Genomic DNA, 54829 nt, shown 5'->3' on the forward strand with positions numbered 1-54829 from the left:
CCGGGCGTGATGAATTTGTGTGGGAAACAACCATTGCCGCGCAGAAAACGGGTAATGTCCATGTGCATGAAGGTGTGACCGAGGCGGAATTTACGGCCATGCGCCAGGCCCGCGATGCCACGCTTGCCGTGCCGCGCCTGATCCTGCCGTCCATCCAGGTGAACATCAGGGGAGGGCATTTCCCGCCAGCAGAGGCCAATGGCACGCATTATCTGAAACTGCCGCTCAACATTCTGTAGCGGCGGACGTGCGCGATCATTATATTCCGATCGGGCAGGCACAGCTGGCGTCAGGGTTCTGGCAAGGCTGTTACCGGCAAATTTGACAAGCGAGGAACTGATGATGGAACTGAACCAAATTACTCCTGATTTTGCTGCGACAGGGCAGCTTGGCGTGGACGATCTGGCGCAGGCCGCAGCGCTTGGCTTCAGGACAATCGTGGACAATCGGCCAGATGGCGAAGCGCCGGACATGCCATCTTCTGCCGAAATGGAAGCAGCCGCCCACAAGCTCGGCTTGGGTTTTGCCTATATCCCGATTGTGCCTGGCCAGTTGAGCGATCACGAAGCGCTGGAATTGCGGCAAGTGCTGGCCACCATGCAAGGGCCAGTGCTGGGCTATTGCCGCAGCGGCGCGCGGACGGCATCGCTGTGGCAGAAATATTGCGAATTGCCCGCCGAACCGCCGTTGATTGGCGACTGATCGCCCGATCATTTTGCGCTTTGCCATTCAGCCAGGGAAGGGCCGCTGTTGAGCAGGTTGCACGATCATCCCGAATTGCATGTGTCCGGCAGGATCGGCTGGCTGCGCGCTGCGGTGCTGGGCGCCAATGACGGGATAGTTTCCACCGCCAGCCTGATTGTGGGCGTGGCAGCAACCCAGCCGACCGGCAATGCCGTCATTGTGGCCGGCGTTGCGGCGTTGTTTGCTGGCGCCATGTCCATGGCGGCGGGTGAATATGTCTCGGTCAGCACGCAGGCCGACACCGAACGTGCAGAATTGGCGCGGGAGGCGGCAGAACAGGTAGACCAGCCCGAATTCGAGCGGGAGGAGCTGGTGCAGATTTACCAGCGCCGCGGCGTTGACCGCGCCACGGCCGAGGCAGTGGCCGACCAGATGATGGCACAAGACGCGCTTGGCACCCATGCGCGGGACGAATTGGGGCTGACCCATGCCGCCGCCGCCCGCCCGCTGGAGGCGGCCCTGGCATCCGCGCTGACTTTCACCGCAGGTGCATCCGCGCCGCTGCTGGTGGCGTGGCTTGCCCCGCCGGCCTTGGTGGTGGCTGCCGTGGCGATGTCTTCGATTGGATGCCTGGCGCTGCTGGGCGCACTTGGCGCGTGGGCAGGCGGGGCACCAGTGGCCCCTTCCGTCATGAGAGTGACGTTCTGGGGCGTGCTGGCGATGATTGTCACCTATGGCATCGGCCATCTTTTCGGGGCGACTGTGGCCTGATGCCATCATCCGGGCGGGCAGCGCCGCGCCATCATCCGGATATGTCCCTATATTGCCGCCTGCCGATAGGCTCCATTGTTTGCCAGACGCAGCCAGTTTTCTGGCCCTGCGCGAGACAGACGGAGCAAAATCCCATGATACTCAAACACGGCACTACCCTGCTGGTGGCAGACGGGTCGCACATGATGGTCCTGCAAAACCGGGGCGATACGGTTGCGCCCGACCTTGCCGTGGTTGAACACCGCGCCATCGACAGCGAAGCGAACCGCGAAATCCTGTCAGATGCGCCCGGCGTGTCCTTTTCCAGCATGGGTTACGGCCATGACACGCACGGCCAGACAGACGCGCATCAGCAACGCGAAGACCGCTTTATTGCAGAAGCGGTCTCTGCCTTGGCAAAGACCGCCAATGGCAACGATGGTGAAGTCATCATCGTGGCCCCGCCCACGGCGCTTGGCGTGCTGCGCGCGCATATCAAACCGGCGCTGAAAAAACGGGTCATTGCAGAAATTGCCAAGGATCTGACCAACCATCCGGTCGATGAAATTGCCCGTCTGGTGCAGGAATACTGACCGGTATGGCCTGCGGTGCGCCGCAAAATTTGCGCCGCACCGCAACTTTCTGGAAATTTATCTGCCAAAGTATTTTTCGGCCTATTTAGCAGTCCACCCGCCATCCACCGCCAATGCATGGCCGGTGGTGAAACTTGCGCCGGCACTGCACAGCCACAGGACTGCTTCGGCAATTTCTTCGGGCCGGCCAATCCGGCCCATGGGTTCAGTCGCGATCATCTGTTGCCGCCCGTCCGGTGATGTTGCCATGAACCGTTCGAGCATGGGCGTTTCGATTGCGCCGGGACAAATGGCATTGATGCGGATGTTGCGCGCGGCATATTCCAGCGCGGCAGCCTTGGTCAGGCCAACTACCCCGTGTTTGGCCGCGACATAAGCGGGGATGCCCGCCAGCCCGACCAGCCCGGCCACCGATGCGCAATTGACAATCGCGCCACCTGTATCTTCTGTCACCATGTGCTTTAATTCTTCGCGCATGCACAGCCAGAGGCCGCGCAGGTTGATATTCATCACGCGGTCCCAATTGGCGGTGGTACACGCGCCCGTTTCTGCGGTTTCCCCCTCGATCCCGGCATTGTTGAAAGCAGCGTCGATCCGGCCAAAACGGGCAATGATGCGCTGTATCGTGTCTGTGACCGCGCGTTCATCTGCGACATCGCAGCTATAGAAGGCGCACTCCGTGCCTGCCGCCGTCAATTCACCTGCCAGCTTAGTGCCGCCTGCTTCGTCCTGGTCCACCAGGGCCAGAGCATGGCCATGCTGCGCAAACAGCCGTGCTGTGGCCTCGCCGATGCCCGAACTCGCGCCGGTCACCAGCGCCACTTTTTTTCCGACTTCCTGCGTCATTGCGCGCACCTTTGCTGTGTGTGTTGCCTCGCGGCCAATCCTACAGGCGGCCTGCCACCTACTTCATTACGCAATTGTCCCAATGGATCAGCGCGGCGCCAGGCGGCTTTGAAGATAGTCGGTCCCGCTGCCCAATGTGGTCAGCCGCGCTGCATCAGCATCGGGAATGTCAAACCCCAGGCGCTGGCTCAGGGCGACCACGAGGTTGAAAATATCCATGGAATCAAGATCCAGCGCCTCACGCAGATCTTCTGTGTCACTGATGGCCACGCCTTCGGTTTCCGGCGCGATCTGGCTGATTTCGTGCAGGATTATCTGGCGCAGATCCTCCCTTGTCATAACCCCTCCGGCCTGTTCAGCAATTCTGCAATCCGGCGCAGCAGTAATGCGCCGCGGTGCCCGTCATTGGCGCGGTGGTCGGCGCCAATCGTCGCTGTCATCACGGGCCGCACTGCCAGTGCATCCCCCACAGGCCAGGCGTGCTGGCTGACGCTGCCAAAGCCGATAATTGCCACTTGCGGCGGATAGATAATCGGCAGCAGCATATCCACGCCCCGGTCACCCAAGCTCGAAACAGTCACGGTCGGGTCGCTCACCTCGGACGAGCGAAAGCCGCCTTTGCGAACGCGGCTGACCAGATCGCGCATTTGCACCATCAGTTCTGGCAGCGCGATCGAGTCGGTATGGTGGATGGCAGGCGCGGCCAATCCGCCGCCGCGCATGGCGATGGCCATTCCCATGTGGATGGCGCTGCTGGGGGTAAAGCCGCCGGTGCCGTAAAACCCGTTGAATTCGGGAAATTCCCGCAATGCGAGCGCTGCCGCTTTCACTGTCAGCGCACCCATCAGCAGGCGCTCTGCCGGCGGATGGTTCGCATTATAGCGGCCCAGCCATGCAGCAGCGGCGGTTACATCAAAACTATGCGCCAGATAATAATGCGGAATATCCCGCTTTGACCGGGACATGGCGGCAGCAATGGCGCGGCGCATGGGATCAAGATCAGCTACGGTTTCACGGACAAGGGGGCTGCCCACTTCTGCCTGCTCGACATCATCGCGCACTATTGCCCCGTCAGGTCCGCTGCCCGCAACCGATGCAAGGTCGATATTTTTCTCCCGGGCCAGATCCCGCGCAGCAGGGGATGCCCGCAAAACCTCGCCTGGAGGCAGAAGGGGCGCAGGTGAAGCAGGCGGCACAACAGGGGGCGCGACAGGCGGCATGACAGGCTGGGCGACAGGTTCGCGCGCAGCCGCTTCGTCAGGTGCCGCAGGAACGGCAGGTTCTTCTGTCGGCGGCAGGTCTTCGTTACTGGCAATCCGCGCAAGCGGGGTGCCGACCGGCACTTTCTCACCCGGCTGCACCAGCAACTGCGCGATCTTGCCATCTTCGAAAACCTCTACTTCGATTGCGCCCTTGTCCGTTTCCACCACCGCGATAATATCGCCGCGCTGCACCGTTTCACCCGGCTTTTTCAGCCATTCGACCAGGGTTCCTGCCTCCATATCGGCGCCCAGTGATGGCATGGAAAACGTGCCCATGGTCAGCGCCCCAGCACTGTGCGGGCGGCAGCGATGATGCCATCAACACTGGGCAAGGCGGCCATTTCCAGATGCTGGGCATAGGGAATTGGCACTTCGGCACTGCACAGGCGGGCCAGCGGCGCGTCCAGGTGCCAGAACCCCTGTTCGATCACCCGCGCCATGATTTCCGCTGAAATACTGCCTGACCGCCAGCCTTCATCCACGATGATGCAGCGCCGCGTTTTGGCGATGGTTGCCATGATCGCATCATCATCGAGCGGGCGCAGCACCCGCAGATCGAGCACTTCGGCGCTGATCCCCTCTGCTGCCATCTGTTCGGCTGCGGCCAGCGACTTGCCCAGCGATCCGCCATAGGTAATGAGGCTGATGTCGGTGCCGTGCCGGCGGATCGCTGCGTGGTCGATATCTGCTGCAACCGGCCACTCAATCTCGGCAGTGTCGTTATACAGCAGCGCGTTTTCAAAAATCAGGACCGGATCGGGATCGGCCAGCGACGGGGCAATCATGCCGGCGGCATCTTCGACTGTTGCCGGGGCCAGCACGCGAATGCCGGGAATATGGGCATACCACCCTTCCAGACTGTGCGAATGCTGCGCGCCAAGCTGGCGTCCGCCACCCGTGGCCAGCCTGATCACCAGCGGGACATGGAACTGGCCGCCCGACATATGCCGGATGGTGGCAGCATTGTTCATGATCTGGTCGAGCGCCAGCAGCGAGAAATTACAAGTCATGATTTCGACGATGGGCCGCATCCCGCCCATTGCCGCGCCGATGCCCGCGCCGGTAAAACCGCTTTCCGACAAGGGCGTATCGCGGATGCGCTGCGGGCCGAATTCTTCCAGCAGCCCTTTTGAAACCGCATAGCATCCGCCATAATGGCCGACATCTTCGCCCATCAGGAAAACGCGGCTGTCTGCCTGCATCGCATCACGGATTGCGCCGCGCGCGGCTTCGCGGTAACTCATCAGGGTCATGGCTGCCGCTCCGCGCCCACGTGGCGCATCAGGTCTGCCACAGGTTCCCATGTCCCCGCTTCTGCAAAGGCAACGGCCTCTGCCACTTCCTGTGCCACGATGGCTTCTATATCCTGCAAGTCCGCTTCGTGCAGTTCGCCGGCCTCAAGCGCCCATTGGGTAAAACGCCTGATGGGGCCTTTTTCGGTCCATTCTTCAACCTCGGCCTTGTCCCGATAAAGCTGCGGATCGAACATGGAGTGGGCGCGAAAACGGTAGGTCCGGCATTCCAGAAAATATGGCTTACCCGTTTCGCGGATGGCGGACGCTGCCTTGCGGGCTGCTGCTTCCACATTGACCACATTCATGCCATCCACCGCTTCGGACGCAATATTGTAGCTGGCTGCCTTGGCGCTGATATCTGTCTGGGATTCCGACAGATCCAGCGCAGTGCCCATGGCGTAAAGATTGTTTTCGCACACAAACAGCACTGGCAATTGCCACAATGCGGCAAGGTTCATGCTTTCATGAAATTCGCCTTCGGCCACTGCCCCTTCGCCGAAAAAGCAGGCCGTAACCCGTGCGCGTGACAGCATCGCATCTGCCAGCGCAAGGCCGGTCGCCACGGGCAGGCCGCCGCCCACAATGGCATTGCCGCCGTAAAAACGCGTTGCTGCATCGAACAGGTGCATCGAACCGCCCCGGCCCCTGCTGCACCCTTCCTGCTTGCCATACATTTCCGCCAGAATACGGCCGGCAGAAACACCGCGCACCAGCGCATGGCCATGTTCGCGGTAAGTGGCGACGATGGCATCGTCAGGCAGCAAGGCCTGCATGACTCCCACCGCAACCGCTTCTTCGCCGATGTAGAGATGCAGAAATCCGCGGATTTTTTCCTGCGTATAAAGCTCTGCACATTTTTCCTCGAACCGGCGAATGCGGATCATCTGGTGCAGCAATTCGCGGCAATGCTGCCGGTCCAGCCGGACTTTTGGCGCGGGGCTGGTCATGCCGGTTTTTCCAGCGTGGAAAGATCGCCCTCTGGCAGGCCCAGTTCGCGCGCCTTCAGCAGCCGGCGCATGATCTTGCCTGACCGTGTTCGGGGCAGGTCATCGGCAATGTCGATCTGGCGCGGGGCAATGGCCGGGCCCAGCCGCTGCCGGGCATAACCCAACAATTCCTTTTGCAATTGGGCTGAGGCAGTATGGCCCGCGCGCAAGGTGACAAAGGCCTTGACCACTTCGCCTGCGCGTTCGTCCGGAATGCCGATTACGGCCGCTTCAGCCACGGCGGGATGTTCCATCAGCGCGCTTTCCACCTCGAACGGGCCAATCAGATGTCCGGCGGATTTGATCACATCATCCGCGCGGCCCACGAACCAGTAATAGCCATCATCATCACGCATCGCGAGATCGCCCGTCAGATACCATCCATCGCGGAAACACGCGGCATAGCGGGCTTCCTCGTTCAGATAGCTGCGAAAAATGGACGGCCAGCCGGGGCGCAGCGCCAGATGGCCTGCCTGCAACGGGGCATCAATGGGTCTGGTGTCCGTTTCGCTCACATCCAATATGCCTGCCACAACGCCGGGCAGCGGCTTGCCCATGGACCCTGGCCTGACATCCATCGCCGCATAATTGGCAATCATGATGCCGCCGGTTTCGGTCTGCCACCAATTGTCGTGAAAGGGTTTTGCAAAGACCGTGTTGCTCCAGATAACCGCTTCGGGGTTGAGCGGCTCGCCCACGCTGGCCATGAACCGCAGGCGCGAAAGATCGCGGGCGCGGGGCAGGGCGGCACCGGCCTTCATCAACAGCCGAATGGCAGTGGGCGCAGTGTACCAGACCGTTACCCGTTCGCGTTCCAGCGTATCATACCAGCGGTTGACGTCGAATTCCGCTTCGTCGACCAGCATGGTGACACCGGCTGTCAGCGGGGCAATGATGCCATAGGATGTACCGGTGACCCACCCGGGGTCCGCCGTGCACCAGTAAATGTCATCCGCATGCAGATCGAGGGCAATCACCCCTGTGGCATTATGCGCCGCCACTGCTTCGTGAACATGGACAGCCCCCTTGGGGCGGCCAGTCGTGCCGCTGGTGAAATGCAGCAGCGCCATGTCGTCAGGCCGGGTCAGCACCGTTTCGAATTCCGCTGGCGTATCGGCCAGTGCGGCTGCCAGATCAATCGTATCGGCAGGTATATCAGTCGTTCCGCCGGTCAGCAGAACATGGTTCAGGCCGGGTATGTCACCGCGCACACCGGCCACCTTGCGGGCATAATCGCGCGGGCTGGTGATCAGCACTTCGGCTTCGCCAATAGCCATGCGGGCGCGCACAGGTTCAGGGCCGAAGGCGGAATAGAGCGGGCAGAACACCGCCCCTGCCTTCAGCGTGCCAAGCGCGGCGATGTAAAGTTCTGGCACGCGGCCCAGCATGGCAAATATCCGGGCGCCCTTGCCGACCCCCAGATTGGCCAGCAGCCGCGCAAAACGGTCCGTCTCGGTTTTCAGTTCCGCATATGTATAGCTGCGGCGTTCACCGGCCTTGCCCAGCCAGCGGAGCGCTTCGTGATGGCCGCGGCCATGGGCCACGTGGCGGTCCACGGCCTCATGGGCGATATTCAGCGCGCCGCCGGGCAGATAATCAAGCCAGCTGCGGAAAACCTCCCAGTCGAGCTGGGCATAGGCGGCTGTATAATGAGGCATGTTGGCAGCCGCGCGAACCGCACCGGATTTGTGGATTACAGCGTGGGTCAATCGGCATTTCCCATCATGCAGCCTGGCTTTGGCCAGCAGTGATGGACGCGCGGTGTGGCGGAGTAATTAGGGGATGTTCCGAGGGCCGGCGCGGGCACCTGCGGTTATTTCCGTAATGCAGCGCATCGCTGCCGGGCCTAACTTCATTTCCATAAGGGCCAGTTCGCAGGCCAACAAAACGGGCGAAGTAGAGAGAGAGGCAAGGCGATGAGCACCACCGGACTGGAAGTCTTCGACAGAACGCTTCATGCAACGCACATCTGGCTGGACGAGATCATGGAGAAGATCGGCCCTGACCGCGCCCTGGCGTGGAAGGTTCTTTCAACCGTGCTGCACAAATTGCGCGACCGTTTGCCACTGGAACTTGCCGCCCATCTGGGCGCACAATTGCCGCTGCTGGTGCGGGGCGCATATTACGATCAGTTCGACCCGACCAAAATGCCGGAAGACTGGCACAGTGCGGATGATTTCATCAAGCAGGTGGCAGCGCAGCTGACCGATACGCGCACAGTGGGTGCGCGCGATGCGATTGATGCGGTTTTCGGCGTGCTCGACCGGCATATTTCGGTGGGCCAGGTGGACAAGGTGTATCAGGCGCTGCCCAAGGGCATCCGTTCACTGTGGCTGGAACCTGAATCGCCCGGCCAATAGGAATGACGCAGCTTGCCCGCACGCCGGCCAGCATTCGCCGCCTGTTCCGAATGGTTGACCTTGCGCCCACGCCCCATGCCGACATTCTGGTGATGGGGCTTGGCCTGTGGCAGGTGCAGCGCGGGCGGCAGCTTGCCCCGCATGAAAACGACATCGTGGCACATTGGCCGGCCCAATTGCGCGACAGCAGTTTTATCGCGCGTCCTCAGCCAGCGCATCCTCAGCAAACTGGGCCTGATCATAAGCGGCATCAGGATTATGGTTTCGACACGATTGGCCCCCGGGCCGCTGCATTGATCGGGGGGCAGGGCACGCTGTGCGCCATGGCGGACCGGCGGCTGGCCGTGCGGCTTCGGCATCTTTTGGCCATGGTGCTGGAGCGGGGCGAAGCGGCAGTGGTGGAATTTTCCGACCGTGGCAGGAATTTTGAAATTCTTGGCGCGCCGGTAACTGCTGGCAACGGCGATCCGGCGATTTTCTGCACGATTTCATGTGATTTTGTGCAGGCAAGGGGATGATGCTGCTGCATTCTGCAGCGCAGGAGCAGGCAAGCCAGCTGCAAAATATAGCCAGCCGCGCCGCGATAGAGATGGGGGACGCCGCTGCCGAGCATCTGGAAGTGATCAGGTTTCTGGCCCGGCCCGCCAGTTACGCCCATCACCCGGCTACCGTCGAGATTGTGGAATCGCATATGTCACTGGTGTTTCTGGCCGGTGATCTGGTGTTCAAGATCAAGCGGCCCGTCCATCTCAAATTTGTTGATTTCCGCACCCTGTCATCGCGCAGGCACTATTGTGAGACCGAACTGGCCGTGAACCAGCGCCTTGCGCCGGGCATCTACCTTGCCGTTGCGCCGCTGGTGCGCAAGGCGGACGGCGCCCTGGCGCTGGATGCCGCAGGCGAGCCGGTTGACTATGTGGTGGTGATGCGGCGGCTGGATCAGGAACAATCTTTTGAAGCCAGAGTCCGCCGCCGCGAAGTTTCGTCCGCCGACGTGGATGATCTGTGCCGGGTTCTGGCTGCTTTTTACCGCGAGCAGCCGCCGGTTGCGATCACTGGGGCAGAGATGATCGGGAAATGGCAAACGGGTGTGGAGCGTATGCGCCAATCGCTGACCGATGCGCAATTTGGCCTGGAAACACGGCTGACCGGCCCGCCGCTGGCTGCCATCCAGCAATTTCTGGACGAAAACAGCGACCTGATTGCCCAGCGTGTGGCCCATGGCTGGGTGCGTGACGGCCACGGCGATCTGAAGCCCGAGCATGTTTATCCGGGGCCGCCGGTGCTGTTTATCGACCGGCTGGAAATAGACGCGCAGCGCCGCTGGTGCGACCCGTTCGATGAAATTGCCTTCCTGGGGATGGAATGCACCAAGATGGGCGCAGGCTGGATTGCGGACCGGCTGACAGATGCTCTGGCCGGGGAGCTGGGGGACCGGCCACCGCCGGTGCTGCTCCGGTTTTACAGCTGTTACCGGGCGTGCCTGCGAGCCCGTTTCGCCATCGAACACCTGCTGGATGAAGCCCCGCGAACCCCGCAGCGATGGCCGCGGCGCGCACGGGAATATCTGGCACTGGCCGCTGCTGAATGGGAGAAGCCGACAGGATAGGTGACAGGCTAGGTTGCAGGCAGGCCCTGATTGTCAGTCATAGGGAAGCAATTCGCTGACCGGTTCGCCGCTATGTAGCCGTTCGATCACATCTGCGACAAGCGGTGCAGTCTCGACAATCTCGATGCGCGCAAGATTGCCCGCTGATATTCCTGCGGCCAGCCCGATGGTGTCGCTGACCACAATCCGGTCTGGCCCGTTGTTCGCGAACAGCGGGGAGGTGTCACCGAACATGCCATGGGCGGCGGCGGCCACCACGCGCACGGCACCGTTTTTACGGCAGGCCTGCACGCTGCGCATGATGGTGGTTCCGCTGCTGATCAGATCGTCCACGATAATTGCCGTGCAGCCAGCCACGTCGCCTGCAAACAGATGGCCCGATACAATGCCGCTGCTGCGGTGCTTGTCCATGATCGCCTTGCCGACTGGGCGGCCCAATTCGCGTTCCAGCTCGCTGCGGAACAGTTCGGCGCGCTTGTTGCCGCCCGCATCGGGCGACACGACAGCCACTTTTCCATCCCCCAGTCCCGGGGCCAGATATTTCGCCAGCAGTCCGGCAAAGGCCAGGTTTTCCGGCTTGCAGAGGCGGAACGCATTTTCAAACGCGCTGATATTATGCACATCGACGGTAATGATCCGGTCTGTTCCCATGCTCTCAAACAGTGCCGCCACATAGCGCGAATTGACCGGATCACGCGGCTTGGTGCGGCGGTCCTTGCGGCCATAGGACAAATAAGGGGCAATGGCCGTTACGCGGGCTGCGCCTGCATCCTTCAGCGCGCCGATGAAAAAGAGCAATCTTACCAGCTTGTCATTGGCGGAAATGCCGGGTTCTGCGTGCAGGCTGTGGACCACGTAAACATCCCGCCCGCCCACTTCCACCAGCGGCCTTGTCTTGTGTTCGCCGCCGTCAAAGTCCCGTTCTTCATGGGCCGCCAGGGGCCTGCCCAGCCCGAATGCCACATGTTCCCCAAAGACGCGGCTGGCATCCAGCGCAAACAGGATCAGATCGTGGCCCATTCCATTCCTTCTACGTGTCAGCAGGATCACCAATGGGTAGGGGATGGCGCACAGACCCCGCCATCGGTGAATATCCGTAGCCAGCTTGCGAACCCGCGCATCAATCCTCATGCCCCAGATATAAATCGATCACTGCCGGGTCATGCAGCATGGCGTCAGGCGCGCCGCTGAAGATGAGGCTGCCCTTGTCGATCACATAGGCGCGGTCGATCACCTCCAGCATTTCCGGCACATTCTGATCGGTCAGCAATATGCCGATATTGCGGTGTTTCATTTCCCGGATCAGTTGCTTGATACTGGCAACGGTCAACGGATCGATCCCGGCAAAGGGTTCATCCAGCACGATGATGACAGGTTCCAGCGCCAGCGCGCGCGCCACTTCGCAGCGCCGCCGCTCACCGCCGGAAAGCGACGTGGCCCGCATATTGCGCAAATGAGCGATGTTGAGGCCGGCCAGCAGATCATCTAGCCGGTGCTGACGCATGGCGGGGTCAGGTTCGGTAATTTCCAGCATTGCGCTGATGTTTTGCGCCACGGTGAGGCCGCGAAAAACCGATGGCTGTTCGGGCAGATATCCAAGGCCCAGGGTTGCCCGGCGGTAAAATGGCAGGCGGGTGATATCCTGCCCATCCAGCAGGATGCGTCCGCCATCCGGCTTCACCAGCCCCAGAATGCAGGAAAATGCGACTGTCTTGCCTGCTCCGTCGCGGCCGAACAGGCCAACCACCTCGCCCTGCAAAACGCGAAGGGACAGCCCGTTTATGACCGGAACCCTGCCGAAAGATTTGCGGATATCGACCACTTCCAGCGTGACAGTGCCCGCGCTGCGCGGCGCAATTCTGGCTTGGGTGCCATGGTGCAGAGGCGCGCTTATACCGGTCATCCTGCAGCACAGGTAAATGTCTGTGCGGCGGGCACAAACCGGAACATTACCTATAGAACCCAAGGCGCAAGACGGGCGAAACTGGCTGCAATCCGGCTGCTGACATGCAGCATTTCGCAGGAGAACCATCGATGACTGCCCCTGTCCGCCCCTCAGCATGTGTCGCCGCTGCCGCTGCCATGGCGCTGTCGCTGGCCGTCAGCGGCTGCGCCCATCATAGCACGCCGTATCAGCCAATATCGTCTGCCAACCGCGTGGCAGGCGGATATTCGGACATACAGATCAGCGAAGACCGTTACCGCGTCTCCTTTGCCGGCAACCGCTTGACATCGCGCGAACAGGTGGAAACCTACCTGTTGTTCCGCGCAGCCGAACTGACGCTGGAAAAGGGCATGGACTGGTTTGCAATCGAAGACCGCGTGGTCGAACGCGAAGTGGAACGGCAGGTGAGGCCGGACCCGCTTTATGATCCATGGTTCGGCACATATTACGGCAGCTGGCGCCCCTATTGGAGCTACTATGGTCCGCGGACTGGCTGGCGCCGGTGGTATCCCTATTATGGGCACAGCTTCTGGACCACCCATGTCGATATACGCGAGGTGGAACGGTATGAGGCGACAGCCGAAATCCGCGTTGGCAGCGGGGCGATGCCGGATGGTTCGGTCCGGGCATTCAACGCGCGTGAAGTGGTCACGCGGCTTGGGCCAAGGGTGGAACATCCCGGCGACAGATAGTATCCGGACAAAGCGCGCTCGTGACGCCTGAAGCTTAATCGCGCTTCCTGATACGCGAGGCGTCCGCAATATCCCCGGACGGGTTCAGGATCACCTCCGTCCCGGGGGTAAGTCCGGCCAGAACTTCGCCATAATCATCGTTCAGATGGCCAATCCTGACCGTGCGCAGGCGCGCGCGGCCATTGTCGGCGGCAAAGACATTCCACGCACCATCAGGCCCGCGAAACAGCGCGCCCACCGGCACGCGGATGGCCTTGGGGTCGCGCCACAGGATCACGGTAACGTCGATCTGGTATCCATGGCCCAGCCGCGCAATGCGCCGGGCTGCGTCGGGCGCGAAATCGATAATCACATTAACCCGCTGTTCCTCGATACCAAGGGCCGAGACCTTGAGACTGCCAAAAGGCTCCACAGTGCGGACACGGCCTGCCAGCACGCCTTCGCCGCCCCACCGGGTGATTTCTACCGGATCACCGGGTTTGATGCGGATGGCTTCGCGCGACAGAAGGTCGGCAGCCACTTCCATGCGAGCAGGATCGCCGATTTCGACCAGCGGCGTGCCTTGCGCTGTCACGCCTTCGCTTTCGGAAAAACGCCGCAGCACCATGCCGCTTTCCGGTGACCGGATCGCCACTGCCCCGCCGCGCGGCATTCCGGCGGCAGCAGGTTCTGCCAGCAGGCCTTGCAGGCGGCGCGTTTCTGCCCTGTTGCGGGCCAAATCCGCGCGCTGCATGGCGGCGCTGGCGCGTTTCGCATCCAGTTGCGCTTTTGATAGAAACCCGCGTGCGGCCAGTTCTTCAGCGCGGCCAAGGTCTGCTTCTGAAAGGCGCAGGCTGGCTGCGGCACCGGTTTCTGCGGCCCGCGATGCGGCAATTGCATTGCTGATTTCGCTGCGGCTGCGCTGGTCGAGTGGCGATGATGGCATGGCCGCCATGCGGGCAATGACAGTCTGGCCCGCCACCACCGCATCACCCGGTTCCAGCTCGATCCGCGTGACATAGCCTGTGACAGGGGCTGTCACTGTATAAAGCTCATGCACGCGCGTTACGCCATCATCGGTAACGCCGACCGCCATTGGCCCCTGGCTGACGGCGGCCAGATCCACCGCTTGGGGCTGGGGCCAGAAACTCCATGCCAGCCCGCCCAGCAGCAAGGCGGTAATCAGAATGGCCCACCGCCAGTTTTTGAGCATTTTCCACATCAGTCATGCGCCTTCAGAACACGGACCATGTCCAGCCGGTTGACCCGGCGGGCCACAATCACTGCGGTGGCAGTGGTGGCCGCCAGAACCACCAGCGTGGCCACGCCATAGCTTGACCGTTCCGGCGCAAAGGGCAGGCGGAACAGGTCGGAACTGAACATGGCCACCATCAGCCGGGCCAGCCAATAGCCGACGACGCAGCCGACCGGTACGGCCATCACCACCAGCAGCGCGACTTCGCCCAGCAGCACAATGCCCACTTCGTTGCGATGGTAGCCCAGCACGCGCAAGGTGGCGAGTTCATGTGCCCGTTCCGAATAGAGGATGCGGGCGCTATTATAGACCACGCCAATTGCAATGGCGCTGGCAAAGGCGATGTAGAAGCCCATCATCGACATGATGTTTTCATCAATGATCCGTTGAAACAGCCCCATCGCGGCATCGCGTTCGGTCACGCCCAGAACCATCGGCATATCGGCCAGCCTGCCGATCAGTTCGTCCCTCCTGGCATGGTCGATCAGCAGGTTGGCGCTGCCCACTGGTGCGCCGTCCCGGCTGAGGCGGGACAGCACATCGCTTTGCGCATAGGCGCGGGTGCCGATCAGCTCATCAATCGTGCTGGCAATAGGCATGGTGGTGCTGGTCTGCCTGCCGCCCAGCAATTCCACTTCCACCCTGTCACCCACGCTGACCCCCAGATGATCCGCCAATGCGCGGCTGAGCATCAGGCCGGACGCTGGCAGGGCCACTTCGAACCCCTGGGCATCCACGCGCGATGTCAGCCGGTCATCGCTGCTGGCTGCTTCTATCGCCACACGCTTGCTGCGGGGGCCGCTGCGCAGCATCACCGGCACGGCGCGGGCCTGTTCCACCCGGATTACGCCGGGCATGGATGCAAGTTCGCTCAACACCTTTTCATTGCGGGGTTCGATAAAGCTGACAGAAATGTCCTGCCGCTGGGCGCGGAAAAAGTAATTATCCAGCATGGCCCGCGAACTGTCGATGAACTGGAGCACGGAAAACAGCAGGCCCAATGACAGGGCCACGCCGAACACCGTCACGCCTGACCGACCCGGCCAGCGCGCAATATGGCGCACGATCATGTTGCCGACCGCTGAAAGCCCTGCCTTTTCGCCCAGCCGTTCGATCCATCCGGCATGATAGACAGGCGGCGGCGGGGGCGACATGGCCACTGCCGGGCTGAGTGTGACTGCCTTGCGCACACCGCCCATGGCGCCAATGGCGGCGGAACCAAATGCCAGCGCGGCCCCCGCCAGAAAAACGGGCGCGGACACTTGGTAATATAGGAATGGGAAGCGGTAATATTCGGCATATTGCCCGGTCATGGACCGGCCCATCCACCACCCTGCCGCCGACCCCAGCACAATCCCCAGCAGGGCAATGGCCAGCGCGAATTTGAGATAATGCCAGCCCACAGATGCGCTGGTGTGGCCAAATGCCTTGAGCAGGCCAATTTCTTCCCGCTCGGTCCGGATTGTCCGGCCCAGCACCACATAAACCAGGAAGGTTGATACCAGCAGGAAGATGGGCGGGATAATCCGCGTCATCGCTTCCAGCTGGTCCAGCTCGCTTTGCAGAAAGGCGTTGGAAAGGTGGTCCTTGCGGCCAATTGCGCCGGTGCCGCCATATTGGCTGGTCAGCGTGTCCACATGGCGGATAATCTCCGCTTCTTTCGCGCCGCGGTCCATTTTCAATGCCACTGCGTTGATCGCGCCTTGCCGGTTTGACGCGGCTTCCAGCGCCTTTTCCCCCATCCAGAAGATGCCGTATCGGCTGGCATCAGGCACCAGTTCGCCCGGCGCGATGGACCAGATGTAATCCGGTGCCAGCCCGATGCCGACCACTTCCAGCCGGGTGCGGCTGCCATAGATTATCGCATCGATCCGGTCGCCCAGATGCACGGCATTGGCATCGGCAAAGGCCTTGTCGATCACCACTTCGCCTGCCTTGTCGCTGACCGGGCCGCGCCCGCGCAGCAGCACCAGCCGGTTCAGCGTGCTGGCACCGCCATCGCCAACAGAATTGATGACAGCGCGTACCGGCGCAATGCGTCCGGGCATTTCCAGCGTGGCGAACTGCTCGATCCGCCCTTCGGCCTGCGCCACGCCGTCAATCGCGGCCAGCTGTTCGACCACGCTGCGCGGCGCGCGGACCATGGTGACGAAAATATCGGCATAGCCATTGCGGTCATAATAGGCATCACGCGTCTGGGTAAGCGAATGATGCACGCCCATCGCCATCACAAAGGTTGCCGTGGCCGCACCGATCACCAGGGCAATCGCCAGTGCCTGCCCCCGCATATGCCACAAATCGCGCAGCAGCTTGGTATCGAGCGCTCTCACCACGCCATCTCCGATGCAGAAATGCGCTTTTCATTCACCGCGATGGAGGCAATCTGCCCGTCGAGGAAATTGAACACCCGGTCCGCCATGGCGGCAATGCCGGCATTATGGGTGATGAGGATGAGCGTAGTGCCCAGTTCCCGGTTGGCCTGCGCCAGCGTTTCGAGCACCCTGATCCCCGTCTGACTGTCGAGTGCGCCGGTCGGTTCATCACACAAAAGGACGCCGGGCCGCTTGGCAATGGCGCGGGCCACTGCCACGCGCTGCTGTTCGCCGCCGGAAAGCTGGGCCGGGAAATGCGTTCGCCGCTCGGCCAGGCCAACCAGGTCCAGCGCATCAGCAGGGTGCATCGGATCATCGGAAATATCCGTCACCAGCCGGACGTTTTCTTCGGCTGTCAGGCTGGGGATCAGATTATAGAACTGGAAGACAAAGCCGATATTGGCGCGGCGAAACCGGGTCAGCGCGGCATCATCCAGCGCGGTCAGTTCCGTCTCGCCATACCACAGCTCGCCCGCAGTGGGCCGGTCCAGCCCGCCGATGATGTTGAGCAAGGTGGACTTGCCGCTGCCTGAAGGGCCCAGCAGCACCAGCACTTCACCGGCGTAAATTTCCAGATCCACTCCGCGCAATGCATGGACCTGCGTTTCCCCAGTGACATAGGTCTTGCGCAATGCCCGGCCGACAAAAGCCGCTGCGCGCCCGTTTGTCCCTTGCTGATCGGCGCATTTCTCCATTGTGCAGGCATAGAAAAGCCGCAGTTGCACGGCGTTACGCAAATATCCTGATCTGCGCTCGGCGCAAAATCACGCGCTAGGCCGCCAGCCCTACGGATGCTTCCCTATAGGCGCGGCAGGTGGGTTTGGGCATCGTCATGGGGCTGGTGAGGAGAATCGTTTTAACCATAACCCACCCCTGCGAAGGACGCTGCAATGGACATCCACCAGTTTGAGTATCGTGCTGAACGAGGCTCTGGGCCACGCCCGGTTCCGCAGCCGCTGGATGATCTGCACAAGGCAAGCCCGCAAGGGGCGGTGCCGCGTCTGGTGGCCTGCGTGGATGATACCGACCATGCCGAGGCTGTATCAGCGCAGGCAGCGGCGATTGCGTGCAGTCTGGGCCTGCAGGTGACATTTGCCAGAGTGATTGATTCCCCGCGACATTTTGCGTCGCCGGCAGACCCTGTCGAATGGCAGATGCGGCGCCGGCTGCAGCGCGATAATCTGCACCGGTTTGCCACCAGGGATCAGCCTGAAACGCTGGCCGAAAGCGTGTTGCTGGCAGGTGCGCCGGTCGAAGAATTGTCCGAATGGTCGCGCGAAAACGGGGCGACCCTGCTGGCCCTTGGCCGCCGCGGTTCCAACAATGGCAAAGGGCTGGGCGCAACGGCGCAGGGCCTGCTGGACCGGGCCGAACATTCGCTGCTGCTGGTGCCCCCCGGCCCGCCGCGCACTGGCGGATACCGGCGGATCATGGTGCCGATAGACGGTTCAGCACAGGGCGACAGCGTGCTGCCCATTGCCCGCCGGATTGCGCGGACCCATGCGGCTGATCTGGTGCTGGTGCATGTTGTTCCCCGGCTCGAAGTGGTCGGCGCAGGGCGCGCGCCGCAGGTGGAGAACCTGGCCATGCAGATTGACGGGCACAACCGGCGCAATGCCCGCCAGCATCTGGATAATCTGCGCAGCCGCTGTGTGGATGATGGCGTCAATGTCAGCATTGTCACCCGCGGCCCGGGTGATCCGCGGGCCACCTTGCGTGATCTGGCGGCAGAAGAAAATGCGGATCTCATCGTCATGTCATCGCACGGCAATACCGGGCTGGCAGATGTGGCGTGCGGCAGCGTGACGGAATATCTGGCTGGCCACGCCCCTGTGCCGGTGCTGATCGTGCGGCCCAATATCCAGTGCAGCTTCGGCCCTGAACCGGCAAGTTGCCGGAACGTATCCGCGTTTCGTTTTGCGGGGTGAAAGCGCCGGCTGAACCTGCGCCGCCGCTGGTGGTTGCGGCCCAGGAACTGGCCGCCCACCACCGAATTACACAAGGTCCGCCCGGCCAGATTCCGGTGCTGGCCAGCGGCGCTGCGGCACGGCGCTGGCTGGAAAGGGTGCGGCGCCACTGCGTTGATCCGCCGCCCCATGCATCCAAGGCTGCGGAATGGCTGCTGGATAATGATTATCAGGTCCACCGCGCCCTGCAGCAGATTGACAAGGACCTGCCGCCGTCCTTCTACGATCAATTGCCGGTGGTGGTGGGTCATGCGGCCAACCAGCCGCGGGTCTTTGCGCTGGCGCATGAATTTCTGCGCGCGGGCTACCTCCAGATATCGCTGGCCAGTGCGGTCCAGTTTGTGTGCGCCTATCAGCAGGAACAGCCGCTCAAGATTGCTGAATTATGGGCTTTCCCCACCATGCTGCGGATTGCCTGCGTCGAAATCCTGATCGCATCGCTTACTCCGCTGCTGGAAGGGCAGGTGGAAATGCCCTTTCCCCTGTCCGCCGAGGCCGGGGAATCGCTGTCGCTCGATCCGACAGAACGGGTCGCACGCGCCATATCCAACCTGGCGATCGTGGCTGCGGTGCCGTGGGAAAGTTTTTTCGACCAGACCAGCGAAGTGGAAAAGGCGTTGGCTGATGATCCGTCGGGCCATTATCCGCAGATGGATTTTGAAACCCGCGACCGTTACCGGAATGCGGTGGAACAACTCGCCCGTGCCGGCACGGCGGATGAAAGCGCGATCACGTCTGCGGCACTCAGCCTGGCGTTTGAAGGCAGTGCAGATGATGTGCGCCGCCATGTCGGCTATTGGCTGGTGGGCGCTGGGCGGCAGCAGCTTGAGACAGAAGTCGGGGCCTTTGTGCCGCTCGCGCAGCGCCCGCGCAGGCTGATACTGGCGCATCCAGGCGGCTTCTATGCAGCCGCGCTGGTCCTGTCCTTTATCATCTCGCTGGTTCTGCCCGCGCTCTATCTGGCTTTTGCCGGCGCCGATATGGCAGGGTGGGTGGCGGCCATGGCGGTCAGCATTGTTCCGGCATCGGTGCTGGCCATTACCGGTGTGCATTGGGCAATCACCCGGATCTTGCCGCCCCGTGTCCTGCCCAAGCTGGATTTCAGGAAAGGGCTGCCGCCAGAAGCGCGGACATTCGTGGTTCTGCCCGTGCTGATCCGTTCGGCCGAAGAAATCGCCGAACTTGCAGCGCAGCTTGAAACGCATTGGCTGGCCAATGTTGACCCGCATCTGCAAGTGGCCCTGCTGGCTGATCTGGCGGATGCCCCGCAGAAAGTGATGGCGGATGACAAGGCGCTGGAAGTCGCGCTTATCGACACGGTCCGGGCACTCAACAAGCGGCATAAAAAGGCGGGCGCAGGCCCATTTCACCTGCTGATGCGGCCCCGCCAGTTCAATCATGGCGAAGGCTGCTGGATGGGGTGGGAGCGCAAGCGCGGCAAATTGCAGCAATTCAACACGCTGCTGGTGCATGGTGACTGGTCGGCCTTTTCCATCCACGAAGGCACGGTCGGCGCCTTGCACAAGGTCCGCTATGTCGTGACGGTCGATGCCGATACGCTGTTGCCGCCAGGGTCGGTTGCGCGGCTGGTCGGAACGCTGGCGCACCCGCTGAACCGCGCGGTGATTGACCGCGCAACCGGGCGCGTGACCAGCGGATATACGCTGGTGCAGCCGCGGGTCGAAATTTCCCCCCATGCCGGGATGCGCAGCCTGTTTGCGCGGCTGTTCACCGGGGAAACCGCGATAGATATTTACAGCAGGGCCGTTTCGGATGTGTATCAGGACCTGTTTGGCGACGGTATTTTCGTGGGCAAGGGGATTTACGACGTCCATGCCTTTCACGCCAGCGTGGAAGGGCGCGCGCCCGACAACCGCATCCTCAGCCATGATCTGTTCGAAGGCGCGCATGGCCGCGCGGCACTGGCGACCGACATTGTGCTGTATGAAGGGTTTCCCGCCAGTTATCCCGAATATGCGCGCCGCCTGCACCGCTGGATAAGGGGGGACTGGCAATTGCTGGCGTGGCTGTGGCCGCGCGTACCGGCGGCAGATGGCGCCCGCTTGCGCAATGCCATTTCCGCGATCGACCGCTGGAAGATTTTCGATAATCTGCGCCGCAGTCTGGTGGCGCCGGGGCTGCTGCTGCTGGCGCTGGCCGGCTGGTTCGTGCTGCCCGGCAGCCCATGGTTCTGGACCGCTCTGGTCGTGCTGGCTCCTGGCTGGCAATTGTTTACCGATGTCATCAGCGGACTGGCGCGCGGGCGCCGTTCTGGCGCGACTTATGGCTTGATGGGCCGGTTTCTGGATCAGGCTGGCCGGTGGTTTCTGGCCATGGTGTATCTGATGCACGAAGCACTGCTGTCGATGGCGGCCATTTCGGTGACGCTGTGGCGCAATTTCGTCAGCCACCGGCATCTGCTGCAATGGACATCTGCCGCCCATGTGGCCGCCCATTTCGGCCAGCGCAGTGCGCGCGCCGCTGTGTGGCGCGATATGTGGCTGGGTTCGCTCATTGCGGCGCTGGTCTGCGCCATGCTGGCATGGCTGCGGCCAATGGCGCTGATCAGTGCAGGGCCGCTGCTGGGGGTGTGGATACTGGCACCGGAAATTGCCTTGTGGAGCGGCAGACCGCGCCGATCGCCTGTGGTGCCGCTGGGTGACGGGGACGAGATTTACCTCCGCCTGCTGGCGCGAAAGACATGGTATTTCTTCGAATCCTTTGCCGGGCCGGAAGACAACTGGCTGCCGCCCGATAATTACCAGGGGCCGCCGCACGAGGAAATCGGCCACCGCACATCGCCCACCAATATCGGCATGCTGCTGCTGTCCACCGCGGCGGCGTGGGACATGGGCCATGTCGGCCGCATGGAACTGGCCGCACGCGGTGCCAATGTGCTGGGCGCGATGGACCGGCTGGAACGGTATCGCGGCCATTTCTACAATTGGTACGAAACGCATCATCTGCGCCCGCTGGAACCGCGCTATGTCTCCACTGTCGATAGCGGCAACCTTGCGGTCAGCCTGATTGCCTATGCCGAAACCCTGCGCGAAGCTGCCTCGCATGACCGGCTGGAACAGCAACGCTGGGCGGGGCTGGGTGATCTCTTGGCGCTGGTGAAAGAAGCGGCAGGCCAGATGGGCACCGGCGGTCCGCTGCAAAGTTCCATCGAACAGGTGCAGGCACGCATTCCCGCAATTGTTACCGGGGCAGAAGAACAGCCATTGATGCACTGGGTCCATTCCAGCGCCCTCCCGTCACTTGAAGATGCCGCCGCGCGGATTGTGGAGGAAACAGGCGATGCCGCCCCTGAAGCGGTGCGCGACCTGTTTGTCTGGATCGACCGGCTGCGCCATCATTGCAATGAAATGGCCCGCGATCTGGCCGCCGATGCCGATCCTGCCGAAGAAATGCTGGCGCTGGCCCGGCAAGCGGTAACGCTGGCGTGGTCGATGGATTTTTCGTGGCTTTACGATCAGGAACGCTCCCTGTTCTTCATCGGCCACAATGTCACCACCAGCCGGATCGACACGCATCATTATGATCTTCTGGCATCAGAAGCCCGGCTGGCCAGTTTCTTTGCCATCGCCAAGGGCGATGTGCCGATGGAACACTGGTTCCATCTCGAACGGCCAGTGACGCGGGTGCGCGGCGGATTGTCGCTCATTTCGTGGAATGGCTCGATGTTCGAATATCTGATGCCGCGGCTGTTGCTGAAGGGGGAGCCGGAAACCCTGCTGGGCGAAAGCGAGCGTGTGGCGGTGGAGATACAACGCCGCTACGGCCTCAGGCACGCAATCCCGTGGGGCGTGTCCGAATCCGCCTATGCCGAACGGGATCCTGAACATCGCTACCGGTATCAGGCGTTCGGAACTCCTGGGCTGGGGCTGAAACGGGGGCTGGCGCGTGATCAGGTGGTTGCGCCCTACGCATCCGCGCTGGCGCTGATGGTGGCCCCGGGCCATGCCACGGCCAATTTGCGGCAATTGTCCCTGATGGGTGCAGAACGACGCTTCGGCTTGTGGGAAGCGCTGGATTTCACCCCTGACCGCGCCCCCGCCAGCGGAGGGTTTACGCCGGTAATCGCCTATATGGCGCACCATCAGGGCATGGTGCTGTGTTCGATTGCCAATTTGCTGACCAATGATCTGATGGTCGAACGGTTCGGGCGTGATCCGCAGATGCGTCTGGTGTCGCTGCTGCTGAGTGAACGTGTGCCGCATGAAATCGGCTCGGAAATCACGCGGATGGAGGCGTTGCCGCCAGCAGCAGCCGGCCATGGCCCTGGTGACATCAGGGCTTGGGCCCCTGCGCCAACACCTTTTCCCCAGGTGCTGGTGCTGGGCAACGGGCGGATGTCGAGCGTGATTTCAGAAGCGGGCGGGGGCGGCCTTCGCTGGCATGGCCAGGCACTGACGCGCTTTGCGCCCGACGCCACGCTGGATCAGGAGGGTATGTGGCTGTATGTGCAGGACATGGACAATGGCGCCACATGGTCCGCCACGCGCCAGCCGACCGGCCACAGGGCGCAGGAATATAATGCCACGTTCCAGCCCCATCTGGCCGAATTCCATCGCCGCGACAATGGCATCGATCTGCGCATGGAAGTATGCGTTGGCAGCGGCGATGATCTCGAAATACGGCGGATCACGCTGGTCAATGAAAGCAGCCAGCGGCGCAATTTGCGGCTGACCAGCTATGCCGAAGTGGTGCTGGCCTTGCCGCAGGAGGATGAACGCCATCCGGCATTTTCCAAGCTGTTCGTGGGCGGTGAATTTGTGCCCCGCATCGGGGGTCTGCTGTTCACCCGGCGGCCGCGCCACTCGCGCGAGACGCCTGCGGTCATGGTCCAGTTTGTGGTCGGTAGCGAAGGAGTGGTGGCTGGCATCGCGCATGATGTGGACCGGCGGCAATTCATTGGCCGTGGCCGCACCCTGCGCGGCCCGGCGGGCGCATCACAGCGCCTGACGGGCAGTGCGGGCTGGACGCTTGATCCGGTGTCTGCCCTGCAATGCGAAATCACCCTGCAGCCGGGCGAACAGCATGTGCTGTGCATTGTTACCGCCGCAGCGGCCAGCCGCTCGGCAGCGCTGGAAATTGCGACGCGGCACGCCACCCTGCCATCCCTGCAATGGGTGATTGATGATGCGGCACTGGAAACCGCGCGCGCCATCAGCCGCTTCCGGCTGGCGCCTGACATACTGCCAGCAATCCAGTCGCTTGGCTCTGTTCTGGTCCATCCGCACGCAGCGCTTCGTGCCGCGCCGACGCAGATCAGGGACAATGCGCTGGGGCAAAGCGGGCTTTGGGGTCTGGCCCTGTCGGGCGATCTGCCGATCCTGCTGCTGAAGGTGGGAGAAGGGGAGGATACCCTTGTTCCCTTGCTGTCCGGGGTCCACCAATTATGGCGGCGAACGGGGCTGGCGGTGGATCTGGTGCTGCTGCAGACCCGCGGTTCCACCTATGCAGAGCCGATGCGCGGCGAGCTGGATGAATTGCTGCGGCACATTGGCGCGCGCGATATGCTGGGCCGCAATGGCGGTATTCACCTGATCTTTGCCGACCAGATCGGGGGCGATCAGGTCCGCCTTCTGGAAGCCATGGCCTGGGCCATATTGGATGATGATAAAGGCCCCCTGTCGCAGCAGATGGAAGGGATGCTGGCGCCCGCAGCCTTGCCCCCGCCCATGCTGCCTACCGTTGCGCCAGCGCCGGATGAGGCAGGCCCAGTGGAGCGCACGCAAGGGCTGCTGTTTGAAAATTCCTATGGCGGGTTCACCCCTGATGGGCGGAACTATGTCATCTATCTGGAACCGGGCCAGTCCACCCCGGCGCCATGGGCCAATGTGCTGGCGAATGACCGGTTTGGCACGCTGGTCACAGAAGCTGGCGGCGGGTTCAGCTGGGCCATCAACAGCGGCGAAAACCGCCTGACCCCGTGGACCAATGATCAGGTGTCCGATCCGCCGGTGGAAACACTCTATCTGCGGGACGAGGAAACAGTCGAGGTCTGGTCCGTCACGCCGCAGCCTGCCGGGCAGGATGCGCCATGCCGGATACGCCATGCAGCAGGCCAGACGACGTGGGACAAGATATCGCGCGGCATCCGCCAGGAACAGACAGTCTTTGTCGATGTGGTTGATCCGGTGAAGATCATCCGCCTGCGTCTTACCAATCTGACCGGCCGCAACCGCCGCCTGACTGCGACGTATTATGCGCAATGGCTGCTCGGCTCGCTCCCTTCCATCGCCCGGCGGCATGTGCGCAGCAATTTTGACGGGGCGGCGCAGACCATTTTTGCCAGCAGTGCATGGAACGCGGATTTTGCCGCGCGCACGGCATTTCTTACTGCCGATATCGATGCCCACGGTGTGACCTGTAACCGCGAGGAATTTCTGGGCCGCGAAGGTCAGGCCGCGCACCCTGCGGCCCTGGCCCGGTGGGGGCTTTCCGGCGCGCAATCGGCGGGCGCGGATGCCTGCGCTGCGTATCAGGTCCACCTCGATCTGGCGCCGGGCGAAACACAGGAAGTGACTTTTATCCTGGGGCAAGGAGATGATGGCAGCCATGCCAGGGCGCTGGCGGCCAAGTGGCGCGCTGCCGGTATGGCCGCACCTGCCCTTATTGCCATCGGCAGCCAATGGGACGATATTCTGGGAACGGTAAGTGTCCAGTCACCCGATGCGGCGTTCGATCTGATGATCAACAGGTGGCTGATCTACCAGAGCCTGTCCTCGCGGGTGATGGCGCGCAGCGGGTTCTATCAGGCCAGCGGCGCAATCGGTTTTCGCGACCAGTTGCAGGATGTGCTGGCCCTGCTGCCATTCGACCCGGCGCGGGCGCGCGCACATCTGCTGGTCTGTGCTGGCCATCAGTTCGAGGAAGGGGATGTTCTTCACTGGTGGCACCCGCCGACAGACAGGGGCGTCAGGACCCGTTTTTCAGACGATTTGCTGTGGCTGCCCTATGCAGTCGGCACATATGTCGCCGCCACGGGCGATGCCGCCATTCTGGAAGAAACCATCCCCTTCCTGTCCGCGCCGCCCCTGTCGCCAGACGAGCATGACCGTTACGCGCGCTTTGACGCTGCACCTTCGGGGGCGACCCTGCTTGATCACTGTGAACGGGCGCTGGAACGGGTGGCTTGCGGCCAGAACGGCCTGCCCCTGATGGGGACCGGCGACTGGAACGACGGGATGGACAGGGTGGGCGACGCCGGGCGCGGGGAAAGCGTGTGGCTGGCCTGGTTCGCTTCGGTCTGTGCCGATTTGCTGGCCGGGCTGGAGCGGCAGTCAGGCCGCCTGCGCGAAGCGGATTTCTGGTCGGAGAAGGCAGCTTTCCTTTTGCGCAATGCAGAAACAGCGGGCTGGGATGGCGGCTGGTATCGCCGCGCCTATGATGATGGCGGCCATCCGCTCGGCTCTGCAAGCGAGGCTGAATGCCGGATCGATTCCATTTCGCAAAGCTGGGCTGCCTTTGCCGGCGCTGACACGGCGCGGGTGGATATGGCGCTGGCTGCTGCGCGCAGCGAATTGATTGACGCAGAAGCCAGCCTTGCCCGCCTGTTGTGGCCGCCCTTTGACAAAGGGCCGATCGATCCCGGCTATATCAAGGCCTATCCGCCGGGCCTGCGGGAAAATGGCGGCCAATATTCCCACGCTGCGGCATGGCTGGGGCTGGCGCTTGCGGGCAGAGGGCATGGGGAAGCGGCGCTGGATATTTTCCACATGATCTGTCCGGCAAGGCGCACCGCCAGCCGCCAGGGCGCGGACCTGTACCGCATCGAACCCTATGTGACCGCAGGCGATATTGCCTCTGCCCCGCCGCACCGCGGCAAAGGCGGGTGGAGCTGGTATACAGGCGCTGCGGCATGGACCTGGCGGCTGGGTGTGGAAGGATTGCTTGGGCTTGAATTGCGGGCGGGCGCCTTGCACATTGCGCCGGCTATACCCGCCAGTTGGCCCGGATATAGCGCCACATACAGGCGCGGCAACGCTGCCATCCAGCTGACCGTGGAACGGTCCGCCAAGGCCGGAGAAACCCGGATCATGGTCGATGGCCAGCAGATAAGCGGGGATTGCGTCGAATTTCCGGGCGATGGCGTAATTCGCAACGTGCGGGTCATTCTCGCCGCCCTGGCCAATAAACCCGAAAAGGAGGCGACATGACCCCACGGCTGATTGTTGATCTGTCCCAGGTCACGCGCGCTGATATTGCGCTGGTGGGCGGCAAAAACGCCTCGCTGGGCGAATTGATCGGTTCGCTGGCGCCACTGGGGGTGGGCGTGCCGCCCGGTTTTGCCACCACGGCAGATGCGTTTCGTGCCTTTCTGGCGCACAACCGCCTGACAGAAGGGATAGCAGGCCAGCTTGCGCGCCAGCGTGAGGGGGAGATCGCGCTGGCCGATGCTGGCGCTGCTGTCCGGTCGGCCATTGCCGCAGGGTCATGGCCTGCCGCACTGGAAATGGCCATCCGCCAGGCTTATCGCGCGCTTTGCACCACAGCGCAGACTGCCGATCTGGCAGTTGCCGTGCGGTCAAGTGCCACTGCCGAAGATTTGCCCGAAGCCAGCTTTGCCGGACAGCAGGAAACCTTTCTTAACATCAGCGGTGAAGACGCGCTGCTAGCGGCCTGCCAGCGGTGCTATGCCTCGCTTTATACAGACCGCGCCATTGCCTACCGCGCGGCCCATGGTTTTGCCGAAAATGCCGTGGCCCTGTCCATTGACGTGCAGCAGATGGTCCGCGCTGATCTGGCCGGTGCGGGGGTCATGTTCTCGATCGATACGGAAAGCGGATTTCCCCATGTCGTGCTGATCGAAGGGGCTTGGGGGCTGGGCGAAAATGTCGTCCAGGGGGCGGTGGAGCCTGACGCATGGCAGGTTTTCAAACCATTGCTGGGCCAACCAATGCTGCACCAGCGCGCAATAAGCCCGATCATTCTGAAACGCCGCGGCACCAAGGCTGCAAAGATGGTCTATTCCCACAGTGATGGTGCCACCACTGCCAATGTGCCGACCAGCGAGCAGGAACAGGCACGCTTCGTTCTGGGCGACAGTGACATTCTTCAACTGGCGCGCTGGGCAGTGCTGATTGAAGACCATTATGGCTGCCCGATGGACATGGAATGGGCCAAGGATGGCCCTGATGGCAGGCTGTTCATCGTGCAGGCCCGCCCCGAGACAGTCCAGTCACAGCAGGGGCGCGGCACGCTGCGAACCTATGCGGTGGAGCAGGCCGGAATGCCGCTGGTAACAGGGCTGGCCATCGGGAACGGGGCAGTAAGCGGGCCGGTGTGCCGCATCAGCCATGCGGCCGACATTGGCGATTTTGTCGATGGTTCGGTGTTGGTCACATCCACCACCGATCCGGATTGGGGCCCGATCATGCAGCGCGCCGCTGCCATTGTTACAGACCATGGCGGGCGCACATCCCATGCCGCCATTGTCAGCCGCGAATTTGGCCTTCCCGCCATAGTGGGCGCAGGCAATGCGACAGAAATCTTGCAGCCGGGCGAGATGGTCACTGTCAGCTGCGCCAGCGGCGATCTGGGTACGGTTTACAAAGGCGCCGCAACCATCACGGCCCGCACCATCAACCTCGCCAGCCTTCCTGAAACCGCGACCAAAGTGATGCTCAACCTTGCCGATCCGGCGGCTGCCGCAAAATGGTGGCAATTGCCTGCCGATGGGGTCGGCTTGACGCGGATGGAATTTGTCATCGCCAATGCCATCTGTGTCCATCCTATGGCTCTGGTGCATTTTGACACGCTGGAAGATGGGCCGGAAAAAGCCAGGATTGCGCAGCTCACGCAAGGGTTCGCGGACAAGGGCGAATATTTTATCGAACATCTTTCGCGCAATCTCGCCCGCATTGCCGCGGTGTTTTATCCGGCCACCGTGATGGTGCGGATGAGCGATTTCAAAACCAATGAATATGCAGGATTGCTGGGCGGATCACAGTTTGAACCGGTGGAAGAAAACCCCATGCTAGGTTTCAGAGGTGCATCGCGCTATTATTCGTCGCAATACCGCGCCGGCTTTGCGCTGGAATGCCGCGCGATCAGGCGCCTGCGCGAAGATCTCGGCTTCACCAATGTCGCAGTGATGATCCCGTTCTGCCGCACCGTGACAGAAGCCGACAAAGTGTTGGCAGTGATGGCGCAGGAAGGCCTCCGCCGGGGCGAGGCAGGCCTTGAAACCTATGTCATGTGCGAAATTCCGGCAAATGTGGTGCTGGCGGGCGAATTTGCCCGGCGGTTTGACGGGTTTTCCATCGGAAGTAACGATCTGACGCAACTGACGCTGGGCATTGACCGCGATTCAGAATTGCTGGCTGACCAGTTTGATGAACGTGACGCGGCTGTGGAATGGATGATCAGGCATGTCATCAAGGAAGCGCATCAGCATGGCTGCAAAGTGGGTCTGTGCGGGCAGGCACCCAGCGACCATCCCGAATTTGCAGCCTTTCTGGTTGAATGCGGCATCGATTCCATATCCGTAACGCCCGACAGTTTTGTCGCCGTGAAACGCCATGTCGCCGAAGCGGAGGCCGCCGCGCATCCGGGCCGGCAGGGCCGGGCGCAATCACGGTAGGGACATCTACGCATTACTGCCTGTAACGCTGCTGCGATAGGCACCAGCAAATGCGACGTATTCTGGTTCTTGATGGGCATCCGCATGATGACCGCGATCATTACATTCACGCGCTCGCGTCAGCCTATGTGCAAGGGGCGGAAAAAATGCACAATGTCCGCCGGATTGACCTCGCCAAGCTGGATTTTCCCGTCCTGCGCGATCCGCAAGACTGGAAATCGGGCAGCGTTCCGGAAAGCCTGGTGCAGGTGCAGGATGCCATCGGCTGGGCTGAGCATATCGTCATCCTCTACCCCTTGTGGATGGGCGACTGCCCGGCGCTGCTAAAGGCGCTGCTGGAACAGGTGACCCGTCCCGGCTTTGCCCTTGAGCCGCTGGAAAGCGGGATGTATCGCAAGATGCTGAATGGCAAAACAGCGCGTCTGGTGGTGACAATGGGGATGCCGGCTGCAGCTTATGCCTTATATTTCCGCGCGCACAGCGTCAAAAGCCTGAAACGCAATGTGTTGCAGTTTGCCGGGGTGTCGCCAGTGCGCGTATCACTGGTCGGCAGTGTGGAACGAAGCGACAAATACCGCAGGAAATGGCTGCGAAAGGTGGAAACGCTGGGCCGGTACGGGCGCTAGCTAGCGATGGCGGCGTCAGTCAGAAGGCTGGCTGCAGCCCGGTCGCGCGCGGGCCAGCAGATCGACCACTTCTTCATCACTGGTCTGGCCAAAATCGGCATAATGCGCGCCTACTGCATAAAACGGCTCCGGCGTGGCCAGACAGACCACCGCGTCACACAGGGGCCGCAGGCGCGCCAATGCGCCATGCGGGGCGACAGGCACCGCCAGGATGATTTTGGCTGGCCCTGATTTTGCCAGCGCCCGCAGCGCCGCTTCCACGGTATTGCCAGTGGCAATTCCGTCATCCACCACAATGGCAGTGCGCCCTTTGACCTGACAGGGCGGCCCTGTCCGATAGGCCGCGCGGCGGCGCTCGATCTCGGCCAGTTCGCTGGCCACTTCTCGCTCGATATAGGCATCAGTGGCACCCACCGTGCGGGCAATGGCATGGTCCAGCACGATTTGCGGCGGTGCGCCGTCCACAATGGCCCCGATGCCATATTCCTTGTGGCCCGGCGCGCCGATCTTGCGGACCATGATGATGTCGAGCGGAGCGCCCAGCGCCTGTGCCACTTCGAAGCCGACGGGAACCCCGCCGCGCGGCAGTGCCAGAACGACCGGATCGGCCAGGTCCGTTTCCGCCAGCACCTGTTCCAACGCCTGTGCCAGCGCACGTCCGGCAGCAGCCCGATTGGCAAACAAATAATGCGCGTTCATCGGCGGCCCCCGGCATAGGTTCTGAACCAGTCTGCTGCCAGATCGACCACCTGTTCCAGCGTGCCGGGTTCTTCAAACAAATGGCTGGCACCCGGCACTATGACCAGTTTGTGAAGGCAGGTGAGCGCGCCCGCCGCAGCCTGGTTCAAGGTGATGACGGGCGCGTCCAGCCCACCCACCAGCAGCAAGGTGGGAGCGGTGACAGCTGCCAATGCCTCATCCCCGGCCAGATCGGGGCGGCCCCCGCGCGATACAATGGCGGTGATACGGCGATCGCCTGCGGCCGCTTGCAATGCTGCCCCGGCGCCGGTGCTGGCACCGAAATATGCCGGTTTCAAAGCCGCCGTTTCAGGAAATTTGGCGGCCCAGTCTGTCGCCTTGACCAGCCGCGAGGCGAGCAGGGCAATGTCGAACACGTTGCGGCGGTCCAGTTCTTCCTGCCGGTCGAGCAAGTCGATCAGCAAGGTCGCAAACCCGGCATCCCGCAGCCGCCGTGCCACGTAATTGTTGCGCGGGCTGAACCGCCCGCTGCCGCTGCCATGGGCAAATATGACAAGGCCAAGCGGATTATCGGGCACGCCCAGCAGGCCGGTCAGCGGCGGGTCAGTAGCCAGATGTATTTCGCGGCAGTCCGAAATGTTCCGGTCCATTCACCTTGCCCTTCATCTATCTTTGCCGCCAATCGCCGGATCAGAGGCCAAATGGCCAGACATCAGGTGCGCCGTGGGGCGTTTCGCGCCCGATTGGCGTCACTGCGCGGCTTTCCTCAAACCAGACATAGGCGTCAAACTGGTGGGCAAGCACGGCTTCGAAATAATGGCTGAGAAATTCGGTCTGGGGCCGGTACACAACACCCACTGCGCGTTCCAGCAGCGTCTGGCTCAGGCTTTCTGCCAGCGGCGTCGCGGCATCCTGCCGCCAGTCCAGCAGGCAGCGGGACAGCCCGGTGCACCTGAACTGCGCTTCCCAGCTATCGTCGCGTGCCGGGCGCAGCGGCATGATTTGCACAGCACTGCCCCAATCAGATGCAGCAGCAACCGTGCCGCGATCCGTGCCGAAACCGACCAGCACGGCTTCATCGCCATAGGCAGTGCGGACCAGTTCGCCGATGTTGAATTCGCCGCGCCAGCCCATGGCGGTGGCAGACGCATTGCCAATGTGGGAATTATGCGCCCACACAATGGCGCGCGCGTCAGCCTGATGGGCCATCAGTGACTGAAGGGTTTCAAACATGTGCCGGTCCCGCAAGTTCCAGCTTTCGGCTGCACCGCGGTAGATGGACCGGTAATATTGCTCGGCCGCGCGCACGATGCGGGCATTGCGTTCGGCGCTGAAAAATTCTTCCGGCTCCTCGCCAATCCATTCCATCCGGCGCGCCAGCAAATCGCGCAATTGCGCAACCACGGCGTCCTCGCAACCTGCCAGTCCGGCGCGTTCAGCGGCGTGGCCATAACGCTGGGGCTCGTCCTGCCACGGGGTCAGGCAGCCATAGCGCTGGCGGGCGAGCCGCGCCGCGCGCGGATCATGCCGGTCAAGATAGCTGGTCACCGCATGGATTGATTCCCCCAGCGAATATACGTCCAGCCCGCGCAGGCTGGCCCGCCGGTTTTCGGGCAACGCCGCATTATGGCCCCGCAGCCAGTCTATGAAGCCGAGCATTTCCTGGTTGCGCCACATCCAGCTGGGAAATCGGGCAAAGGCTTCGCCCAGCATGGGCCGCGGGCCGGTGTGGTGGACGTAATCATTCAGTCGCGCAATATCGGGCCAGTCGCCTTCTACCGCGATGATGGTGAAGCCGAATTTCTCGATCAGATGGCGCGAAATGGCCGCCCGCGCCGCGTAAAATTCGTGTGTACCATGGGTGGCTTCGCCCAGCAGCACGATGCGCGCATCCCCGAAACGGGCAAACATATCGCCAAATTCGGGATGATCGGGACTGGGCAGACCTTCTGCATGGGCGGCAATTCGCCCTGCAATGTCGATTTTTCCAGCGAGGGACGGATGATACACCGTCATGCCAGGGGGCCTTTCGCAGATCATGCCAAACCCTTGATGACGGGGCTGACGGGAAGGGGGGAGCGGCCTTTAGAAAGCACATCGTTCCAACCCCGGCATATACGTAAATTTCCGCGTGAACCGGGCGCCTGATGGGCGGGCTTCCGTGACTCTACATACAGCAGCGGCGCGCACAGTTGGTTAGGTTGCGAGTCGCATTATGAACAAGGAAACCGCGAAATGCTTCACGCCCTTATAATCGAACAAAATGCCGTAGTGGGCTGCGAATTGTCCAAACGACTGGTCGAGCTGGGCTTTGATTCCATCGACCATGCATGGACCGAGGAAGACGCGGTCAAAATCGCTGCCAAACGTCCGCCTGACCTGGTGCTGGTGGGCGACAAGATCGAAGCAGGAAACGGCATATCGGCCGCCCGCAGGATTTGCGAACAGCGCGAAGTGCCGGTCCTGCTGGTAACCGCAGATTCGCTACAGGCGAAGAAACGGCTGGCCGAAGGCGCAATCCTGCAAGGCCCATTCGTCCTCAGCAAATTGCCCGAAGCAATCTCCTGCGCCCGAACGCCTGCCCAATTCGCCTGACGGCGCCGGCTCGCAACTATGGTTCGGGGCGGAATTCAAGGGATGGCGGAGACGGAGGGATTCGAACCCTCGATAGGATTACTCCTATGGTTCCTTAGCAGGGAACTGGTTTCAGCCACTCACCCACGTCTCCGAACACTTACGGCTGTGGGGCGGGCCTATAACGAGGCGATTTACCTGCGGCAAGCCATGCTGGACCAAAGGTGCAAAATTAAGCTGTGCGAGCCATGTTCATTGTCGCAAAAACCCGCATATGCGAGGAGCCTGGACCGTGGCGCGGTGCTTGCGGACTCGTTTCATCGCAAATTGGATTCGGTTCGTCGCCGGTTCATTGCTGCTTAAGCGGCAAAGGCTTCTGAATGGCCCTGTTGCGTCCGTTACGGACCTGGAGGGATTATGAACAGCGCCATCACGATCGGGCAGACCATCTGCAAGACCATCGCCAGAAGCGGAATTGCGCTGGTGGCTGCCGCTGCTTTTGCGGCATCTCCGCTATCTGCCCAGCAAATCGAGACTTTTGACCCTGATACAGCGATTGATGCTGATTTGCAGGAAGCCCCCGGCGACACGCAAAGTTATGAATACGTCGCGCCCAACCAGGCCGCTGCCCAGAATTCGCAGGACATCGCGCCGGAATGGGCGGACCCGGTTGTCACATCGTCCGATCCGTCCGTGGCGGCCGGCCAGGCATCATCAGACCCGGCAGTTGCCGCAGCGCAAGGCGGCACATACGCCAAGGATGATCTGATCGGTGCTGCTGAAGGGGTGTTTGGCAAGGGCGCCGAAGGGCTTGCCCGCATGATCGAGGGATGGCTGGAAAAGCAGGGTGAGCCCAATGCCTATATCGTCGGGCGCGAAGCGGGGGGCGCGTTCATTTTTGGCGCGCGCTATGGTTCGGGCACGATGTATCACAAGGTCGAAGGCGAACGCCCGGTTTACTGGACTGGCCCGTCGGTCGGTTTTGATGCCGGCGCCAATGCCAGCAACACATTCGTGCTGGTGTACAACCTGTATGACAGCGAGGAATTGTTCACCCGCTTTCCTGCCGGTGAAGGCCAGGCCTATGTTATTGGCGGACTTACGGCGAGCTATCTTCGCAAAGGCAATGTCGTCCTGATACCCATCAGAGTGGGCGCTGGGCTTCGGCTTGGGGTGAATGCCGGATATATGCGGTTTTCGAAGAAGCAGCGCTGGTTGCCCTTCTAAGTCGCAGCGGAAAAGCGCAGCTATGCCGGGGCCAATAAACCGGCAGAGCAAATTAGGTTGCGAGGCGGCCCGTGCCTCGGCATGGGTGGCGCATGATTCTTGACACTCTTCCACAACAATCGCCCGATGCGCTGCTTGCGCTGATCAAGATGTATGCCGCTGACGAGCGGGCTGACAAGATCGATCTCGGGGTCGGCGTCTATCGGACGGATGACGGCGCGACGCCGGTTTTTGCCGCGATCAAGGCGGCGGAGACGAAGCTGGTCAACGAACAGGATAGCAAAAGCTATCTTGGCCCTGAAGGGGACACCGGCTTTGTCGACGCGCTGATGCCGTATATCTTCGGCGCCAGCGCGCCAGTAAGTGACCGTATCGAAGGGATGCAGACACCCGGCGGCACGGGCGCTGTGCGTCTGGCGGTTGCCGTGGCGCGCAAGGCAGGCGTTGAGCGGGTGCATCTGGGCACGCCAAGCTGGCCCAACCATGCACAGATCCTGTCCGACATCCCCATCAATGCTGTGTTTTTCGATCATGCCACGGATGATGGCAGGGCAAATATCGACCAGCTTCTCGGCGTGATCGCTGCAGCGGGCAAGGGCGATGCCGTGCTGCTGCACGGATGTTGCCACAACCCTACCGGCATCGATTATTCGAATGCTGAATGGGATGCGATTGCCGATGCGTTTTCGCGCAGCGAAGCCTTGCCGATCCTGGATCTTGCCTATCAGGGGCTGGGCAGCGGGCTGGAGAAAGATGCCTATGGCCTGCGCCGTGTCCTTGGCGCGGTGCCCGAGGCGTTGATCGCCTATAGCTGCGACAAGAATTTCGGCCTGTATCGTGACCGGGTTGGCGCGCTGTATGTGATGGCTGAAAATGCAGCGCAGCTTGGCCCGATCATGTCCAATCTGAATGCGCTGGCGCGGGCCAGCTGGTCCATGCCACCTGACCATGGTGCAGCAGCAGTGCGGCTGGTGCTGCGCGATGAAAAGCTGACGCAGATGTGGCTGGACGAACTGGCATCCATGCGCGCGCGCATTGCCGATGTGCGCGCCCAGATGGCCGCAGCAGGCCAGATTGGTAAGCTGGATCTGACGGCGCTGGCGCGCCAGCATGGCCTGTTTTCCATGCTTGACCTGACGAAGGAACAGATTGACCGGCTGCGGTCTGACCATGGGGTTTACATGGCCGGGTCCGGCCGGATCAACGTGGCCGGCCTGCACAGCGGAAATATCGCCAATTTCGTCAATGCGCTGAAAGATGTGGCTGGTTAATGGGGCCAGTTAAGGGGGCTGGCTGGTCGCCCAAGTTGGAAAAGTCGGCTGAACGTCAGCCGCGTAGCGATTGCATCCGCTGGAGATAGCGGGCCATCGTATCAATCTCCAGATTGACGGCGGACCCTTTCACAAGGGTACCCAAGGTGGTGACTTGTGCTGTGTGCGGAATGATGTTGAGCGTGAAATGCACCGCCCCGTCCGGCTGGTCTTCCACTGTATTTACCGTCAGTGACGCGCCATCCACGGTGATGGAGCCTTTGGCAGCAATATAGGGCGCAAGGTCTGCCGGCGCGCTGATGACCAGCCGGGTCGAATCGCCAATGGCAGATGTTTCGACAACGCTGCCAACTGCATCGACATGGCCAGTTACGATATGCCCGCCCAGTTCATCGCCCATGCGCAGGGCTGCTTCCAGATTGAGCGTACGGCCTTCTTCCCACATGCCCGGAACGGTGCAGGATATGGTTTCGCCAGAAATATCCACGGCAAACCACGCATCGCCAGGCTGGCCGCCACGTTCCACCACCGTCAGGCATACGCCCGAACAGGCGATGGACGCGCCGATCGCCATTTTGGCAGGGTCGAAGGGACAGGCGATGCGCGCGCGCAGATCGCCTTTTTGCTCGGCGCTTTCGATGGAACCGAGCGCGGTGATTATTCCGGTGAACATGGTGTGCGCTCATAGGCCTCGAACAGGTCGCTGCCAAGTTCCCGCCGATCAGCCAGTTTCCACCGGCCATGGGCCTGGCGAAGATCGGTCAGCCCGATGTCGGTCAGCGCAGGCTTGCCGCCGCCTATCAGGATGGGCGCGCGGTAAAGATGAATCAGGTCCACCAGATCAGCCTTGAGGAACGCCGCAGCCGTCTGCGCGCCGCCTTCGAGATACAGATATTGCACACCTGCCAATTGCGCGATCTGTTGGGGGGCGGAAACTGTCGCTACATCGCCGCAATTCCCGGACCGGGTCAGCACAATGCGGTTCGGGCTGCGGCTTTCCAGCCCTGCCAGCCTGACGCCGAGGTGCGGCTTGTCGCTGCGCCAGGTGTTGCCGCCCACCAATATGGCATCGGCCTGTGCGCGCTGTGCATGGACATGGGCGCGTGCCACATCGCCTGTGATCCACCGGCTCTGGCCATCGGCCAGCGCAATGCAACCATCCAGCGACAGCGCCAATTTCAAGGTCACATGCGGGCGGTTATTACGCTTTACCATCTGATAGCCTGCAAGGCTGGCATCAGCAGGCGCGCTCGCCACCCGCCGCGTTTCGATGCCTGCTGCCGCAATGCGCACAGCGCCAGTGCCGCAGGTGCGCGGATCGGGGTCTTCCACTGCGTAAACCAGCGTTTTAACCTGTGCCGCCACGATCAGATCTGCACAGGACGGGCCGCGCACAGACACATGAGCGCATGGTTCAAGCGTGCAATATAGAGTTGCGCCTGCCGCATTGCTGCCTGCCTGTTCCAGCGCAACGGCTTCGGCATGGGGCCTGCCGCCCGCCATGGTCCAGCCGCGCCCCACCACGATATTGTCTTTAACGATGATGGCGCCCACGCCCGGATTGGGCCTGCTTAATGGCCGCGCCCGCTGCGCCAGCCGGGCTGCTGCTGCCAGCCAGTCGGCATCACTCCGCAGGTGTTGCAACCGGCTCTTCCAGCAATCCTGCGCGGCGGCGAATTTCCATTTTGCGGGCATTTTCGGCAGCCAATTCGTTGGCCCGTTCCCTGGCCGCCTCGCGCTCGATAGTCTCTACATCCATGCCCGAAGCGCGGCCAAGTGTGCGGTATAGTTCGCGTTTGGCTTCTTCGTTTTCTTCCACCAGAACTGCAATGGCATCCTGCGTTTTCTGGTTTTCCAAATTGCTGGCGATAATTTCTTCATCGGTCCGGTTGTCGGCAAAACTGGTGATGTAGGTGACATTGGGCCGGGCGGGCGGGCCAATCATGGTTTCACCCATGATCTGGTACATGATGGTGAAGGTGATCAGCATCGACACGCCCAATATCGGCCAGCGATAGGGCGTGGGTTTGCGGAATTCACTGATGAAATCGGAAAAACCGCCGACCGGATTGATTTTGTCGATAATACCCATGGGCCGATAAATAGCGACTGGAACCGGGTTTCGCCAGTGCTGCCCGCGCCAGGCGAGAAATTTCAGGCAATTTTGTGCCGGATCAGTCGTAACTGACCTGGATCGGCACGCGTCCGCGCAAATTACCGCCCACCGCAATGGCCTGGCTGGTGAACAGGGTGCCGGTGAAATGGAACACCAGCGTCCCTGATGTATCAAGCATGGGCAGGGCGGAAAGATCGGTCACGAAGTCTCGCAATTCCGCTTCTCCGCCCGCCGGATCGCGCATGATGATGCTGGCCGGAAAATCCACCCGGACTGGCCTGAGGGGGCTGCCCTGAATGACTGCGCGGCCCTGCACGGACATGCCGCCCAGATCATCAAGGTTGCCAATAATTGTTTTGCTGCCGGTCTGCAGGTCGATCAGCACACTGCCAATGCCATCACCGATTTTGACCAGCCGGCCAAAATTGATGTCGCTTTGCACCGTCAGGGCAATCTGGTTGCTGCCGCCATTGCCGCCGCCGACGCCATTATTGCCATTGCCGTTACCACCAGCGCCGTTCCCGTTGCCATTGCCCGGCGTGAGGGGCGGGCTGGTGACCGGGCCATTATTGGGCCTGCCGCCGCCATCGCCATTGGGCGGCAGATTGGTGTCGCAGAACCGGCATTTGCCCTGCGCTGCGGCCGGTTGGGCCGGCAGCAACAGGAGCATCATAGCCACAAGCAGGATCGAGGCGAACCTATACATCAGCCCGCTATGCCAAATCAGGGTTAACGAAGGGTAAGTATTACCCCTGATGCCAGTTCAATCCTAGCCGAACACGGCGTAAAGGCTGCGCCCTTCGCGCTTGAGCCATTGGTTGGCACTGGCCAGATCACCATCGAAAATGCGGTCAAGCACTGCGTGGAATTGCGGGCCGTGGTCGAAATGCAGCAGATGCGCCACTTCATGCGCGACCACTGAACGGCGCACAGCCGCAGGTGCCTGCACCAGCCGCCAGTTGATCCGCACTGTGCCGCTGGTGGAACAACTGCCCCAGCGCCGCTGCGCGCGGGACAGGCGCAGATCAGGCGTGGCAACATTGGCCGCCCGGCAATAATGTTCCAGATCAGTCGCCATCAGGCGCAAGGCTTCGCTTTCCAGCCATCGTTGCAGGCGCGGGCCCACGCTTTCACCCGGACCGCCGATGCTGACCATATCGCCATCCAGGACAGGTTTGCGCGGCGCGGCGCTGGACCAGACGATGTCGAGGGGGCGGCCACAATAGTGCAACGTGCCGCCCGGGGCTGCGGGTCTGGCGGTGGGCAATGCTTCAATCTGGCGGGCCAGCCAGTCAGCCCGGCTGTTGGCAAAGGCGATGGCATCAGCCGTCTGCCCCCAGCGCGGCAGCGTAACGCGCGCTTCGCTGCCATCGGGCGCGATCCGCAGCACCACCCGTTTGGCAGTGGGGTGACGTTTTATCGCAATCGGCAGGGTTATATCGCCCAGCTGCACGCTGGGTTGCTGCTGTTCGCGGCGCAGCCAGCCAATCATGGCGTTTCCCATTCCACGATGTGATGTTCCAGCGGCCCTGCCACCAACTCGCTCACCACGCGCCCGGCAACAGATACGCCCGCATGCATCACGGATTCGCGATTACCTGAAATGAGGTAATGCCAGTCGCGCAGGGGTTTTCCTTCATGCCGCAGCCGGTAGGCGCAGCTTTCCGGCAACCACGGCACTTCGCCGACAATCTTGATGGTCAAGCGCATGCAATCCGGCACGAACGCCTTGCGATTGCGATAGTCGCTGCATTGCGCGGTGCGGGTGTCCAGCAATTTGCACGCGACATTGGTATGTTCGACCTGACCTGTATCCGGGTCTTCGATCTTGTGAAGGCAGCAGCGCCCGCACCCGTCGCACAGGGCTTCCCATTCCGCGCGATTGAGGTCTGCCAGCGGCAATTCCCAGAATGTGTCACGCAAACCGTTCATCGGACCCATTTTTCCAGCTCGGCTGCCACAGCTTCCGGGCCAAGGTCGGTCGGCAGGGTGGCAATCGGCTTGCCATCGGGGCCAAACAGATAGGTGATGTTGGAATGATCCATCAGGTAATTGCCGCTATCGGGCGTTTCACCCTTGGAATAGAACACCCGGAACGCATCCGCCGCAGATTTGACCTGGGTCGGTGTTCCGGTCAGCCCGATCAGCCGGGGATGGAAATTGCCGATGAATTCCGCGACCACTGCCGGCGTGTCGCGTTCAGGATCAATTGTGATGAAAACCGGCTGGATGCTGGCGCCGCGATCCGGATAGGCTTTTTCAAAATCCGCCAGACCACGCGACATTCGCTGCACATCGGTCGGGCAGACATCCGGGCAATAGGCATAGCCGAAATAGACAATCGCATATTTTCCCCTGAAATCCGCCCAGCGCACCGCTTTGCCTGCTGTATCGACCAGTTCGAACGGGCCGCCGATGGACGCGCCGAACAAGGGCGCTTCTTCAGGCTTGGGGGAAGCTGCCGGGCCGCACGCAGCAAGGCCAAGGCACAAGGATGCGATCAACGCAGAGACGGATCGCTTGATGGCGTGGTGGAAGGTGTGGGGCATAGCGTGGCGGTTCATGCTCTGCTAACCGTTGGTGAGCAAGAGGCGACTCTGCCCCTGTAGACATTATTTTGGAGAGGGAACAATGGCGAGAGCCGTTTTCCGAAGTGCAATTCTGGCGGTGACGCTGGCCGCTGGCATATCGGGTGCCCCGTTGGCAGCGCAGATGTTTTCTGATGGCTATCAGTTCCTGAAATCCGTGAAGGACCGCGAGGGTGATGCTGTCACCAATGCGTTGAACGAAACCAATTCCGCCATCATCAATACGCGGGACAAGGTCTCTGGCGAAACCGCGGTCCACATTGTGACCCAGCGGCGCGATGCCTTGTGGATCCGCTTTCTCACCAGCCGCGGCGCAAACCCCAACATCGCTGACAAGGACGGGGTGACGCCGCTGATGATTGCAGTGAACCTGGGTTTCTTCGAAGGGGTGGAAGCCCTGCTGGAAGCAGGCGCAATGGTTGATGTGACCAACAGCACCGGCGAAACGCCGCTTATTTCGGCAGTTCACCGGCGCGAAATTCCGATGATCCGTTTGCTGCTGGCAAAGGGCGCAAACCCTGACCGGAGCGATAATTCAGGCCGCTCCGCACGCAATTATGCCGCGCTGCAAACAGCCGGATCGCGGATTCTGGCCGAATTCGAACAGGCCGACAAGGACCGCAAACAGGTCAGCACTGGCCCATCCTACGGACCAAGCCGTTAGATGGCCGATCAGCCACATTCCATGGCGGATATGACGCTGGATGAATTGCGCCTCACTCTGGCGCCGATGGTGGCATCTGCGTCGATTTTCGACGGGTGGAGCGATGCGGCGGTGCGCTCTGCCGCGCAGCAGGGCGGTGTCGATGCTGACGTTGCCCTGCTGGCCTATCCCGACGGGGCGATGGACATGATTTCCGCCTGGATCGAAACGATTGATCTGGCAATGGCCGATGCCTTGCCTGCCAGCACAATGGCTGCCATGCCCATCCGCGAGCGGATCCGCAGCCTCGTCCAGTTCAGGCTGGACGCGGTGGCAGGCCTGGAAGAAGCGTTGCGCCGCGCGCTGGCGATTATGGCCATGCCGCAAAATGCGCCGCGCGCGCTCAAGACTGGGTGGCACAGTGCGGATGTCATGTGGCGTCTGGCAGGCGATGTCGCGACCGATTACAACCATTATACCAAACGCACGATACTCGCCGGCATCTACGGCGCGACGCTGGCGGTATTTGTGGATGATGACAGCGCCGGAAAATCCGCGACGCGCAGTTTTCTTGACCGGCGCATCGACGGAGTGATGAAATTCGAAAAGGCCAAGGCGAAATGGCTGAATTCGGACCGGGAAACCTTCAGCGTAATACGGTTTCTGGGCCGCCTGCGCTATCCCGCACGCTAGGCCGCCGCCACAAACTTGGCGTTACGTCTATTGAGAATTAGTTGCAATTGCGCCTGCGGTCTGGCAGCGGGCTGATCATGAAACTCGATGCCCTGGAACGCGGTAGACGCGCCACGATCACCTCGGTCGACTGGGATGCGATTGCGCCCGACGAAGGCAAGCGCTTGCGGGCGCTGGGGCTGGATGAAGGCGCGCGAACCGCAATTGCCCACAGGGGTGTGTTCGGCGGGCGTGACCCGATTGCGGTGATGGTTGGCCGGATGACCATTGCCATCCGCCGTGTTCACGCCGCTGCCATGGTGGTGGAACCGGCATGAACGCCCCGCGCAAGGCCGCGCTTGTCGGCAACCCCAATGCCGGCAAAAGCGCCCTGTTCAACGCGCTGACCGGCGCGCGGCAGAAAATCGCCAATTATCCCGGCGTCACGGTGGAGCGTAAAGCGGGCCGTCTGGTGCTGGGCAGCGGCGAAGAAATCGAACTGATCGATCTTCCCGGCTCCTATTCTTTTGATGCGACCAGCCCTGACGAAGAAGTGACCCGGGCGCTGGTGCATGGCGAATTTCAGGGTGAAAGCGCGCCTGATGTGATGGTGCTGGTGCTGGATGCCGCCAATCTGGAACAGCATCTGGTCTTTGCGCAGGAAGTGATCGAACTGGGGCGGCCTACGGTGGTCGCGCTCAACATGGTTGATCTGGCACAGCGCGACGGGCTGACGCTGGACCCTGATGCCCTGTCGCAGGCGCTGGGTGTGCCCGTAGTTCCCACCGTGGCCGTGCGGCGCAAGGGGCTGGCAGAACTGACTGCTGCCATCGCCAGCGCCGAAGCCGATGCAATGGCGGATGATATGGCGCACCCGCGCCCGCATCTGACCTTGCCCGAACGCCGCCTGGCTGCGCGCAACATTGCCAAGGCAGCCATTCTTTCGCAAAGCACAACGCGCCGCCTTCATGCGGGACTGGACCGCATCCTGCTGCATCCATGGCTTGGCCCGCCCATTCTTTTTGCGCTGCTGTTTGTCATATTTCAGGCGGTTTTTGCCTGGGCCACGCCATTTGCAGATGGTCTGGAAGCGCTGGCAGGGTTGTTGGCAGGACTGGTGAACACCGCCGTTCCTGCCGGTATCTTCAGGGATTTTCTGACCGAAGGGGTCATTGCCGGGGTGGGCGGCGTAGTGGTTTTCCTGCCGCAGATCGTGATCCTGTTTGCCTTTATCCTGATGATGGAAGCGACCGGATACATGGCGCGCGCTGCCTTTATCATGGACCGGATGATGGCCAGCGTCGGGCTGTCAGGCCGCAGTTTCATTCCGCTTCTGTCCAGTTTTGCCTGCGCCATTCCCGGCATCATGGCCACCCGCAGCATTGCTGACCCCAAGGACCGGCTGACCACCATCCTGATTGCCCCGCTGATGACCTGTTCCGCCCGCCTGCCGGTCTATGGCGTGGTGATTGCAGCGGTCATTCCCAACATCAAGGTGTGGGGGGCTATCGGCTTGCAGGGGCTGGTGCTGTTTGCGCTGTATGTCGCAGGGATCGTCGGCGCGATGGTGGTGGCACTGGTGTTGCGCCGGTCTGTGACGGCGGGGCGTGCCAGCGGTTTCATCATGGAATTGCCGCGCTATCAATTGCCGCGCCTGCGCGACCTGGCAATTGGCCTGTGGCAACGTGCGTGGGTGTTCCTGCGCCGGGCAGGTACGATCATTTTTGCAGCCACCGTTGTTTTGTGGGTGCTGCTGACTTTCCCTCAGGCAGAACCGGGCGAAAGCCAGCTTGATGTCTCTGTCGCGGGCAAGATTGCGACAGCCATGCACGTTGCCTTTGAACCGATCGGGTTCAATCGCGAAATGACGCTGGCGCTGGTGCCGGCAATGGCGGCGCGCGAAGTGGCCGTGGCATCGCTTGCGACCACTTATGCAGTCGACACCGAAGACGAAGCGCAGACAGAACAGGCGCTGCGGGAACAGATCGCCTCCCGCTGGAGCCTGCCGACCGCGCTCGCTTTTCTGGCATGGTTCGTTTTTGCGCCGCAGTGCCTGTCGACGATTGCCGTGGCACGGCGCGAAACAAATGGCTGGAAATGGCCGGTCTTCATGTTGGCCTATCTGTTCGCCCTGGCCTATGTTTTTGCCGGCATCACATTCTGGGCAGCAACTGCGCTGGGGCTTTAGCTGTGTTCAAAGCAAAAAAAGCGCGTCGCGCGCCTAGCCCGCTCGATGCTGATTGGCTAACCCTGCTGGCAACAGATTCGTAAGGACATTGGATAATGGCAGGTAGTCTCAACAAGGTAATGCTGATCGGCAATCTGGGGGCTGATCCCGAAATCCGCAGCTTCCAGAATGGCGGCAAGGTGTGCAACCTGCGCATCGCGACTTCCGAACAGTGGAAAGACAAAACCTCTGGCGAGCGGCAGGAACGCACGGAATGGCACACGGTCGCCATTTTCTCCGAAGGTCTGGTGAATGTCGCTGAACGTTTTCTGCGGAAAGGTAGCAAGGTCTATGTCGAAGGCCAGTTGCAGACCCGTAAATGGCAGGACCAGCAGGGCGCTGACCGTTATTCCACCGAAGTGGTGCTGCGCGGTTTCAACGGCACGCTGACCATGCTGGACGGTCCCGGCGGCGGTCAGGGCGGCGGGCAAGGTGGCGGCCAGGGCGGTTCTCAGGGCGGAAGCAGTAACTGGAACCAGGGCGGCGGCAGCAGCGGCGGTTCTGGCGGTGGCGGGGGTTCAGGCGGCTCCGGCGGTTGGAACCAGGGCGGCGGCAATGGCGGCGGCGGTGGTTCTGGCGGCAGTTCTGGCGGCGGCGCCAATTACGACGATCTGGATGACGACATCCCATTCTGATCGCCACCGGTCTGCCGCTCAGGCCGGGTTTTACCTATTTCTTCAAAGCGGCTAGTGCCGCAAACGGGCCGGCGGCGGTCTCATCGAGCAAGCCGGCCTTTTTGCGTGTCTGTTCGGCGCCAGGGCCGCAGGCGAATGGATCTATCGCAAGGCCCAGGCTCTGCGCCACAGCCTCGCCCAGATCAAAACTGTCACCGGAATAATAGATTTCGTCGCAATCGTCCGCATCCAGCTCCACCTCGTCATCGGCCGGGGCTGCTGTTTCAGAGACGAAGCGCAAGGTGATTTTTTCATCGATACTGGCAGGCAAATCTTCGCCTGACACAGCGCATTGCTGAACGATATCGGCACGCAAGCGGCCTTCCGCAGTCACGATATTGCCATTGACCGTCAGGGCCACTTCCGCAGTCAGAAATTTCACTTCGTTGATCAGGAAACGCTGGGCCAGCGCCGCGCGCTCGGCGGCATTGGCGTCAAGCACGCGGGGTGCCTGCATGATTTGCCGCACCTTCACGATGTGGGTGAATTCGCCCTGTGTCATCGCACAATCTCCGCTGCCAGCAGGCTTTGCGCCGGGATGGTCTCCAATTGGCGGGCCAGTTCGCGCAGCCTCGATGCCAGCGCAGCCGGTGTCGCCCCGTCGGCAAGAGAGATATTGCGGACAATGGCATTTTCAAGCGCCGCACCACCTTCTGCAAATGCTTCCCTGAAAGCGCCCAGCCTGCCGCCCATGGCGCTGACCATGCGGCCCATATGTTTGCCCAGCGCAGGATCGCCAATGCCCTGTTCGCGCAGCTGGCCGTCCATATCATCAACAAACAGTTCAGTAAGCCGCACTGACGGTGTGACCAGCGCCTCGTCCTGTTCCATCCGCAGCAGCAGCACCGAAAGCACGGTGGTAATCATGTCATACCGCCCCTCGATCGTATCAGGCACGCCGCAGTCGAGATACCATTCAGGCTCCCGCGCAATGCGGACGGTGCGGTGCCACAGGGGGCGCAAGGCATCCTTGGGGTCGGGCTGGGTGCCCAGCAGGCGAGAAAGAAATGACATGATGCTCGTTTTTTTTCCGTAAATTGATCTGGCGGCACGCTTGTTAATTGGCAATTCAACCCGCCGGCGGCAGGCCTATGCCCGAAGATCTGCAACAAGCCAGCGATTCGCGTTACAGCCTCAGGCCAAGGTTGGCTTCGAGGCGGGGTGGGCTTCAAGGCAGGGACAGCGCCATGCCCTTGTGGCTTGGTTCCGATATAGATACAGGGCCGATATATATACAGGTTCGATATAGTGACAGCTTCGGCAAAACAAAGCGCCGATCTGTTGCCGCGGGCCGCAGCATTTTTGAAAAAGGTTGTTTCAGATGAAGGCAGGTAAGGCATTCGGGGCAGGGTTGGTGCTGACAATGGCGCTGGCTGCGGGCGGTTGCTCGTCCATCCGTGAAAGCCGCGGCTATATCGTCGACCAGTCGCTGGTTAACGCTGTGCAACCCGGCATCGATAACCGCCAGTCGGTGGAAGGCACGCTTGGCCGGCCAAGTTTCGTCAGCCAGTATGGCACGCCCACATGGTATTACATTTCCAGCACCACGGGCCGTAAGCCTTTTGTCAGCCCGCGGATCGAATCGCATTCGGTTCTGGCCGTTCAGTTTGACGCGTCAGGCAATGTGGTTTCGGCAGAGCGCAGCGGCGTAAACAAGGTTGCGTTCCTTTCGCCCGATGGCGACCAGACCCCGACATTGGGCCGCGAACGCGGGTTCTTTGAAGATCTGTTCGGCAATATCGGCCAGGTTGGCGCGCCAGGTGCAGGCCCGGGTGCAGGCGGTCCGGGGCGCTAAGGCGTCTTGATCGCGCAAACCTCGTCCCCATATCGCCCGGATGGACGATAGCAGACAGGCACACGGGCTGGTGCAATGGCACGGCACAACCATCATTGGCGTGAAAAAGGGCGGCAAGACGGTCATCGCCGGGGACGGACAAGTCTCCATGGGCAATACCGTCATGAAACCCAATGCGCGCAAGGTGCGGCGGATTGGTGAAGGCGGCACGGTGATTGCCGGGTTCGCCGGTGCGACAGCCGATGCCTTCACCCTGTTCGAACGGCTGGAGAAAAAGCTGGAACAGCACCGCGGGCAATTGATGCGCGCGGCGGTGGAAATGGCCAAGGATTGGCGCACCGACAAATATCTCCGCAATCTGGAAGCACTGATGATCGTGGCTGATCGCGAGGTCATGCTGGTGCTGACCGGTAATGGCGATGTGCTGGAACCCGAAGGCGGCGTTGCGGCAATCGGTTCTGGCGGCAATTATGCGCTATCTGCTGCCCGCGCGCTCGATTCCTATGAAGATGATGCGGAAAAAATCGCCCGCGCTGCCATGGCAGTGGCGGCAGAAGTCTGCGTCTTCACCAATGACCGCGTGACGGTCGAAACCATCTGATCCTCATTTTCTGGCCAGAAACATCATGACTGATACCCTTACCCCCAAGGCGATTGTCGCCGCGCTGGACGAACATATCATTGGCCAGAAAGATGCCAAACGCGCTGTGGCTGTGGCCTTGCGCAACCGCTGGCGCAGGCAGCGTCTGGGCAGTGATTTGCGCGATGAAGTTACGCCCAAGAACATCCTGATGATCGGGCCCACCGGCTGCGGCAAGACCGAAATCAGCCGTCGGCTGGCCAAGCTGGCCGATGCGCCATTCGTCAAGATCGAAGCGACCAAATTCACTGAAGTGGGCTATGTGGGCCGCGATGTGGAGCAGATCGCCCGCGACCTGGTGGAAGATGCCATCCGGCTGGAAAAAGACAGCCGCCGCGAAGCCGTGCGCGAAGCGGCGTCAAAGGCGGCGATGGACCGTTTGCTGGTTGCCCTGGTGGGTGAAAACGCCTCCGAAGCAACGCGCGAGAGTTTTCGTGAGCGGATCGTGCAGAACGCCATGAATGACGTGGAAGTGGAAATCGAAGTGCAGGATACGCCCTCTGCGCCGATGGAAATTCCCGGCATGGGCGGCGGCATGGGCATGATCGATCTGAGCGACATGATGGGCAAGGCGTTCGGCAAGGCCAATACCAAGCGCCGCAAGCTGACCGTGCCGCAAGCATGGGACAAGCTGGTCGACGAAGAATCCGAAAAGCGCATGGATCAGGACGATGTAGCCCGCGTGGCGCTGCATAATGCTGAAACCAATGGCATCGTGTTCCTCGATGAAATTGACAAGATTGCCGTCAGCGATGTGCGCGGCGGGTCGGTCAGCCGTGAAGGCGTGCAGCGCGATTTGCTGCCGCTTATCGAAGGTACCACGGTGGCGACCAAATATGGCCCGATGAAAACGGACCATGTGCTGTTCATCGCCAGCGGTGCTTTCCATGTGGCAAAACCATCGGACATGCTGCCTGAATTGCAGGGCCGTCTGCCCATCAGGGTCGAACTGCGCGCCCTGACTGAAGAAGATTTCGTCCGCATCTTGAGCGAAACACGCGCCAATCTGGTGTCCCAGTACAAGGCGCTGATCGGTACAGAGGACGTCACGCTTGATATCACGACAGATGCCATTGCCGAAGTTGCCCGCATGGCCGCGCAAGTGAACGAAAGCGTCGAGAATATCGGTGCCCGCCGGTTGCAGACCGTAATGGAAAAACTGCTGGAAGACCTCAGCTTCGAGGCGGAAGATCTGAAGGGCCAGACGGTTACAGTGGATGCCGACTATGTGCGTGAGCGGCTGGCGGATCTGGCCGGAAATACAGATTTGAGCAAATATATCCTGTGATGGCGTATATCCTGTAATGGCGAAAGCGGTCAGCGACAGCGCGCAGATGATTGCGCGCATGGCACCAGTGCTGGACTCGCAGGATTACTGTTTCTGTCACGTGGCGGATGATCATAAATTCCACGCAGCATCGGTTCTCGCCACATTCCGCGAAGAAGAGGGCCTGACACTGGTGCTGCCTTTGGCGCAGGCGCAGGCAGCCGGATTAGCTGGCCCAGCCTTTCGGCGGATCACACTGCAGGTCCATTCTGCGCTGGAAGGCGTGGGGTTGACTGCCGCTGTTGCCGGCGCGCTGGCCGAGGGCGGTATCGCGTGCAATGTCGTGGCTGCGTTTTACCACGATCATATTTTCGTGCCTTCGGCACAGGCCCGTGATGCGTTGTCAATTCTGCAAAGATTGTCTGCTGCGGCACGCCGCTGAGGCAGTGACGGACCGGTTTTGCGGCTTGACGTTCGTCGATACGCATCAGGCGTTGGTCTGACAAAACCCGCGAAATCATTGAAATGTCATGGCCTGCTTGGTTTATCTGCTCCTGACTGAAATTCAGGAGGGGTCCATCATGTTTCGTACAATTCTCGCCTCAGGCGCCACAGTGCTGGCATTGACCGCGTCCATGCCGCTGGCGGCACAGGACGCAAAAACATCAGGCGCGCTGACCGCGCCAGAAATTTCCTATGAGGAATGGACACTGGCCAACGGGCTGCGCGTCATTGCGCTTCCCGATGCCAGCACCAGCACGGTGACGACCTCCATGTGGTATGATGTCGGTTCCAAACATGATCCCGAAGGCCGGTCGGGCTTTGCCCATCTGTTTGAACATATTCTCAGCCGCAAGACCGAAAATATGCCCTATAACATGATCAACCGTCTGACCGAGGATGTCGGCGGGCAGCGCAATGCCTCCACCGGGGATGACCGCACGAATTATTACGAAACCGTGCCTGCCGAATATCTGGAAACCATGCTGTGGACCCATGCCGAACGCATGGCGCGCCCGGTGGTCGATGAAGAAGTGTTCGAAAAGGAACGCTCCATCGTGAAGGAAGAATTGCGCCAGCGCATTCTTGCGCCGCCCTATGGCCGGCTGCGGATGGTATTTACCGAAAATGGCTATGACATCCTGCCCAACCGCCGCCCCGGCATTGGCAATATCGACGAACTCGATGCCGCCACGCTGGATGATGCCCGCGCATTTCATCAAGCCTATTACGGCCCCGATACGGCGACGATGATTGTGGCTGGCAATTTCGAAACCGCAAAATTGCGCGCCATGATCGACCAGTATTTTGCCGCCATCCCGCGCCGTTCGAATGCCATTCCGCTGGAAATAACCGCACGCGAAGCCACCCGTACGCAGCCCCGCAGCGTGGTGGCCACTGCCCCCAATGTTCCGCTGCCTGTGGTCGGCTATATGTGGCAGCTGCCCGGTCAGGCAGACCCTGACATTGCCGCGCTGAGCGTGCTGGATGCGATCATGTCCAATGGCCAGAACAGCAGACTTTACCAGGCGCTGGTTCGCACCGGCAAGGCGGTGCAGGCGCAGCAAGGGGTAAACACCAATGAAGATGGCGGATTTTTTGTAAGCTTCGCCATTTTGAATGCGGATGCCGACATGGATGAGGTTTCGGGCCTGCTGGCTGCTGAAATCGAGAAGATCCGCACCACTCCGGTGACGGCTGCGGAATTGAGTGAGGCGAAGAACGAATGGGTTTCGGCAACCTTGCGCCGCCGCGAAACCGCGCAGGGCAGGGCATTTGAACTGGGCGAAGCGCTGGTTTCCACTGGCGATCCCAAATCAGCAGACCGGCTGCTGGCCAACATCAGCAAGGTGACTGCCGCGGATGTAATGCGCGTGGCGAAGAAATGGCTCGACCCGAGGGGCCAGGTGGCGCTGCGCTATGTTGCTGGCGAAGCGAACCCGGCAAGTTATGCCAACCCTGTTCCGATGCCCACATTCCGCACTGTGCCTGCCGCCACTGGCGAACCGGCTGAACTGAATGCTGAAACGGTCCGGCAAGCCCCGCCTGCGCCGGGCACGATCCCGGCAGTAAGTCGGGCACCATTGATCCAAAGCGAGCTGGATAATGGCATCACGCTGGTCAGCACGCAGACAAGCGATGTTCCGCTGGCCACCATAACCGTGGTGCTGCCGGGCGGAACCAGCGCTGACCCGCGCGGCAAGGCGGGCCTTGCGTCGCTGGTGGCGGGTCTTGCTGATCAGGGAACCGCCACGCGCAGCGCGCAGCAGATTGCCCAGACACTGGAAAGCCTGGGGGCATCACTGTCGGCACAGGCAGGTTCCGATGGCGCTTTCGTCAGCCTGACAGCGCCGGTTGGCAATCTGGATGCGGCAGGCGCGGTGTTGTCAGACGTTGTGCGTAATGCAGTCTATCCGCAAGCGGATCTGGATCGGGAACGCAAACGCGCGATCGACGGTCTGCAGGTTTCCATGAAGGACCCCGGCGGCCTTGCCAGCATGATCGCTGCGCCGGTGATGTTCGGCACAGCGCCCTATGGCGGTGTTGCCACGACCGAAAGCCTGACAGCCATCACGCGTGATGATCTGGCCCGTTTCAGGCAGACATGGTGGCATCCTGCAGCAGCGCAAATAGTCATCAGCGGCGGCATTTCGGCTGACCGGGCCAAATCTGTGGCCAATGCGCTGTTCGGCAATTGGAAATCTGACCAGCCTGCACCGACCCGTGTTGCCGATCCGTCAGGGCCAGCGCCTGCGCCGCGCACCCTGGTGATCGATATGCCGGAAGCGGGGCAGGCCATGGTGCTGGCAGGTGTCAGGGCAGTGTCGCGCAGCAGCGATGATTATTACCCGCTGCTGCTGGCCAACACGGTGCTGGGATCAGGTTCCAATGGCCGCCTGTTTGAAGAAGTGCGAACGAAGCGCGGTCTCAGCTATGGTTCGTACAGTTCCTTTGCCGGGTCGGCGGGGGATGCCGTTCTGACAGCCAGCGCGCAGACCAAGAATGAAACTGCTGACGAAGTGGCGCAGGTTATTCTGGACCAGTTCGCCGCATTGGCCGCAGCGCCCATGGTCAATGACGATCTGCAGAAAAGGCGCTTGTTCCTGGGTGGCAGCTACGCCCGCGCGCTGGAAACCAGCGCCGGTTTCAACGGGATAACGGCGGGCCTGCTGCAACAGGGCCTGTCGCCTGACGAAGCATCGCGGTTGGAAGAACGGTTGCTGGCAGTTTCACCCGAGATGACACTGGATGTGGCCGCGCGAATTGTCCGCCCGGAAGCGGCCACGTTGATCGTGGTGGGCAATGCCGCTGAATTCATCGACGATCTGCGCAAGTTGCGCCCTGATCTGGAAGTGATTGCAGCGGCCGACCTTGATCTCAACAGCGAGACTTTGAAGAAACTGGCGGACTAAACGCAAAGCCTGGCGGATGCCGGGAGAGAACAGGGGCCGACGCTGGTCCTGATGCTGGCCAATCCTGCCATCATTGGGCAAGAACAGCTTCGGCCCCTGTTTCTGTTCTGGTTTCGGTTTGCTGGCGCAGCCACATCTCCGCATACAGGCCATCGCGTTCCAGCAGGGCGGCATGGCTGCCCAGTTCGGCCACCCGGCCTTCGTTCAACACCAGAATCTGGTCGGCGTCGGCAATGGTGGACAGGCGATGGGCGATGGACAGGCTGGTGCGGTTTTCCGAAACCTGATGCAAAGTCATCAGAATGTCCTGCTCGGTGCGGGAATCCAGCGCGCTGGTCGCTTCGTCCAGCACCAGTATCGGCGGATTTTTCACCAGCGTGCGGGCAATGGCCACGCGCTGCTTTTCCCCGCCGGACAGTTTCAGCCCGCGTTCGCCCACTTCGGTGTCAAACCCCTTGGGCAGTTTTTCGATGAAGGGCAGGATGGATGCGCCGCGCGCCGCGCTGACAATGTCAGCCTCGTCAGCGCCTTCGCGGCCATAGGCGATGTTATAGCCCACCGTATCATTGAACAGCACACTGTCCTGCGGGACAATGCCGATGGCAGCACGCACGCTGTCCTGGGTGACTTCGGAAATATCCTGCCCGTCAATCAGGATGCGGCCTGACCATGGATCGTAAAAGCGGAACATCAACCGCGCGATGGTGGATTTGCCCGCGCCTGACGGCCCGACCAGCGCAATATGCCCGCCTGCGGGGACATGGAAGGACAGGCCATGAAGGATGGTGCGGTCCGGCTCATAACCAAACACCACATTATCAAACGTGATGTTAGGCTGGCGAATGGCAAGCGCGGGCGCGCCGGGCTTGTCCTGCACTTCCACTTCGCTATCCATCAGGCCGAACATGGCGGCCATATCGATAAGTCCCTGGCGAATGGTGCGATAGACCCAGCCCAGCATATCAAGCGGACGGAACAATTGCGTGAGATAGGTCTGAACGGCCACCAGATCGCCCACGCTAAGCCGGCCCTTGCTCCATTCCCATACGGTGAAAGCCAGCGCGGCCACCATCAGCAAATTCATGACCAGCGCCTGGACGATGTTGAGAAGGGCGAGTGAATTTTCGCTCTTTATCGCAGCCTTTGCATAGGCGCCGGTGGATTTGGCGTAGCGTTCCTGTTCCCGGTGTTCGGCGCCGAAATATTTGACCGTTTCGTAATTCAGCAGGGAATCGACTGCGCGCGACAGGGCCGTGCCGTCCAGATCATTCATTTCAGCGCGCAATTTGGTGCGCCATTCGGTGATCCAGCGGGTCAGCGAGATATAGACGACCACGGTGATGGCTGTGGCAATCACCAGCTCGATGCCGAACATGGTGTAGAAAATCAGCGCGACCGCGATCAGTTCGATAATGGTAGGCGCGATGTTGAACAGCAGGAAATACAGCATCGAATCGATGCTTTTGGTGCCGCGTTCAATCGTCTTGGTAACTTCGCCCGTGCGGCGCGAAAGGTGAAAGCGCAGGGACAGGCGGTGCAGGCGGGCAAACACATCTTCCGCCAGTTTGCGCGTCGCATCCTGCCCCACGCGTTCAAATACGATATTGCGTATATTATCGAACAACGTGCTGGAAAACCGGCCGACGCAATAGGCAATGACGAAAGTCAGCGCCACTATCATGGCCGGATTGCCGTCCAGCGCCATGGTATCCACCACGCGCTTCAGCGCCAGCGGGGTCAGCAGGACGATGCCCTTGGCCATCAGCACAACGACCATGGCCACCACGATCCGCATCCGCAGGTCAGGCCGGTCGGCTGGCCACAGATAGGGCAGGAACCGGCGCAGCGTTTTCCAGCTGTCGTGGTTTACAGGGGGCGGGGTGGGGAAATCAGGTGGCATGGGGCACACATCTGGTGCCGAAAGGTGGTGAGCGCAATGGCCTGACCAAACTCTAAGAGTGTGCTGCCCAGCCAAATCGGAATTTTACATTTTGCCGGTCCGCAACCTCCCGGTACGGTAATTCCTGCTGAGCCCGTTCTGAAATCCGGCCTCTCTTGGCAGGTCAAACAGCACCTTGCGCGAGGCAAAATCGATCGCAACACGGTCAAACATCCGCAAATTGCCCATTCCCAGGATGAGCGCAGGTTTGCGGGTCAGTTCCAGCACATCGAAGGCCGGGCTGTCGGTAAATGTGATCGGCACATTATTAAGCTGCATCCCGTCAATCCTGAGCACCCGGGCGATGTCCTGCGACCCGGTCATGATGGCCCCGTTCACATCGGTTGCACTGGTCAGGTCACTGGTGCTGGCGCGCAGCTTGCGGCTGAGCGCCATATTGCCCACGCTGTTTTGTGCGCCCGTATCGATGATGACAGCGGCCCGCACCCCGTCGATGACGGCATCAGTGATAATCAGCCGACCCAGTTTGCGCCGCGCGCGCACGACGATTTCATAGCCGCGATCACCGCTGGCTTCGCTCGCCTGATCCACCGCAATGGTATCCTGCCTGAAATCAATCAGCACTCGCATGTCCTGCAGGCTATCCAGACCCAGAATTCCGTCGGCCCCCACATGGCGCGCTTCCAGCAGGGGGGCAGAGATATTGTCAAACACCCGCTCTGCAAATTCCAGACCGTCCAGCGCCACCAGTTGCACCGGCACGCGGCTGGCCATGCCCACCACTGTGGCAACGCCCACGGGTTGCAATTGCAATTTGTCGCTCAGGCCGCGGGTCACAACTGTGGCCTGCGATCCGGTATCGATCATGAAGCGGAACGGCCCCTGTCCGCCGATCGTAACTGGCACCGTCATTCGCTGGTATCGGTCTTCCTCGCCGCTCACTATCTCTGCCGCAGTGCTGGCGGCAGTGAGTTCCGGTGCGGCCATCTGGCCCGCGGGCAGCGCCATCGACGCAGTTCCGGCAGCAGCAGCCAGCACGGCGTTCATGAACAGGGTGAGGGGCATAGAAGCTCTCCGGCGCTGCGCTATGGTGGCGCAGCATCCAAGCATGATATCATGTCTGGTGCCCGCTCGCCAAATTACCATGCCGAGCGACCAGTGCGCCATGCTCAGGCAGGGGAGGGCGCTATTTTCCGCTGGCGCAGCATGGCCCATGTTTCCAGCAGCATACCGCGCCAGAACAGCCACAGCACCGCTGTATAAGTCATGGCCCCCAAAGGCACGATTGCCAGCAGGCTGATTTGCGGC

51 protein-coding genes and 1 tRNA gene (2 of these 52 only partly in view) are annotated in these 54829 nt (G+C 61.4%); 25 read left to right on the forward strand and 27 right to left on the reverse strand.

Annotation, left to right across the window (positions count from 1 at the left end):
* The 4 genes from GRI44_RS00245 to GRI44_RS00260 form a co-directional block, all read left to right on the forward strand.
* Nucleotides 1-239, forward strand: the final stretch of a protein-coding gene (locus GRI44_RS00245) for an MBL fold metallo-hydrolase (RefSeq protein WP_160599326.1). Its footprint begins 691 nt before the window's first position; only the last 239 of its 930 coding nucleotides appear in the window; its start codon lies off the left edge, out of view; the stop codon is at nucleotides 237-239.
* A gap of 100 nt (nucleotides 240-339) precedes the next feature.
* A complete protein-coding gene (locus GRI44_RS00250; protein WP_202386108.1) occupies nucleotides 340-702 on the forward strand; it encodes a TIGR01244 family sulfur transferase in 363 nt (120 codons plus the stop codon).
* A 48-nt stretch (nucleotides 703-750) separates the two neighbouring features.
* Complete coding sequence (locus GRI44_RS00255) at nucleotides 751-1455, forward strand: VIT1/CCC1 transporter family protein (RefSeq protein ID WP_160599327.1); 705 nt, start codon at nucleotides 751-753, stop codon at nucleotides 1453-1455.
* Nucleotides 1456-1589: 134 nt separating this feature from the next.
* Nucleotides 1590-2027: a host attachment family protein gene (locus GRI44_RS00260; RefSeq protein WP_160599328.1), complete on the forward strand. Its 438-nt coding sequence runs from the start codon at nucleotides 1590-1592 to the stop codon at nucleotides 2025-2027.
* 81 nt (nucleotides 2028-2108) lie between these two features.
* Here GRI44_RS00260 and GRI44_RS00265 read toward each other — a convergent pair whose 3' ends face one another.
* The 6 genes from GRI44_RS00265 to acsA all read right to left on the reverse strand — a co-directional run bounded on the left by GRI44_RS00265 (nucleotide 2109) and on the right by acsA (nucleotide 8125).
* Nucleotides 2109-2873, reverse strand: a complete 765-nt coding sequence (locus GRI44_RS00265; RefSeq protein WP_160599329.1) for a glucose 1-dehydrogenase — start codon at nucleotides 2871-2873, stop codon at nucleotides 2109-2111.
* 87 nt (nucleotides 2874-2960) lie between these two features.
* Nucleotides 2961-3212, reverse strand: coding sequence for an acyl carrier protein (locus tag GRI44_RS00270; protein ID WP_160599330.1), 252 nt, complete (start codon nucleotides 3210-3212; stop codon nucleotides 2961-2963).
* Nucleotides 3209-4411, reverse strand: a complete 1203-nt coding sequence (locus GRI44_RS00275) for a dihydrolipoamide acetyltransferase family protein (protein WP_160599331.1) — start codon at nucleotides 4409-4411, stop codon at nucleotides 3209-3211. Before GRI44_RS00275 ends, GRI44_RS00270 begins: the two co-directional genes overlap by 4 nt.
* A gap of 2 nt (nucleotides 4412-4413) precedes the next feature.
* Nucleotides 4414-5388, reverse strand: a complete 975-nt coding sequence (locus GRI44_RS00280; RefSeq protein ID WP_160599332.1) for an alpha-ketoacid dehydrogenase subunit beta — start codon at nucleotides 5386-5388, stop codon at nucleotides 4414-4416.
* A complete protein-coding gene (pdhA, locus tag GRI44_RS00285) occupies nucleotides 5385-6377 on the reverse strand; it encodes a pyruvate dehydrogenase (acetyl-transferring) E1 component subunit alpha (RefSeq protein ID WP_160599333.1) in 993 nt (330 codons plus the stop codon). Before pdhA ends, GRI44_RS00280 begins: the two co-directional genes overlap by 4 nt.
* The gene (gene acsA / locus GRI44_RS00290; RefSeq protein ID WP_160599334.1) at nucleotides 6374-8125 is read right to left on the reverse strand and encodes an acetate--CoA ligase; all 1752 of its coding nucleotides are present in this window, start codon (nucleotides 8123-8125) and stop codon (nucleotides 6374-6376) included. The genes pdhA and acsA overlap by 4 nt, the downstream gene beginning before the upstream one ends.
* Before the next feature lie 207 nt (nucleotides 8126-8332).
* Here acsA and GRI44_RS00295 point away from each other — a divergent pair, with 207 nt between their 5' ends.
* The 3 genes from GRI44_RS00295 to GRI44_RS00305 are packed head-to-tail and all read left to right on the forward strand — an operon-like array spanning nucleotide 8333 to nucleotide 10385.
* Nucleotides 8333-8776, forward strand: coding sequence for a DUF2267 domain-containing protein (locus GRI44_RS00295; protein WP_160599335.1), 444 nt, complete (start codon nucleotides 8333-8335; stop codon nucleotides 8774-8776).
* Between the two features lie 2 nt (nucleotides 8777-8778).
* Nucleotides 8779-9294 (forward strand): hypothetical protein, encoded by a 516-nt coding sequence (locus tag GRI44_RS00300; protein WP_160599336.1) that lies wholly within the window; start codon nucleotides 8779-8781, stop codon nucleotides 9292-9294.
* Nucleotides 9291-10385, forward strand: coding sequence for a hypothetical protein (locus GRI44_RS00305; RefSeq protein ID WP_160599337.1), 1095 nt, complete (start codon nucleotides 9291-9293; stop codon nucleotides 10383-10385). The genes GRI44_RS00300 and GRI44_RS00305 overlap by 4 nt, the downstream gene beginning before the upstream one ends.
* Nucleotides 10386-10418: 33 nt before the next feature.
* On the opposite strand, the gene GRI44_RS00310 is transcribed toward GRI44_RS00305, so the two are convergent.
* Both GRI44_RS00310 and lptB read right to left on the reverse strand, forming a co-directional pair.
* Nucleotides 10419-11405, reverse strand: a complete 987-nt coding sequence (locus GRI44_RS00310; RefSeq protein WP_160599338.1) for a ribose-phosphate diphosphokinase — start codon at nucleotides 11403-11405, stop codon at nucleotides 10419-10421.
* 100 nt (nucleotides 11406-11505) lie between these two features.
* The gene (lptB, locus tag GRI44_RS00315; RefSeq protein ID WP_160599339.1) at nucleotides 11506-12288 is read right to left on the reverse strand and encodes an LPS export ABC transporter ATP-binding protein; all 783 of its coding nucleotides are present in this window, start codon (nucleotides 12286-12288) and stop codon (nucleotides 11506-11508) included.
* A gap of 131 nt (nucleotides 12289-12419) precedes the next feature.
* Here lptB and GRI44_RS00320 point away from each other — a divergent pair, with 131 nt between their 5' ends.
* The gene (locus tag GRI44_RS00320) at nucleotides 12420-13022 is read left to right on the forward strand and encodes a CC0125/CC1285 family lipoprotein (protein WP_232843078.1); all 603 of its coding nucleotides are present in this window, start codon (nucleotides 12420-12422) and stop codon (nucleotides 13020-13022) included.
* 34 nt (nucleotides 13023-13056) lie between these two features.
* Here GRI44_RS00320 and GRI44_RS00325 read toward each other — a convergent pair whose 3' ends face one another.
* The 3 genes from GRI44_RS00325 to GRI44_RS00335 are packed head-to-tail and all read right to left on the reverse strand — an operon-like array spanning nucleotide 13057 to nucleotide 17353.
* Nucleotides 13057-14223, reverse strand: coding sequence for an efflux RND transporter periplasmic adaptor subunit (locus GRI44_RS00325; protein WP_160599340.1), 1167 nt, complete (start codon nucleotides 14221-14223; stop codon nucleotides 13057-13059).
* Complete coding sequence (locus GRI44_RS00330; RefSeq protein ID WP_160599341.1) at nucleotides 14223-16586, reverse strand: ABC transporter permease; 2364 nt, start codon at nucleotides 16584-16586, stop codon at nucleotides 14223-14225. The genes GRI44_RS00325 and GRI44_RS00330 overlap by 1 nt, the downstream gene beginning before the upstream one ends.
* Entirely contained in the window at nucleotides 16583-17353 is a 771-nt protein-coding gene (locus GRI44_RS00335) for an ABC transporter ATP-binding protein (protein ID WP_332872317.1), read from the reverse strand. Before GRI44_RS00335 ends, GRI44_RS00330 begins: the two co-directional genes overlap by 4 nt.
* Nucleotides 17354-17518: 165 nt before the next feature.
* On the opposite strand from GRI44_RS00335, the gene GRI44_RS00340 reads away from it, so the two are divergent.
* The 4 genes from GRI44_RS00340 to GRI44_RS00355 are packed head-to-tail and all read left to right on the forward strand — an operon-like array spanning nucleotide 17519 to nucleotide 29815.
* A complete protein-coding gene (locus GRI44_RS00340) occupies nucleotides 17519-18556 on the forward strand; it encodes a universal stress protein (RefSeq protein WP_160599342.1) in 1038 nt (345 codons plus the stop codon).
* Nucleotides 18553-26763: a GH36-type glycosyl hydrolase domain-containing protein gene (locus GRI44_RS00345; protein ID WP_160599343.1), complete on the forward strand. Its 8211-nt coding sequence runs from the start codon at nucleotides 18553-18555 to the stop codon at nucleotides 26761-26763. The genes GRI44_RS00340 and GRI44_RS00345 overlap by 4 nt, the downstream gene beginning before the upstream one ends.
* Nucleotides 26760-29189: a phosphoenolpyruvate synthase gene (gene ppsA, locus GRI44_RS00350; protein ID WP_160599344.1), complete on the forward strand. Its 2430-nt coding sequence runs from the start codon at nucleotides 26760-26762 to the stop codon at nucleotides 29187-29189. The genes GRI44_RS00345 and ppsA overlap by 4 nt, the downstream gene beginning before the upstream one ends.
* Nucleotides 29190-29239: 50 nt before the next feature.
* On the forward strand, nucleotides 29240-29815 hold the full coding sequence (locus GRI44_RS00355) for an NAD(P)H-dependent oxidoreductase (protein ID WP_160599345.1): 576 nt from the start codon (nucleotides 29240-29242) through the stop codon (nucleotides 29813-29815).
* Nucleotides 29816-29830: 15 nt separating this feature from the next.
* On the opposite strand, the gene GRI44_RS00360 is transcribed toward GRI44_RS00355, so the two are convergent.
* Genes GRI44_RS00360 through GRI44_RS00370 form a run of 3 tightly spaced genes read right to left on the reverse strand, consistent with a single transcriptional unit; the run spans nucleotide 29831 to nucleotide 32530 of the window.
* Nucleotides 29831-30514, reverse strand: a complete 684-nt coding sequence (locus GRI44_RS00360; RefSeq protein WP_160599346.1) for a phosphoribosyltransferase — start codon at nucleotides 30512-30514, stop codon at nucleotides 29831-29833.
* Nucleotides 30511-31164: a dienelactone hydrolase family protein gene (locus tag GRI44_RS00365; RefSeq protein ID WP_160599347.1), complete on the reverse strand. Its 654-nt coding sequence runs from the start codon at nucleotides 31162-31164 to the stop codon at nucleotides 30511-30513. The genes GRI44_RS00360 and GRI44_RS00365 overlap by 4 nt, the downstream gene beginning before the upstream one ends.
* A gap of 40 nt (nucleotides 31165-31204) precedes the next feature.
* The gene (locus GRI44_RS00370) at nucleotides 31205-32530 is read right to left on the reverse strand and encodes an erythromycin esterase family protein (RefSeq protein ID WP_160599348.1); all 1326 of its coding nucleotides are present in this window, start codon (nucleotides 32528-32530) and stop codon (nucleotides 31205-31207) included.
* Nucleotides 32531-32749: 219 nt separating this feature from the next.
* Between GRI44_RS00370 and GRI44_RS00375 the strand changes: the two genes are divergently transcribed.
* Nucleotides 32750-33109 (forward strand): response regulator, encoded by a 360-nt coding sequence (locus GRI44_RS00375; protein ID WP_160599349.1) that lies wholly within the window; start codon nucleotides 32750-32752, stop codon nucleotides 33107-33109.
* Nucleotides 33110-33152: 43 nt separating this feature from the next.
* Here GRI44_RS00375 and GRI44_RS00380 read toward each other — a convergent pair.
* Nucleotides 33153-33242, reverse strand: a tRNA-Ser gene (locus GRI44_RS00380).
* Nucleotides 33243-33505: 263 nt separating this feature from the next.
* Between GRI44_RS00380 and GRI44_RS00385 the strand changes: the two genes are divergently transcribed.
* Nucleotides 33506-34315: a DUF1134 domain-containing protein gene (locus GRI44_RS00385; protein ID WP_160599350.1), complete on the forward strand. Its 810-nt coding sequence runs from the start codon at nucleotides 33506-33508 to the stop codon at nucleotides 34313-34315.
* 95 nt (nucleotides 34316-34410) lie between these two features.
* Entirely contained in the window at nucleotides 34411-35586 is a 1176-nt protein-coding gene (locus GRI44_RS00390) for an amino acid aminotransferase (protein ID WP_160601109.1), read from the forward strand.
* 55 nt (nucleotides 35587-35641) lie between these two features.
* Here GRI44_RS00390 and GRI44_RS00395 read toward each other — a convergent pair whose 3' ends face one another.
* From GRI44_RS00395 to GRI44_RS00425, 7 genes are all read right to left on the reverse strand, one after another.
* Nucleotides 35642-36259 (reverse strand): riboflavin synthase, encoded by a 618-nt coding sequence (locus tag GRI44_RS00395; RefSeq protein ID WP_160599351.1) that lies wholly within the window; start codon nucleotides 36257-36259, stop codon nucleotides 35642-35644.
* Nucleotides 36244-37221, reverse strand: a complete 978-nt coding sequence (gene ribD / locus GRI44_RS00400) for a bifunctional diaminohydroxyphosphoribosylaminopyrimidine deaminase/5-amino-6-(5-phosphoribosylamino)uracil reductase RibD (RefSeq protein WP_408609191.1) — start codon at nucleotides 37219-37221, stop codon at nucleotides 36244-36246. The genes GRI44_RS00395 and ribD overlap by 16 nt, the downstream gene beginning before the upstream one ends.
* Nucleotides 37211-37678, reverse strand: coding sequence for a hypothetical protein (locus GRI44_RS00405; protein ID WP_160599353.1), 468 nt, complete (start codon nucleotides 37676-37678; stop codon nucleotides 37211-37213). Before GRI44_RS00405 ends, ribD begins: the two co-directional genes overlap by 11 nt.
* An 82-nt stretch (nucleotides 37679-37760) precedes the next feature.
* Nucleotides 37761-38375 carry a DUF4402 domain-containing protein gene (locus tag GRI44_RS00410; RefSeq protein ID WP_232843019.1) on the reverse strand — a complete coding sequence of 205 codons (615 nt, stop codon included), beginning with the start codon at nucleotides 38373-38375 and terminating at the stop codon, nucleotides 37761-37763.
* Between the two features lie 96 nt (nucleotides 38376-38471).
* Nucleotides 38472-39206 (reverse strand): M48 family metallopeptidase, encoded by a 735-nt coding sequence (locus GRI44_RS00415; RefSeq protein ID WP_232842929.1) that lies wholly within the window; start codon nucleotides 39204-39206, stop codon nucleotides 38472-38474.
* On the reverse strand, nucleotides 39191-39634 hold the full coding sequence (locus GRI44_RS00420; RefSeq protein WP_160599355.1) for a YcgN family cysteine cluster protein: 444 nt from the start codon (nucleotides 39632-39634) through the stop codon (nucleotides 39191-39193). The genes GRI44_RS00415 and GRI44_RS00420 overlap by 16 nt, the downstream gene beginning before the upstream one ends.
* Nucleotides 39631-40266: an SCO family protein gene (locus GRI44_RS00425; RefSeq protein ID WP_160599356.1), complete on the reverse strand. Its 636-nt coding sequence runs from the start codon at nucleotides 40264-40266 to the stop codon at nucleotides 39631-39633. The genes GRI44_RS00420 and GRI44_RS00425 overlap by 4 nt, the downstream gene beginning before the upstream one ends.
* A gap of 67 nt (nucleotides 40267-40333) precedes the next feature.
* Here GRI44_RS00425 and GRI44_RS00430 point away from each other — a divergent pair, with 67 nt between their 5' ends.
* The 5 genes from GRI44_RS00430 to ssb all read left to right on the forward strand — a co-directional run bounded on the left by GRI44_RS00430 (nucleotide 40334) and on the right by ssb (nucleotide 44467).
* Nucleotides 40334-40954, forward strand: coding sequence for an ankyrin repeat domain-containing protein (locus tag GRI44_RS00430; RefSeq protein WP_232842930.1), 621 nt, complete (start codon nucleotides 40334-40336; stop codon nucleotides 40952-40954).
* A complete protein-coding gene (locus GRI44_RS00435) occupies nucleotides 40955-41626 on the forward strand; it encodes a COQ9 family protein (protein WP_160599357.1) in 672 nt (223 codons plus the stop codon).
* 77 nt (nucleotides 41627-41703) lie between these two features.
* Nucleotides 41704-41943 carry a FeoA family protein gene (locus tag GRI44_RS00440; RefSeq protein ID WP_160599358.1) on the forward strand — a complete coding sequence of 80 codons (240 nt, stop codon included), beginning with the start codon at nucleotides 41704-41706 and terminating at the stop codon, nucleotides 41941-41943.
* Nucleotides 41940-43793: a ferrous iron transporter B gene (gene feoB, locus GRI44_RS00445; RefSeq protein WP_160599359.1), complete on the forward strand. Its 1854-nt coding sequence runs from the start codon at nucleotides 41940-41942 to the stop codon at nucleotides 43791-43793. Before GRI44_RS00440 ends, feoB begins: the two co-directional genes overlap by 4 nt.
* Before the next feature lie 95 nt (nucleotides 43794-43888).
* Complete coding sequence (gene ssb / locus GRI44_RS00450; RefSeq protein ID WP_160599360.1) at nucleotides 43889-44467, forward strand: single-stranded DNA-binding protein; 579 nt, start codon at nucleotides 43889-43891, stop codon at nucleotides 44465-44467.
* 34 nt (nucleotides 44468-44501) lie between these two features.
* On the opposite strand, the gene GRI44_RS00455 is transcribed toward ssb, so the two are convergent.
* The gene (locus GRI44_RS00455) at nucleotides 44502-45008 is read right to left on the reverse strand and encodes a YceD family protein (RefSeq protein WP_160599361.1); all 507 of its coding nucleotides are present in this window, start codon (nucleotides 45006-45008) and stop codon (nucleotides 44502-44504) included.
* Nucleotides 45005-45520, reverse strand: coding sequence for a ubiquinol-cytochrome C chaperone family protein (locus tag GRI44_RS00460; protein ID WP_160599362.1), 516 nt, complete (start codon nucleotides 45518-45520; stop codon nucleotides 45005-45007). The genes GRI44_RS00455 and GRI44_RS00460 overlap by 4 nt, the downstream gene beginning before the upstream one ends.
* A 307-nt stretch (nucleotides 45521-45827) precedes the next feature.
* Between GRI44_RS00460 and GRI44_RS00465 the strand changes: the two genes are divergently transcribed.
* The 5 genes from GRI44_RS00465 to GRI44_RS00485 all read left to right on the forward strand — a co-directional run bounded on the left by GRI44_RS00465 (nucleotide 45828) and on the right by GRI44_RS00485 (nucleotide 51621).
* Nucleotides 45828-46301, forward strand: a complete 474-nt coding sequence (locus tag GRI44_RS00465) for an outer membrane protein assembly factor BamE (protein WP_160599363.1) — start codon at nucleotides 45828-45830, stop codon at nucleotides 46299-46301.
* 40 nt (nucleotides 46302-46341) lie between these two features.
* Nucleotides 46342-46902: an ATP-dependent protease subunit HslV gene (hslV, locus tag GRI44_RS00470; RefSeq protein WP_160599364.1), complete on the forward strand. Its 561-nt coding sequence runs from the start codon at nucleotides 46342-46344 to the stop codon at nucleotides 46900-46902.
* 25 nt (nucleotides 46903-46927) lie between these two features.
* Entirely contained in the window at nucleotides 46928-48229 is a 1302-nt protein-coding gene (gene hslU, locus GRI44_RS00475) for an ATP-dependent protease ATPase subunit HslU (RefSeq protein ID WP_160599365.1), read from the forward strand.
* Between the two features lie 16 nt (nucleotides 48230-48245).
* The gene (locus tag GRI44_RS00480) at nucleotides 48246-48650 is read left to right on the forward strand and encodes an ACT domain-containing protein (RefSeq protein ID WP_160599366.1); all 405 of its coding nucleotides are present in this window, start codon (nucleotides 48246-48248) and stop codon (nucleotides 48648-48650) included.
* A 139-nt stretch (nucleotides 48651-48789) separates the two neighbouring features.
* On the forward strand, nucleotides 48790-51621 hold the full coding sequence (locus GRI44_RS00485) for a M16 family metallopeptidase (protein WP_160599367.1): 2832 nt from the start codon (nucleotides 48790-48792) through the stop codon (nucleotides 51619-51621).
* A gap of 70 nt (nucleotides 51622-51691) precedes the next feature.
* Here GRI44_RS00485 and GRI44_RS00490 read toward each other — a convergent pair whose 3' ends face one another.
* From GRI44_RS00490 to GRI44_RS00500, 3 genes are all read right to left on the reverse strand, one after another.
* Nucleotides 51692-53521 carry an ABCB family ABC transporter ATP-binding protein/permease gene (locus GRI44_RS00490; RefSeq protein ID WP_160599368.1) on the reverse strand — a complete coding sequence of 610 codons (1830 nt, stop codon included), beginning with the start codon at nucleotides 53519-53521 and terminating at the stop codon, nucleotides 51692-51694.
* Nucleotides 53522-53605: 84 nt separating this feature from the next.
* Nucleotides 53606-54586 (reverse strand): retroviral-like aspartic protease family protein, encoded by a 981-nt coding sequence (locus GRI44_RS00495; RefSeq protein ID WP_160599369.1) that lies wholly within the window; start codon nucleotides 54584-54586, stop codon nucleotides 53606-53608.
* A 104-nt stretch (nucleotides 54587-54690) separates the two neighbouring features.
* Nucleotides 54691-54829, reverse strand: the end of a protein-coding gene (locus GRI44_RS00500) for a lipopolysaccharide biosynthesis protein (protein WP_232842931.1). The gene runs 1379 nt beyond the window's last position; only the last 139 of its 1518 coding nucleotides appear in the window; the start codon falls outside the window, past its right edge; its stop codon occupies nucleotides 54691-54693.

The organism is Allopontixanthobacter confluentis (assembly GCF_009827615.1).
Lineage (GTDB): Bacteria > Pseudomonadota > Alphaproteobacteria > Sphingomonadales > Sphingomonadaceae > Allopontixanthobacter > Allopontixanthobacter confluentis.

Excerpts from the sequence above, each read along its gene's own strand:
- GRI44_RS00250 (WP_202386108.1), top strand. The coding sequence starts at position 340 with ATGATGGAACTGAACCAAATTACTCCTGATTTTGCTGCGACAGGGCAG.
- GRI44_RS00260 (WP_160599328.1), top strand. The coding sequence starts at position 1,590 with ATGATACTCAAACACGGCACTACCCTGCTGGTGGCAGACGGGTCGCAC.
- GRI44_RS00265 (WP_160599329.1), bottom strand. The coding sequence starts at position 2,873 with ATGACGCAGGAAGTCGGAAAAAAAGTGGCGCTGGTGACCGGCGCGAGT.
- GRI44_RS00270 (WP_160599330.1), bottom strand. The coding sequence starts at position 3,212 with ATGACAAGGGAGGATCTGCGCCAGATAATCCTGCACGAAATCAGCCAG.
- GRI44_RS00275 (WP_160599331.1), bottom strand. The coding sequence starts at position 4,411 with ATGGGCACGTTTTCCATGCCATCACTGGGCGCCGATATGGAGGCAGGA.
- GRI44_RS00280 (WP_160599332.1), bottom strand. The coding sequence starts at position 5,388 with ATGACCCTGATGAGTTACCGCGAAGCCGCGCGCGGCGCAATCCGTGAT.
- pdhA (WP_160599333.1), bottom strand. The coding sequence starts at position 6,377 with ATGACCAGCCCCGCGCCAAAAGTCCGGCTGGACCGGCAGCATTGCCGC.
- GRI44_RS00295 (WP_160599335.1), top strand. The coding sequence starts at position 8,333 with ATGAGCACCACCGGACTGGAAGTCTTCGACAGAACGCTTCATGCAACG.
- GRI44_RS00300 (WP_160599336.1), top strand. The coding sequence starts at position 8,779 with ATGACGCAGCTTGCCCGCACGCCGGCCAGCATTCGCCGCCTGTTCCGA.
- GRI44_RS00305 (WP_160599337.1), top strand. The coding sequence starts at position 9,291 with ATGATGCTGCTGCATTCTGCAGCGCAGGAGCAGGCAAGCCAGCTGCAA.
- GRI44_RS00310 (WP_160599338.1), bottom strand. The coding sequence starts at position 11,405 with ATGGGCCACGATCTGATCCTGTTTGCGCTGGATGCCAGCCGCGTCTTT.
- lptB (WP_160599339.1), bottom strand. The coding sequence starts at position 12,288 with ATGACCGGTATAAGCGCGCCTCTGCACCATGGCACCCAAGCCAGAATT.
- GRI44_RS00320 (WP_232843078.1), top strand. The coding sequence starts at position 12,420 with ATGACTGCCCCTGTCCGCCCCTCAGCATGTGTCGCCGCTGCCGCTGCC.
- GRI44_RS00325 (WP_160599340.1), bottom strand. The coding sequence starts at position 14,223 with ATGTGGAAAATGCTCAAAAACTGGCGGTGGGCCATTCTGATTACCGCC.
- GRI44_RS00340 (WP_160599342.1), top strand. The coding sequence starts at position 17,519 with ATGGACATCCACCAGTTTGAGTATCGTGCTGAACGAGGCTCTGGGCCA.
- ppsA (WP_160599344.1), top strand. The coding sequence starts at position 26,760 with ATGACCCCACGGCTGATTGTTGATCTGTCCCAGGTCACGCGCGCTGAT.
- GRI44_RS00355 (WP_160599345.1), top strand. The coding sequence starts at position 29,240 with ATGCGACGTATTCTGGTTCTTGATGGGCATCCGCATGATGACCGCGAT.
- GRI44_RS00360 (WP_160599346.1), bottom strand. The coding sequence starts at position 30,514 with ATGAACGCGCATTATTTGTTTGCCAATCGGGCTGCTGCCGGACGTGCG.
- GRI44_RS00365 (WP_160599347.1), bottom strand. The coding sequence starts at position 31,164 with ATGGACCGGAACATTTCGGACTGCCGCGAAATACATCTGGCTACTGAC.
- GRI44_RS00370 (WP_160599348.1), bottom strand. The coding sequence starts at position 32,530 with ATGACGGTGTATCATCCGTCCCTCGCTGGAAAAATCGACATTGCAGGG.
- GRI44_RS00375 (WP_160599349.1), top strand. The coding sequence starts at position 32,750 with ATGCTTCACGCCCTTATAATCGAACAAAATGCCGTAGTGGGCTGCGAA.
- GRI44_RS00385 (WP_160599350.1), top strand. The coding sequence starts at position 33,506 with ATGAACAGCGCCATCACGATCGGGCAGACCATCTGCAAGACCATCGCC.
- GRI44_RS00395 (WP_160599351.1), bottom strand. The coding sequence starts at position 36,259 with ATGTTCACCGGAATAATCACCGCGCTCGGTTCCATCGAAAGCGCCGAG.
- GRI44_RS00405 (WP_160599353.1), bottom strand. The coding sequence starts at position 37,678 with ATGGGTATTATCGACAAAATCAATCCGGTCGGCGGTTTTTCCGATTTC.
- GRI44_RS00410 (WP_232843019.1), bottom strand. The coding sequence starts at position 38,375 with ATGATGCTCCTGTTGCTGCCGGCCCAACCGGCCGCAGCGCAGGGCAAA.
- GRI44_RS00415 (WP_232842929.1), bottom strand. The coding sequence starts at position 39,206 with ATGGGAAACGCCATGATTGGCTGGCTGCGCCGCGAACAGCAGCAACCC.
- GRI44_RS00420 (WP_160599355.1), bottom strand. The coding sequence starts at position 39,634 with ATGAACGGTTTGCGTGACACATTCTGGGAATTGCCGCTGGCAGACCTC.
- GRI44_RS00425 (WP_160599356.1), bottom strand. The coding sequence starts at position 40,266 with ATGAACCGCCACGCTATGCCCCACACCTTCCACCACGCCATCAAGCGA.
- GRI44_RS00430 (WP_232842930.1), top strand. The coding sequence starts at position 40,334 with ATGGCGAGAGCCGTTTTCCGAAGTGCAATTCTGGCGGTGACGCTGGCC.
- GRI44_RS00435 (WP_160599357.1), top strand. The coding sequence starts at position 40,955 with ATGGCCGATCAGCCACATTCCATGGCGGATATGACGCTGGATGAATTG.
- GRI44_RS00440 (WP_160599358.1), top strand. The coding sequence starts at position 41,704 with ATGAAACTCGATGCCCTGGAACGCGGTAGACGCGCCACGATCACCTCG.
- feoB (WP_160599359.1), top strand. The coding sequence starts at position 41,940 with ATGAACGCCCCGCGCAAGGCCGCGCTTGTCGGCAACCCCAATGCCGGC.
- ssb (WP_160599360.1), top strand. The coding sequence starts at position 43,889 with ATGGCAGGTAGTCTCAACAAGGTAATGCTGATCGGCAATCTGGGGGCT.
- GRI44_RS00455 (WP_160599361.1), bottom strand. The coding sequence starts at position 45,008 with ATGACACAGGGCGAATTCACCCACATCGTGAAGGTGCGGCAAATCATG.
- GRI44_RS00460 (WP_160599362.1), bottom strand. The coding sequence starts at position 45,520 with ATGTCATTTCTTTCTCGCCTGCTGGGCACCCAGCCCGACCCCAAGGAT.
- GRI44_RS00465 (WP_160599363.1), top strand. The coding sequence starts at position 45,828 with ATGAAGGCAGGTAAGGCATTCGGGGCAGGGTTGGTGCTGACAATGGCG.
- hslV (WP_160599364.1), top strand. The coding sequence starts at position 46,342 with ATGGACGATAGCAGACAGGCACACGGGCTGGTGCAATGGCACGGCACA.
- hslU (WP_160599365.1), top strand. The coding sequence starts at position 46,928 with ATGACTGATACCCTTACCCCCAAGGCGATTGTCGCCGCGCTGGACGAA.
- GRI44_RS00480 (WP_160599366.1), top strand. The coding sequence starts at position 48,246 with ATGGCGAAAGCGGTCAGCGACAGCGCGCAGATGATTGCGCGCATGGCA.
- GRI44_RS00485 (WP_160599367.1), top strand. The coding sequence starts at position 48,790 with ATGTTTCGTACAATTCTCGCCTCAGGCGCCACAGTGCTGGCATTGACC.
- GRI44_RS00490 (WP_160599368.1), bottom strand. The coding sequence starts at position 53,521 with ATGCCACCTGATTTCCCCACCCCGCCCCCTGTAAACCACGACAGCTGG.
- GRI44_RS00495 (WP_160599369.1), bottom strand. The coding sequence starts at position 54,586 with ATGCCCCTCACCCTGTTCATGAACGCCGTGCTGGCTGCTGCTGCCGGA.